This is a genomic window from Rhodococcus sp. 05-2254-6 (assembly GCF_002258565.1).
Classification (GTDB): Bacteria; Actinomycetota; Actinomycetes; order Mycobacteriales; family Mycobacteriaceae; genus Rhodococcoides.
This window is the reverse complement of sequence record NZ_NOZF01000087.1, coordinates 1-51,545: the sequence shown is the minus strand read 5'-3', so window position 1 is coordinate 51,545 and position 51,545 is coordinate 1. Positions and strand designations below refer to the sequence as shown.

The window sequence follows — 51,545 nt, the reverse complement described above, 5'->3', positions numbered from 1 at the left end:
TACTCGTCGAGCGGGTGGGTGAGGCGATCGAAGTGCGCCCACCAGAACGGCTTTCGCTCGCGTCGGTGGTAGCCGATGGAACCGGAGAACAATGCGACGGCCTGCTGCGTCGAGGTGCGCTCCCATGGCAGACCGGCGTACTCGGCGAGTTCGAGCTCCAGCGGGCTCGCGGTGTCCGTCGCACCGTCTTCGAGTTCGAGATGCTGCCGAGCCCGCGGGTGCACACCGGCATCCGACGCGCGCCCAAGTAACCAATCCCGCAGTCGCAGCGTCGATTCGCAGTCGGTGCGGTTGTACTCGGCGATATCGGCGAGGAGCGCAGCAGCCTCGGCGTCCTTGCCCTGGTCTCGTAGATCGCACCAGTTCGCGTATTCGACGATCGACGCGGCCGCATCGGTGACGTCCCCGTCGCGGGCCGCGGGCATGTACAGGGGTTCGAGCTTCTTGATGCTGTACGACCTGGCTCCGATGCGCACCGCAGATCGCACGATCGGGTAGAGGTCGACCAGAACGTCGTCCCGCAGTAGGTCGTCGACTGCGTCCTCACCCACTCCGTAGCGTCCGGCGAGGCGCAGTAGCGCGGTCTTCTCGTACGGCGCGTAGTGGTAGACGTGCATGTTCGGGTAGGCGGCGCGACGGGTGGTCACGTAGTCGAGGAAGTCGATCAGGGCGCGGCGTTCCTGTGCGCGATCGTGCGCCCAGAACGGGAGGAAGTCGCCGTCGGCGGTGTAGACGCCGAACAGGTACTCGAGTCCCCATTCGGCACTGCCGGCCTCGGCCCACAGTGGGTCGCCCTCGAAGTCGAAGAAGATGTCGCCCGGATCGGGCTCGGGGATCACGCCGAGGGCGTCGGCGTCGAAGATCTCGAATTCGGCGTCGCCGCTGCGCTCCTGGCGAACCTGCAGCGCGGCCTGAGCTCGCAGATTCGTGACCGTGCGAGACGACATGCCGTCCACGCTTCCGGTCGATGCAGCCAGTTCGTCGACCGTCGAGATGCCGGCGTCGAGCAGTCTGTCCCTGGTGCTCGCGCGCATGCCTGCGACCAGAACCAGGTCGCGGTGCTGTTCCACCTCGACCGTGCATGCCTCGCACTGTCCGCAGCCGGAGTAGCGCGAGTCGAACCAGTCGACGACGGTCCCCTCGGCGTGGTGCTCGTCGAGGATGTGTTGCAGGTGTTCCCTGGATTGTCGGTAGACCGGCAGGATCTCGGCGAGCGAGTGCGCGGAGTCGCTGCCGTCGCCGAGCATCAGGTGCACCTCGTCGCTCGGGGTGATGCCGCCGGACCGCAGCGCGTCCGCGTAGGCCGCCAACTGCAGCAGTGCCGACACCTTGGCGTGCCGCGACAGCTTGGTGTCGTACACGGCGTACCGATCGCCCTCGGCCACCAGGAAGTCGCAGAACCCGAGAAATCGGCCGTCGAAGAACGTGGCCTGATAGACCACGGGTGTGCGGGAGGTCAGGGCGGTGAACGTCGCCCAGGCCGCGTCGGCCATTTCCTGCGCGGTGCGTCCCGGTCGGTCCATCGTCAGGACACCGCCGGGAAACTGCTGCTGGAATGTCTCGAGTTGACGGCGTTCGTGCTCGAATCCGAGTGCAGAGGTGCGGTCCAGCATCGGATCCGGCTCGGCGGTGGCCCGCGGGATCAGACCGGTGAGGCCGTCGAGTCGGCGCAGCAGTCCGAATTCGCACGACGCTGCCGCGGCGAGGTCGCTGGCGCTGTAGATGACGCGATCGCCGATGAGGAACACGCGCCCACCCTAGTCACCGCCGCGAGCGGTACCGGTCACGTTGCGCGCGGATGCCGTCGCGAGGAGGCAAAATGATCGAATGCCTTTTTTCGACGGAGCCACCGGCGCGGTCCACTACCGAAACTGGACTGTCCCCGATGCTCGTTTCGGTCTCGTTTTTCTGCACGGTCTCGGCCAGAACAGCGGCCATTATCACCGTTTCGCTCGCGTCCTCAACGGACGCGGAGTCGATGTGTGGGCGGTCGATCACGTGGGCCACGGCCTCACCGAAGGTGAGTTGACGGACGCCGCTCAGATTCCCGCACTCGCGCAGAACGCGCTGCAGTTGCTCGAGATCGCCGAGGCCGAACACCCGGAGTTGTCGTTCGCACTGATGGGTCATTCGTTGGGCGCGGCGACGGCCATCGCAGCCCTCGGTGCGCATCCGGAGGCGGTGCAGTGCGCCGTACTGTGCGGAACACCCAAGTCGGTGACCGGCTCGGTCACCGATCTCGCCGACAACGTCATTCCGCTGCTGGCCGTGCACGGCGTGGACGATCGTCTGGCTCCGGTCGATGCGGTGCGCGAGTGGATCGGCGGCGTTCCCGACGCGTCCCTGCGCGAATTCGAGGACGGTGGCCACGACCTGCTGCACGAGAAGATCCACTTGCAGGTGACGTCGGTGGTGGCGGAATTCCTCGACGACCACATGTCCTGACAAACAAAAAGAACGGGCCCGGCGCGAGGATCGCGCCGGGCCCGTTCTCTTGTGGTCGATCTACGAGTAGATGGCTTCGATGTCGCTGCCGCGCTCGGCATGAATGATGTTGCGCTTGAGCTTCATCGTCGGGGTGAGCTCACCGGTTTCGACGGTGAAGTCGTTCTCGAGGATCGTGTACTTCTTGATCTGCTCCGGGTTCGAGACCTTCTTGTTGGCCTCGGCGACGGCCTTGTCGATCTCGGCGACCATCTCGGGATTCTTGGACAATTCGGAGAACGGAATGTCCGCGGACAGGTTGTGCCGCTCGAGCCAGCCCGGCAGTGCTTCCGGGTCGAGGGTGATGAGCGCACCGATGAACGGCTTGGCGTCGCCCACGACGAGGCACTGGCTGATGATCGCGTTCGCGCGGAGGGCGTCCTCGAGCACTGCGGGGGCGACGTTCTTGCCACCCGCGGTCACGATGATCTCCTTCTTGCGGCCGGTGATCGAGACGTAGCCTTCCTGGTCGATGGCACCGAGGTCGCCGGTGTGGAACCAGCCGTCGACGATGGCCTCGGAGGTGGCCTTCTCGTTGTGCCAGTAGCCGCTGAACACGACCGGTCCCTTGAGCAGCAGTTCGCCGTCCTCGGCGACCTTCACCGAGTGGCCGTCGATGGGCTTGCCGACGGTGCCGACGCGCTGTTCCTTGGTGGTGTTGACGGTGATGGCCGCGCTGGTCTCGGTCAGGCCGTAGCCCTCGTAGACCGGGACGCCCGCACCGCGGAAGAAGTGGCCGAGGCGGGCACCGAGAGGTCCACCACCGGACACCGCGCGGGTGCAGTTGCCGCCGAGTGCGGCGCGCAGCTTGGAGTACACGAGCTTGTCGAACACCGTGTGCTTGAGGTTCAGAACCAGCCCGGCTCCGCCCTTCTCCTGGGCCTCGCTCCACTCGATGGCCGTCGCGGCGGCCTTGTCGAAGATGGAACCCTTGCCGCCGTCGTGTGCCTTTTGCTTGGCGGAGTTGTAGACCTTCTCGAACACACGCGGCACCGACAGGATGAAGTCCGGCTTGAACACGGCGAACTGATCCACCAGCGTCGTCACGTCCGAGGTGTGTCCGACGGTGACCTTGGACTCGAACGAGCCGAACGAGACGGCGCGGGCGAACACGTGCGCCATCGGGAGGAACATCAGTGTGCGGTTGCCCTCCTTCATCGAGTCGTGCAGCGCGATCTGGGTGGCCTGCACCTCGGCGTAGAAGTTGGCGTGCGTGAGCTGAACGCCCTTGGGCCGTCCGGTGGTGCCCGAGGTGTAGATCAGGGTCGCGGGCGATGCCGCGCTGACCTGATGGCGTCGTGCATGCAGTTCCTCGTCGCTGACCGAGGCTCCGCGGGTGGTCAGCTCGTCGATGGCTCCGGCGTCGATCTGCAGAACCTCACGCAGATCCTTGGCACCCTCGGTGACCTCTTTGAGGTTCGAGGCGTGCGCTGCGGTCTCGACGACGAGCAACTTGGTGGCGGAGTCCTCGAGAATCCACTGCGCCTGGTCGGCGGAGGAGGTCTCGTAGATCGCGACGGTGCAGCCACCTGCGGACCAGATGGCGTAGTCGAGGACGACCCACTCGTAGCGCGTCGCGCTGAGGATCGCGACACGGTCGCCGAGTTCGATACCGGAGGCGATCAGTCCCTTGGCTGCTGCCGCGACCTCGGTCGCGAAGCGAGCTGCGGTGACATCGGTCCAGTTGCCGTTCACCAGACGTTGGAAGGGTACGAAGTTGGGCGATTCCTTCTCGTACCTGTAGACGGTGTCGGCCATGGATGCGTCGTCAGGAATGGTGAACGACGCCGGCACAGAATATTCGCGCACTGCTGGACCCCTTACGGAAAAATAGCGTGGTAGTTGTGCATTTCATCACATTCGAGGCCGTGGCGCACCATCCGGGGTGTCCGGTTTGTCGACTTTGCCGCGAGTCCGGGGGAGTTGAGTGTGACTCGGGGTACAACTTAACCGTCCGCAGTCGCGTTCGGGTGTGGGGTCGCCGGTGTGAGGCCGCTCGCACCGCAGGCCGTCGTGACCGTTTTCGTCACCTGATCAGCGTAGAAGGGTTCGCAGGGCCCGAGCAGGTACTAAACTCGTGCGACATATGAGCACTTCAGAAACTGAACAGGATGCCGCCGTGACGTCCGACGAGACGAATTCGCCCCCGCAGGAGTCCGCCGTTCCAGCGGGCGACGACATCACCTTCGCCGACCTCGGGATCGACGAGCGGGTCCTGAAGGCCCTCCGCGATGTCGGCTACGAGAGCCCGTCGCCCATTCAGGCGGCCACCATTCCGCCGCTGATGGCAGGCAACGACGTCGTCGGACTCGCGCAGACCGGAACCGGCAAGACCGCCGCGTTCGCGGTGCCGATCCTCTCGCGTCTCGACGTCTCGCGTCGGGTGCCGCAGGCCCTGGTGCTGGCCCCGACCCGTGAGCTGGCGCTCCAGGTCGCCGAGGCGTTCGGCAAGTACGCCACCCACATTCCAGGTCTGCACATCCTGCCGATCTACGGCGGTCAGGCGTACGGCATCCAGCTGTCCGGTCTGCGCAAGGGCGCACAGATCATCGTCGGTACTCCCGGCCGCGTCATCGACCATCTCGAGAAGGGCACCCTCGACCTGTCCGGGCTCGAGTACCTGGTGCTCGACGAGGCCGACGAGATGCTCAAGATGGGTTTCCAGGAGGACGTCGAGCGCATCCTCTCCGATACCCCGGAGTACAAGCAGGTCGCGTTGTTCTCGGCCACGATGCCTGCCGCGATTCGCAAGATCTCCAAGCAGTACCTGCACGATCCGGTGGAGATCACCGTCAAGACGAAGACGTCGACGGCACCGAACATCACTCAGCGCTACGTCCAGGTGGCACATCAGCGCAAGCTCGAAGCACTGACTCGAATCTTCGAGGTCGAAGAGTTCGAGGCGATGATCATGTTCGTCCGTACCAAGCAGGCCACCGAGGAGCTCGCCGAGAAGTTGCGCGCACGGGGCTTCTCGGCCGCGGCGATCAACGGCGACATCGTGCAGGCTCAGCGTGAGCGCACCATCGGTCAGCTGAAGAACGGTCAGATCGACATTCTGGTGGCCACCGACGTGGCTGCCCGTGGTCTCGACGTCGACCGCATCTCGCACGTCATCAACTACGACATCCCGCACGATACCGAGTCCTACGTGCACCGCATCGGTCGTACCGGCCGAGCGGGTCGCGCCGGTCAGGCACTGTTGTTCGTCGCGCCCCGGGAGCGTCACCTGCTCAAGGCCATCGAGCGTGCGACGCGTCAGCCGATCACCGAGATGCAGCTGCCGAGCGTCGACGACGTCAATGCGCAGCGCGTGACGAAGTTCAAGGACTCCATCACCGAGAGCCTGGGCAACGAGAATCTGGCGTTGTTCCGTCGTCTCATCGAGGATTACGAGCGTGAGCACGACGTGCCGTTGGTCGACATCGCGGCGGCGCTGGCCATTCAGTCCCGCGACGGCGAGGCGTTCTTGCTCAAGCCCGAGCCGCCTGCCCCGCCGCGGGCACCGCGCGAGCCGCGCGAACCCCGGCCCCCGCGCACGTTCGACGAGGACGCGGCCAGCTCGCATCATCGCAAGACGGGCCAGGAGATGGCGACGTACCGCATCAGCGTCGGCAAGCGGCATCACGTCGCCCCGGGAGCGATCGTCGGTGCCATCGCCAACGAGGGCGGTCTGCGTCGAAGCGACTTCGGCCATATCAGCATTCGGCCCGATCACTCGTTGGTGGAGTTGCCGGCCGACCTCGCCGACGAGACCGTCGAGGCGTTGCGCCGCACCCGCATCAGTGGCGTACTGATTCAGCTGCAACCCGATTCCGGTCCTCCCGGACGCAGCGGTGGCGGGAAGTACAAGGGGCGGCGCTAGCGCACGTGCACGGCACTTCGTAGCCCACTACGAGTTTCCGCGCACGACCCCAGCGCGAGCGTTTGGTGGCCGAGGCCACGGGTATCCGCCCGTGCATGACCAACGTCACTCTCCGTGTCAACGGGACCGACCGCGCTTTCGACTGCGATACCCGAACCACCCTGCTCGACGCTCTCCGCGAGAACCTGGACCTGATCGGTGCCAAGAAGGGGTGTGACCACGGGCAGTGCGGGGCCTGCACGGTGCTGGTGGACGGACGGCGGATCAACAGCTGCCTGACGTTCGCAGTGGCGCAGCAGGATCGTGAGATCACCACGGTCGAGGGGTTGGCCGATGGCGACACCCTGCATCCGGTGCAGCAGGCCTTCGTCGATCGCGACGCGTTCCAGTGCGGGTACTGCACATCCGGGCAGATCTGTTCGGCGGTCGCGGTGATCGAAGAGGCCAAGCAGGGGTGGCCCAGCGCGGTCACCGAGGACATCGAGGGTGCCGACGTCGAACTCGATCCCGACGAGATACGAGAACGTATGAGCGGCAACCTCTGTCGTTGCGGTGCCTACTGCAATATCGTGTCGGCCGTGCGGGACGCGTCGTGAAGACCTTCGAGTACGACGCAGCCACCGCCGTCGACGACGCCGTGGCCCGCCTCGCCGAGAACGAGAACGCCATGCTGCTCGGCGGGGGAACCAACCTCGTGGACCTGATGAAACTCGGTGTCGTGGGCCCGACGACGCTGATCGACGTGACGCGACTTCCGTTGCACGACATCGATGTATCCGACGACGGCACTCTCCGTGTCGGTTCCGGCGTGAGCAACAGTGATCTCGCGGTGCACCCGGTGGTGCGTCAGCGTTATCCGGTGCTCTCGCGGGCGGTGCTGGCCGGTGCCTCGGGTCAATTACGCAACATGGCCACCACCGGCGGGAACCTGTTCCAGCGCACTCGGTGCGTGTACTTCATGGATGCATCGAAGCCGTGCAACAAGCGCGAACCCGGGTCGGGCTGCCCGGCCCGGACCGGTGAGCACCGAAACCTTGCCATCCTCGGGGCCTCGGAGGCCTGCGTGGCGACGCATCCCTCCGACATGGCGGTTGCGCTGTCCGCTCTCGACGCGCGTGTGGTCGTGCGCGGAGTCGACGGAGAGCGCACCCTCGCGATCGATGACTTCTATCGGCTACCCGGCGACGCGCCCGAGCACGACAACACGGTCGCGCGGGACGAACTCGTCACGGCCATCGAGATACCGGCACCGGCTGACGGCACCGTCTCCACCTACCGCAAGGTGCGAGACCGGCAGTCCTACGCATTCGCGGTCGCCTCGGTCGCTGCCACTCTCGATGTCGAGGACGGAATCGTGCGCGGGGTGTCGATCGCGCTGGGCGGTGTGGCGCACAAGCCGTGGCGGGCTCGCACGGCCGAGCACACGCTGCTCGGCGCGGCCGCCGAGGAGGCGTCGTTCCGGCGGGCGATCGCGTCGGAACTCGACGCGGCGGAACCGTTGCGCGACAACGCGTTCAAGATCCCACTGGTGACCAACCTCGTCACCCGCACTTTGGCGGAACTCACAGTGTCGGGAGACCGGTCATGACTGCATCGATCGGACAACCGATTCAGCGCACCGAATCGATCGCGAAGGTCACCGGCCGGGCTCGGTACGCCGCCGAGCAACCGCAGGCCGTCGGGCAGCTGTACGCCTGGTACGTGCCCGCGACAGTTCCCGCAGGCACGGTCGAACGAGTCGAACTGGACGGCGACCCCGCGGTGCATGCGGTCGTCTGGCACGGCAACGGGGAGAAGCTGGGTGAGGTCGAGGACGCCGAACTGCATGTCCTGCAGTCGAACACCGTCGCGTACCGCGGTCAGATCGTGGCCGTCGTCGTGGCCGATACTCTTCAGGACGCCCGCGCCGCCGCAGCCCGAGTGCACGTGCAGTACACCGATGTCCGTTCACCCGACAACACGTTGACGGCCGAGCACGGCTCGCTCTACGGACCCGAGTCCGTCAACGCCGGCTTTCCGACCGACGTGACGATCGGGGAGCCCGATGCGGCGCTGCAGACCGCCGAGCATGTCGTCGACAACTGGTATTCCACCGCGCCGATGCACAACAGTCCGATGGAGCCGCATGCCACCACGGCGCAGTGGGCCGACGGCGTTCTGACGCTGTGGGACTCGACGCAGGCACCGTCGGGTGTGCAGGGCGATCTCGCCACGGCGTTCGACCTCGAGCCCGAGAACGTTCGCGTCGTCGCCGAGAACGTCGGCGGCGGATTCGGAGCCAAGGGAAGTACTCGGCCCAACGCGATCCTCGCTGCGATGGCCGCGCGAGCCACCGGCCGCACCGTGAAATTGGTGCTGCCGAGGCAGGCGTTGTTCGATGTCGTCGGGTATCGCACGCCGACGCTCAATCACGTTCGTCTGGGCGCTGATTCGACCGGTGTGCTGCAGGCGATCACGCACGATTCGTTCCAGCAGACCAGCACGATCTTCGAGTTCTGCGAGCAGACGTCGGAATCGACTCGGCACATCTATGCGGCCCCCAACCGTCGCACCACCCACCGTCTCGCGAAGCTGGATGTCGGAACGCCGCGGTGGATGCGGGCACCCGGCGAGGCACCCGGCATGTTCGCCGTCGAGACGGCCATCGACGAATTGGCCGCGGCCACCGGTGTCGATCCGATCGAATTGCGCGTTCGTAACGAGCCGGACGTCGATCCCGCCAGTGGTAACCCGTTCAGCTCACGCAGCGTGGTGCAGTGCCTGCGCGAGGGTGCGGAGAAGTTCGGCTGGGACCGCCGCGATTCCACACCCGGTCAGCGTCGAGAAGGCAACACCCTCGTCGGCATGGGAGTCGCGACGGCCAGCTACCCGGTGTTGATCTCACCGAGTACCGCGTCGGCGCGAGTGGAGTCGGACGGCACGATCACGGTGTCCGTCGCCGCGTCGGACATCGGTACCGGCGCGCGCACCGTGCTGCGACAGATCGCCGCCGATGCTCTCGAGGTCGATGCAGACAGCGTGACCGTCGAACTCGGCGACAGCGCTCTGCCGACCGCTCCGGGAGCCGGTGGATCCTCGGGCACCTCGTCGTGGGGCTGGGCCGTCACCAAGGTCTGCCACTCGTTGAAGTCTCAGGGTTCGTACGAGCCGGGCAACTCCGCCGAGGCCGACACCACCGACGACGTGGAGGGGCAGAAGGAGCTGGCGCGCATGGCTTTCGGTGCCCAGTTCGCCGAGGTCGCGGTCGACATCGACACCGGTGAGGTGCGGGTACGCAGGATGCTCGGAGTCTTCGGCATCGGCGCGGTGATGAATCCGCGGCTGGCGAGGTCTCAGCTCATCGGCGGCATGACGTTCGGACTCGGCATGGCGCTCATGGAGAACGGCATCACCGATCACGAGTTCGGTGGGTTCGCCAATCACGATCTCGCCGAGTACCACATCCCGGCGTGTGCGGACGTCACCGATCTCGAGGCCGTGTGGGTCGAGGAGGTCGACACCGAACTCGCGCCGATGGGCGGCAAGGGAATCGGTGAGATCGGTGCGGTCGGATCCTCGGCGGCCATCGGCAATGCCGTCTACAACGCCACCGGCGTCCGAGTCCGCGATCTGCCGATCACCCTGGACAAGGTGCTGCCGCACCTCTAGAGCGGCTTCGCCGCAGGTGAGTGAAAACTCGACCCCTGCTACGAAGTTCCGCGCACATGGGGCGCATCCCCTCTACAGCCCCTCTAGGCCAATATGCGCTGCAGGAACTGGCGGGTACGGGGCTCCGTCGGGTTCACCAGCACCTGTTCCGGTGTGCCGCGTTCGAGGACGACGCCGTTCTCGATGAACAGCACCTGATCGGCGACTTGCTGGGCGAAACGGATTTCGTGGGTGACGATCACCATCGTCCAGCCCTGCGCGGCAAGGCCTTTGATGACGGCCAGTACCTCGCCCACGAGTTCGGGATCGAGGGCTGAGGTGGGCTCGTCGAACAGCATCAGCTTGGGGCGCAGCGCTAGGGCTCGGGCGATTCCGACGCGTTGTTGCTGGCCTCCGGACAGTTGGAACGGGTAATGGTCGGACTTGGCGTCGAGACCGATTTGGTCGAGGATCGCGTGCGCGTCACGGATGGCGTCGTCCTTAGCTCGCTTCTGCACGATCACCGGTCCCTCGATGATGTTCTGCAGCACCGTCTTGTGTGGAAACAGGTTGTGGCTCTGGAACACCATGCCGCTCTGAGCGCGGAAGTGTCGGAGCTGCGCCGCGTTGACGGATTCTGCGAAATCCACCGACACGTCCCCGATGCGGATGATGCCTGCGTCGGCCTGGTCGAGTGCGTTCAGTGTGCGCAGCACCGTGGTCTTGCCGGATCCGGACGGTCCGATGATGACGGTGACGGTGCCGGACGGCACGGTGAACGAGATGTCCTTCAACACCTCGAGTGGCCCGAACGATTTCTTCAGTGCGGATACTTCCAGCAGGTCTGTCATTTGGCCACGTACCTGTCGAGTCGGACTTCGAGTTTGCCTTGGAAGAACGAAAGAACGATGCAGATCACCCAGTAGTAGAGCGCCGCAACGGTATACAGGGTGAAGAAGTCGAAGGTCGGTGCGGCCGCGAGTTGTGCGACGCGCAGCAGCTCGGTGACCAGGATGGTCGATGCCAGGGAGGTGTCCTTGACCAGCGAGATCAGCGTGTTCGACAACGGTGGTACCGCGGTGCGCAGTGCTTGCGGAAGTACGATGCGCTGCAACGTGGTTCGGTAGCCCATCCCGATGGTCTGCGCGGCCTCCCACTGCCCTTTGGGCACGCTCAGTATCGCGGCCCGGATCACCTCGGCCGCGTAGCCACCGACATTGAGCGAGAACGCGACCACCGCGGCCGGGAACGGCGAGATCACGATGCCGAACTGCGGCAGCCCGTAGAAGATGATGAACAGCTGCAGCAGCAGGGGAGTGCCGCGGATGATCGAGACGTAGAACCGGGCGACCGCGGCGAGCGGTGCGATCGACGAGATCCGGGCCAGTGCGACCGCGAGGGCGATGACGAGTCCGATCACGAAGCTGATGGCGGTGAGCGGAATGGTCATGGTCACAGTGGCTTTGAGCATCGGCCACAGGTTGTCGAGAACGAGCTGCGTTTTGGACGGTGCCGTCGACGCTGCGTCGTCGCTTGTCGGAACCACGGTGTCGGCTGTCGGTGCGGCGACGTCGCTGCCGAAGTACTTGTTCGAGATCTCGGCGATGGTGCCGTTCTCGCGCAGCGTGTCGATGGCGGTGTCGACCTCGTCCATCAACCCACTGTCCTTGCGGGCCACGAAGGATTGCAGCGTCGTGTCGCCGGTCTCGCCTGCGATCTTCACGCCGGTGTCGCCGGTCTGCTGCAGGTATTCGGCGATGGCGAGGGAGTCGTTGACGGTGGCGTCGACGCGGCCGTCCTTGACGAGAGTGACCGCCTGAACGAATCCCTCGACGGCTTCGACGTTCGCGCCTGCGTTCGCCGCGACCTCGGCCCAGTTGCTCGTCGACGATTGCGCGGTGGTCTTGCCGGCCAGGTCGGCGAGAGAGGTGATGGTGGAGTCGTCTGAGGCGGTGAGGATCTGGCCTTCCGACACCGTGTACGGCGTGGACAGGTCGTAGGCCGACTGGCGCGCAGGAGTGATCGAGACCTGGTTGGCGATCAGATCGAAGCGTTGGGATTGCAGTCCGGCGAAGATCGAATCGAACGGGGTCTGCACGAAGTCGACGCGTACGCCCAACTCGGCTCCGACGGCGTTGATGACGTCGATGTCGTATCCGGTGAGTTGTCCGTCCGCGCCCTGATAGCTGAACGGGCTGTAGGTGCCCTCGGTGCCGACGACCAGTACGCCCTCGTCCTGCACCCGGTCCAGCAGCGACTGCGAGGACGAGCTGCAGCCGGACAACCCGAGGATGCCGATGAGAATCGCGACCAGAGCAAGAATCGATCTGCGCACCATCTGCGCCCGCTTTCGCCGTATGTACGAGTGGAGCAAAACCTACCCGTCGATCTCCAGTTCCGCTGACACCACGACGGTGTTGTTCATCGGCAATGCCGCCACCCCGAGTGCGGTGCGGGCATGAGCACCGATCTCCGGACCGAAGATGGCGAGCACCAGATCGGAGAAGCCGTTGACGACCGTGGTGGTCTGAGTGAAGCCGTGGTCGGCGTTGACCGACCCGGTCACGGTCAACCACGCGCTGATTCGATCGAGGTCGCCGATCGCCCGGGCGACGCTGCCGAGGAGCGCCAGCGCGGTGTCGCGTGCGGCGTCGGTGGCCGAGTCGAGATCGACCTGCGACGGCACTGCACCGAACGGGCCGGCCAGGGTGCCGTCCCGGTCCAAGGGGGAATGGCCCGAGGCGAAGACTCGGTTGCCACGCACGCGCACCCATTCGAACGAGAACTCGAAACCGGGCGGAGCGGTCGGTTCCCCGGGCAAGGTGAAGCCGAGTTCGGTGATGCGACGTTCGATCTCCATGAAAGAAAACTCTGTCAGACCGGGATGCCGTTGATGGTGCGAACGGTCCAGCGAGAACCGTCGTGTTCGAGGGTGGAGACGCCCGCGTTGAGGATGCGCGGGGAGTGGCGTCGCCGGATCGCGTCGAAGATCGCCCGGATGACGCCGCCGTGCGCCACGGCGATCACCGCGGAGTCCGGGAAACGCGACGCGATCTCGTCCACGCCGCGCACACCTCGCACGATCAGGTTCGAACGCGGCTCCAAGCCCGGGTACCGGCCGTCCGGCCAGTGCGAGTACGCGTCCCAGTCGGTGAAGCCCTCGGCGTCACCGAAGTGCCGCTCGGCCAGATCGGGGAACTCGGCGGTGCGGGTCAGACCCAGGTGCGCGCCGATGATGTCTGCGGTTTCCGCTGCTCGGATCAGCGGGGAGCTGACCAGGTGGTCCCATGTCCGGTACTCGAGTTCGTAGCCGGCCTCGCGGGCCTGAGCACGGCCGGTGTCGTTGAGAGGAATGTCCGAAGAGCCCTGCAGGCGCCCGTGCAGATTCCAGTTCGTTTCACCGTGCCGAACCAGTGCCAGAAGAGTCATAGTGAGCGGAGAATATCCCAGAGTTACCAGGGAGTACGGTCGATACGAAGATACGCGAACGAGCTTGGAGGATTGTCGATGAATCTTGCCCTGACAGAAGAAGAGGCCGCGTTCCGTGACGAGATGCGGACGTTCTTCACCACGAAGGTCCCCGCCGAGATTCGCGAGAAGAGCGCGACGGGTCAGGAGTTGAGCAAGGACGAGGTGGTCACGACCATGCGAATCCTCAACGAGAACGGCCTGGCGGTGCCGCATTGGCCCGCCGAGTTCGGTGGCCGCGACTGGACCGCTGTACAGCGTCACATCTGGCTCGACGAAATGCAGTTGGCGTCGGTGCCCGAGCCGCTGGCGTTCAATGCCTCGATGGTCGGCCCGGTCATCGCGACGTTCGGCTCGCAGGAGCTCAAGGAGAAGTTCCTGCCCAAGACGGCGAACCTCGACATCTGGTGGTGCCAGGGCTTCTCCGAGCCCGAGGCCGGATCGGACCTGGCGTCGTTGCGCACCACCGCCATCCGCGACGGTGACGACTACATCGTCAACGGACAGAAGACGTGGACCACGCTCGGCCAGTACGCCGACTGGATCTTCGCCCTCGTGCGCACCAACCCGGACGCGCCGAAGAAGCAGGCCGGAATCTCCTTCCTGCTCATCGATCTGAACACTCCCGGCATCGAGATGCGCCCCATCAAGCTGGTCGACGGCAGTGTCGAGGTCAACGAGGTCTTCTTCGACAACGTCCGCGTTCCGGCGGAGAACCTCGTCGGCGAGGAGAACCAGGGCTGGAGCTACGCAAAGTTCCTGCTCGGCAACGAGCGCACTGGCGTCGCCCGTGCCGGACACACCAAAGTGCATCTGGGACAGGCGAAGAAGCACGCAGCACAGACCAAGGTCGGCACCGGCACGCTGCTCGAGGATCCACTGTTCGCGGCCAAGATGGCCGAGGTCGAGAACGAACTGCTCGCCCTCGAGCTGACTCAGCTGCGCATGGTGTCGAGCTCCGACGACGGCAAGCCGAATCCGGCGTCGTCCATCCTCAAGCTGCGGGGATCGGAACTGCAGCAGGCCACCACCGAATTGCTGATGGACGTCGCCGGGCCGGACTCACTGCCCTACGAGGCGGGCGAGGACATCGAGAGCGAGGGCTGGGCGCAGCGCTCGGTACCGGGTTATCTCAACTACCGCAAGGTGTCGATCTACGGCGGCTCGAACGAGGTTCAGCGCACCATCATCGCCTCTGCGATTCTCGGACTGTAAGGGAGCATCTGAAGACATGGATTTCGAACTCAACGAAGAGCAGAAGCTGCTGCGCGACACCACTCGTGAGGTTCTCTCGCGGGCCTACGACACCGAGAAGCGCAACAAGATCGTTGCCGGTGAGCTGGGCTGGAGCACCGACGTCTGGAAGCAGTTGGCCGAGGTCGGCCTCCTGGGTCTGACGTTCAGCGAAGAAGACGGCGGGATGGACGCCGGTCCGGTGGAGATCATGGCGGTGATGACCGAGGTCGGACGACGGCTCGCACCGGAGCCGATTCTCGACGCCGTTCTCGTTCCCGGCGGGTTGATCTCCGAGCTCGGCAGCGCCGATCAGCGCGCGCGGCTCCTGCCGCCCGTGGCCGAGGGATCGTCGATGTTGGCGTTCGCGCACAACGAATCCGGTAGCCGCTGGCCCAACGTCGAGGTCGCCACCGCCGCCACCGAGGACGGTGGATCGTGGTCGATCAACGGCGTCAAGAATCCGGTTCCGCACGGTGGTAGCGCAGACGTGATCGTCGTCAGTGCGACGCTGCCCAGCGGTGGAACGGGACTGTTCGTCGTCGACGCCGATGCGACCGGTCTCACGCGCAAGTCCTACGCCACCCACGACGGTCAGCGCGCCGCGCAGATCGAATTCGTCGACGTCGCAGCCGAACCGCTCGGCACCGCCGAGAACGCGGCCGCGGCCATCACCGGTGCCGAGGTGCGAGCGCAGGCCGCGCTCTGCGCCGAGGCGATCGGTGCGATGGAAGAGGCGCTTCGGTTGACCACCGATTACCTCAAGCAGCGCAAGCAGTTCGGGGTTCCGCTGGCCAAGTTCCAGGCGCTCACCTTCCGTGCGGCGGACATGTACGTGCTGCTCGAACTCGCCCGCAGCATGAGCCTGTACGCCACGATGTCCTTGGCCGACGGCAACATCGACCCGACCATCGCGTCGCGAGCGAAGCTGCAGATCTCGCGGTCCGGTCGCAAGATCGGCCAGGAGGCCATTCAGTTGCACGGCGGAATCGGCGTGACGGCCGAATATCCGGTGGGGCACTACACCAGTCGACTGGTGGCCATCGAGCACACGCTGGGTGGTGCCGACGAGCACCTACGCATCCTTGCCGCGAAGGTCGCCGATCACGATCTCATCGGGATCTGACGCTCGTCCTAACACTCCTCGGGCCCGGCCACCGTCGACAGGTGGCCGGGCCCGAGGTCGTTTCGTGAGGTGTCAGCTGCCCGCATCCGCCTCGGCGACGAGATCGGCCACGGCTGCGGGGTTCGAGACCAGGATCGCGTGCGAACCCGGCACCTCGGTCACCCGAGCACCCGCCCGCTGCGCCATGAACCGCTCGGCCGAGGCCGGGATGATCTGATCCTGCTGGGGAATCAGCGCCCACGACGGTGTGTCCGCCCAGGACGGTGGGCCGCTCGGCTCGAGCAGCGCACCGGCAGCGATCGTCTTCTGGTGAGCGACCATGCGCGCGGCCTGCTCCTCGGTGACATCAGGGGCGAAGAACGGCCGGAACAGGGCAGGCGTTATGTACGAGTCGACGTTCCTGCCGATCAGGTTGGAGGAATCGTCGACGATCGACAGGCCGATCACCGGCGGCACCAGCGCGGTCACCGGGAATCGGATGGGGTCGAGTTCCAAGGCGACGGGTTCGCCCTCGACGGGCATGAACGCGGCGACGTAGACCAGCGCTTCCACGTTGTCGGCGTGCACGTTGCTGATCACCGTGCCGCCGTACGAATGGCCCACCAGTACCACCGGCCCGTCGATGCTCTCGACGACATCGGTGACCGAGGCCGCGTCGAACGCCGGTCCGCGCAGCGAGTTGTCCGCCGTCACCACCGGGTAGCCGCGGCCACGGAGGTTGTCGGCTACGCCGTCCCAGCTGGTGTTGTCCGCGAAGGCTCCGTGCACCAGCACCACGGTCGGCAGCTCCTGCGCGGCAGCGGGCGCGACGCCGATGCCGACCATCGACCCCACCGTCAGTCCTGCAGTTGCGAGAAGGGTGGTCAGCTTCGGTTTCGTCATGCTCTCAACCTGTCACACGCCGGATGTTGGTGCGGTGTTCACCGCGTAGATCCGACCAGCTTTTTCTCAGTGAACGCTCGTATGCTTGGGTTGCAACAGTGGCGTTCGCCCGGCCGGGTGAACGTGAAACGGTAGGTCCGATCGTGAGCGAGAGTTCGATGAAGTCTCGGATGGCCGAGTACCCACGTCCCCATCACTGCTTGCTGCATATCAGCGACACGCATCTCGTCGACGGCGGAGGTCGGTTGTACGGGGGCGTGGACAGTCATTTGCGGCTCGAGCAGGTGATGACCGACGTACGCAACTCCGGTGTGCGGCCCGACGCATTGGTGTTCACGGGGGATCTGACGGACAAGGGTGAGCCGGGCGCGTACGAGAAATTGCGCGCGTTGGTCGAGCCGGTGGCCGAGGAACTCGGTGCGCAGATCGTCTGGGCGATGGGCAATCACGACGACCGGTCGACGTTTCGTCAGAAGCTTCTCGACGCCGAACCCACCGGGCAGTCCATCGATCGTGTCCACGACGTCGACGGTCTTCGGGTGGTGACGCTCGACACGACGGTACCGGGCAGGCATCACGGCGAGCTCGGCGACGAGCAATTGGCCTGGCTGGCAGACACTCTCGCGACCCCCGCCGAGTTCGGCACCATTCTCGCGATGCATCATCCGCCGGTACCGACCGTGCTCGATCTCGCCGTGCTGGTCGAGCTGATCGATCAGCCTCGGCTGGCCGACGTGCTACGCGGAACCGATGTGCGATCCATTCTTGCTGGGCACCTGCACTATTCGACGACGGCCACGTTCGCGGGTATCCCGGTCTCGGTGGCGTCGGCCACGTGCTACACCCAGGATCTGAACGTGCCCGCAGGCGGATTGCGCGGACGCGACGGTGCCCAGGGCTACAACTTGGTCCACGTCTACGAGGACACCGTCGTGCATTCGGTGGTGCCCACAGGGTCGTACGACACTGTGGGAGAGCCGGTCTCGGCTCAGGAGACTGCGCGCAGGCTGAATGCAGCGGGAGTGACCATCGCAGACAGCGCGCGGCGCAAGACGTTCAGCGACGCCTAACGCTGTTCGCGTTCCCACGGCGCGACGATGGGGAAGTACTTGTCCAGGAACTGTGTCACCGTTCGGGTGCGCAGGTCCAGGTCGACCTCCGGGAAGCTGCCGTCGTTGAGGCAGAAGAAGTCCACCGAGCGCTTGGGGAGCAGCTTCTCCATCAGGTCGAGACCGGCCACGGTGGTGGTGTCGATGTACCGGACCTTGGCGTCCTTCTGGACCACGGCGCGACCGCTCATCAGGGCGTAGTAGTGGTACAGCGAGTTGGTCACCGAGATGTTGGTGCTCGCCCGGAACGCGCTCGCCGCGGTGGAGGCGAACTCGTCCGGGAATTCGTTCTCCATCTCCTGCATCACGCTGCGCCGCAGCGGTGTTGCCGCGTGTTCGAGATGCCGGGTTGTGGTCATTCCGAATCGGTTCTGCAGGATTCGACGGTTCACGCGGGCCGCGTTCTCGAAGCCGCTGCGGTCGGCGTCGCTGTAGCCCAACCCGATTCGGGTCGTCGCCTCGATGAACATGCTGATTCCGCCGGGGGAGAAGAACATCGACGGACTGACCGGTCGACCGAAGAACATGTCGTCGTTCGAGTACAGGAAGTGCTCGGACAATCCGGGGATGTGGTGCAGCTGGCTTTCGACGGCCTGCGAATTGTGGGTCGGCAGAACGGATGTGTCGACGAAGAAGGCCTCGCTCGGCACGAACGTCACCTTGGGGTGGTCGGCGAGCCATGCAGGCCTCGCCGAGTCGGTGGCCACGAAGATGCGCCTGATCCACGGTGCGTACATGTGGATCGACCGCAGCGCGTACTTCAGTTCGTCGATCTGCCGGTAGCGGGCTGCCGAGTCGTCACCCTCACCGACGACGTAGTTCGCCATCCGCCGCGCGCGCTGAGCCTGGAATTCTGCCGAGGAGCCGTCGACCCAGGAGAACACGATGTCGATGTCGAAATTGATGTCCGACGCGTGGTCGGCGAACATGTTCTCGATGGTCGGCCAGGTTCGTCCGAAGCGTTCGACCGTGCCGCGGACGGCCTCGTCGGGCCGAATGTTGCGACGGGTCAGCGAATTCTCGATCGGAAGCACGATCTCGGACGGCGAGAACGACCACAGTTCGATCTGCACTGCCGTCGATGCGCCGTAGTACAACCCGCTGAACGGTTCGACTCGCGGACGGTACAGCCGCACGATCCGGGCGTTGGCCGACGGTGAGAGCGTGCCGTCGGCAACCAGCACGGCTTTCCCGCGGGCGTCGACGGTCTTGGAGTAGAACGGCTCGGCGCGGCAGGCGTGCACCAATGCGGTGGTCAGCGCGTCCCGGGCAGCCAGCTCGATAGCGATGACCGGTCGTTCGTCGTTGCCGCGGACGAGCAAATACTTGATGCGGGCGGCGTCGAGCACGGCGCGAACGAACAGCAGATCCTCGACCATTGCCTGGTGCGGGGTGGTGGAGGTGATCGTCAGTGCGTAGCGGCCGTCGTGGCTGACCACGTCGGATCGTTCGCTCAGGCGTGCTGCGGACGCTGCGGATTCTCGGGTGACGGCATCATTGGTCTCGTGCTCCGGTGGAACGAGGTAGATATCGTGCGGGGCAGAGGACGAGGTGATGGCGTTCCTTCCGGAGTGTGCGCGCAGGCCGGGGAAACCCGGTGCAGGCACAGTCTAGTGCAGGTCCGCGGCATTTCCGACGGGCCGCGGTAGTACCCGGCTCGCCGCGACCAGGCCCACAGCAACTCCGGCGGCATCGGCGAGAGCGTCGGCGACCGATCCGGAGCGTCCCAGCGGCAGATTCGCTTGCAGGACCTCCGAGATCGCCGCGAATGCCAGTACCCACAGCGCGGTGCCGGCCCAGCCGATTCCGGCCAGGCGGGAGGTATACGCGAGGACCGCGAACAACAGGAAGTGAATGATCTTGTCGCTGTGCTGAAATCCCGACGGCACCCCGGACGCAGGGGTGAACAGCACGATCAGCGCCACCACGAAGGTGACGGCCAGGGGAATTCGATACGTCGACTGCGAGAACACCGCCAGAGTTTACCGGCGCTGCAGTACCACCACCGTGTCGATTCGCTCGTCGCCGTCGGGCGTCGTACGGGTGCGGTGTTCGGCATGGATCTGCTCGAACCCGTCGCCCGCCGCGGCGACCACCGGTTCCGGAGCGAACAGCCGATTCTTGGCCGGGTGCTGCGAAGCGTGGCTGTCGCTCGGACTGTGCCCGACGATCAGAAGACGTCCCCTCGGTGCGACAGCAGCCGCGAACCTCCGGGTGGTCAGTGCGAGCTCGTCCGGCGGCACCTGCAGGAAATGCACCGAGACCAAATCGAACGCCGCGGCCGGGGGAGTCCAGTCCAGAACGTCTTCCTGACGCCATTCCACCGCGAGTGTCTGCGGCTCCAGCGCCTGCTGCGCCGCGCGAGCCCGGCCGAGGGCGACATCGGAGATGTCGACGCCGGTCACGTTCCAACCTTCGCCGGCCAGCCACAGGGAGTCCGCACCTTCACCGCAGCCGATGTCCAGTGCGCGACCCGGAGTCAGCTCGGACGCTTCCTGTACCAACACGGCATTGGGATTGCCGCTCCAGATGGTGGTGCGCTGGTTGTAGAGGTCGTCCCAGAACGCCTCGTCGAAGGCACCGTTCTCGAAATCCGGTTCCACGTGGGCCCCGTCGGCGGAATGAGTGTGAGTATGTGTGTGGTCGGCCATGGTTCGAGACTGCCCGCTGCCAGGCCTTCACGCAAACATCGTTGCTATTTCGGCAAAATCTGGTGCTGGGTAGAGTGATGTTCCATGACCGAACAGGAACGTGAAGTGCTGACATGGGCGACGTTCGGGGACGCCTCGCGTGACCTGACCGAGAAGATCGTCGACGACGGGTTCGTCCCGGACATCGTCATCGCGATCGCTCGCGGCGGACTCATTCCCGCGGGTGCGATTTCCTACGCGATGGGCGTCAAGGCGGCGGGCACCCTCAATGTCGAGTTCTACTCCGACATCGAGGAGACCCTGCCCGATCCTGTTGTCCTCGAACCACTTCTGGACACCGACGCAATCGTCGGAAAGAAGTTGCTCGTCGTCGACGACGTCGCCGATTCCGGCCGCACACTGGCTCTGGTCATCGACCTACTGAAGGTGCATACCGCCGACGTGCGATCGGCCGTGATCTACACCAAGCCGAGAACCATTGTGCAGCCGGATTATCTATGGCGTGAGACCGACAAGTGGATCAATTTCCCATGGTCCACGTTGCCGGTCATCACCTGAGTTATTCGCTGGAGACGTCGATCAGCACCTTGCCGACGGTTCCGTTCTCGACGGCGTCGTGTGCCGCTGCGGTCTCGCTCAGCGAGAACCGATGCAGCGGTAGGCCGGTGGCCTCGCCCACCTCGAGCACGCCCGCTGCTGCCGCAGCGCTGACGTCCGCCTCGGCGTTGCGAAGAGCTTCGTCGCCCACGGTGTAGAGGAGGACGAACTGGTAGCGCGTGTTGAGCACCATGTTCGGCCGAACGTCGAGGGTCACTGTGTCGCCGCCATTGTTGGCGTACACCGCGATCGAGGCGGGGTTCGCTCCTACGGCAGCGTTGAGTGCGGCGTTCTGTGCGGGAGCGACCTCGACGATGAGATCGATTCCGGCAGGAACCAATTCACGAATTTCGGCGGCGGCGTCGCCGGTCTTGTAGTTCACCACGTGGTGCGCGCCCGCGGCGGTGGCCAGTGCGCCCTTCTCCGGTCCGCTGACCGTCGTCACCACGGTCGCGCCCGCCCAACGGGCCAACTGAATCGCGGCATGGCCGACGGCACCGGCACCACCGGCGACCAGAACCGACTTGCCGTCCAGCGCACCCGGGTGCAGCCGCGTGGGTCCGTCCTCGGAGACGGTCAGTGCGCGGTGCGCCGTCATCGCGGGCACTCCGAGGCTTGCGCCCACGTCGAATCCGACGCCATCAGGCAGCCGAACCACTCGGGACGCAGGCAGGATCGAGAAAGACTGGGCGGTACCGGTCGGGCGCTGATGTTGGGCCAGGTAGACCCAGACGCGATCTCCGACGGCAAGCCCCTCGACATCGGGGCCGACAGCGTCGATCACTCCGGCACCGTCCTGGTTCGGTACCACCTCGTCGAACGCCAAGTTCTCACCCGGCCCGGCGCCGGTCCTGTTCTTCCAGTCCGTCGGATTGACGCCCGAGACCACGATGCGGACCCGAACTTCGCCTGCGGCCGGCTCGGTCACCTCGCGATTCTTCAGTTCGAGGACGGACGAATCGCCGGTGCGGGTGTACACAATCGCTGGAGCAGTCATATCCGGTCCAACGCGCTCGGACCGCCCCGATGTTCCCTGCGGGCGCATCGGGGGTATGCATGGGTGGTCATCAGTGCTGTCACAGGAGAAACGGATCGCATGAATCACAACGAACTGCTCACCGACGCGTTCGGCCGAATCAAGGAACTCGTCCACTCGGTATTGGACGACATCCCCGCCGCAGCGTTGACCTACCGGCCCGACTCCGAGGCCAACAGCATTGCGTGGTTGCTGTGGCACCTGACGCGGGTGCAGGACGACCACATCGCCGGAGTGGCAGGCAGCGAGCAGCTGTGGAACTCCGACTCGTGGTTCGAGCGCTTCGGTCTCCCGTTCGACCGGTCCGATATCGGGTACGGCCAGTCGTCAGCGGACGTCGCCGAGGTCACCTCCAGCGCCGAACTGCTGCGCGAGTACCACGATGCCGTGCACTCGAAAACCGTTGCCTACCTGAGCAGTATCTCGACCGACGATCTGGATCGGATCGTCGACGAGAACTGGGACCCGCCGGTCACGCTGGGTGCGCGGCTGGTGTCGGTGGTGTCCGACGACCTTCAGCATGCCGGGCAGGCGTCGTACGTTTTAGGCCTGTACACCCGGCGGGCCTGAGAATCAGGCGTAAACCTTCTGCAGATTCTCCAGCGTCTTGCGAATGTTGCGACGCTGGAACTGCGGGAACGTCTTACCGCTGGTGACGATCTTGTCGAACACGAGCGCCAGCGCGTCGGGCCACTTCGTCCGGTCGTCGGTCCAGGTCTCGGTCACTTTCGTGCCCCCTGCGACCGGTTCGAAGTCGTATCGCCAGGTTGCGTTCGCGCCCTTGATCTTCGGAACGCTCTTGCCGATGGCGTGGACGCGGAACTCGAAGGTCTTGCCAGGCTCGGCCGCGGTGACGGTGCAGCGCGTGACCCACTTCGCCCGGCCGCGCTTGTTGGTTCCGTCGAACACCATTCCCACGTAGGCAGTCTCGCGAGGGTCGTGGACGGTGGCACCTTTGTTCTCCGGGCTCCACTCACCCATGCGCGTGGGGTCGCTGATCGCGGCGTACAGCGTGTTGGGATCGGCAGCGACGACGATGCTGTCCGAGACGGTGAGTTCGCGACTCATGACGAGGCTCCCTTGCGGGCGTTCTTGCCCAGGCCGGGGTGAATGCGAGTGAGCATGGGCACCAACACCGTTCGCGGGGTGATCTGCGCGAAGATGGATCCGATGCGGTTGGCCGCTCCCGGAATCGACACCATGCGCCCCTTGGTCATGTCGTCGACGGCAGTCTTGGCGACTGTGTCCGCCTCGACCCACATGATAGGTGGAAGTGCCTTCTCTGCATCGTCTTTCGCGAACCCTGCGGCCTCGCCGAATCCCGTGTGTACCGGTCCGGGGCACAGCGCAGTGGCCGTGACGCCGGTTCCACGCAGTTCACCGGTCAGCGACTGTGTGTACGAGAGCACGAATGCCTTGCACGCGCCGTAGCCGGCCTGTCCGGGCAGAGGTTGGAACGCGGCAGTCGAGGCAACGTTGAGCAGTGCGCCGCGTCGGCGCTCGACCATGCCGGGGAGGAATCGGGTGCACAGGTCCGCAACGGCGACCACGTCGACCTCGATCATGTTCATTTCCGCAGCCGGGTCCGATTCTGCGACCGGTCCGAGGGTGGACAGTCCGGCGTTGTTGATCAGGATGTCCGGGATGAGACCGAGTTCGGTGATGCGGCCGAGCAGTTCGGCGCGAGCGCTGCGGTCGGAGAGGTCTGCTGCGAGCACCTCGGCTCGGACTCCCCGTGCTCGGATCTCCTGTGCCAAGTCTTCGAGCTTGTCGGCTCGCCGAGCGACGAGGGTGACGCCGTAGCCCCGAGAGGCGAGTTCGCGGGCGATGGATGCCCCGATGCCCGAGGACGCTCCGGTCACGACGGCGGTCCGGTCGGGTGCTGGACGAGGAAGGCTCATGCGACCCACCGTAGCGAATGGCCGCCGGGCAGCGCATTTGAACGGAACTTGTAGGTTAGCCTAGTCTTACTTTGATTCCCGCTGGTTCGTCGAGAGGTAACCATGTTCTCAGTGTCACCGGCCGGTCGACGCACTGCCGGCCGTGCAACCCTGCTGTCCACGCTTGCCGTGGCAACCCTGGTGGTGGGGGCGTGCTCCTCTGCCGATACTGCCGAGCCCGAACAGGACGGCGGCGGTGACTTTGCCACTGTCACCATCGATTCGGCTCTGGGTCAGGCCGTCATCACCGAGAAGCCGGAGCGCATCGTCACTCTGGGGCAGGGCTCGGCCGAGACGGCGATCGCGCTGGGCACCGTGCCCGTCGGCGTCGAGGAGTACTCGTGGGGTGCCGACGACACCGGGTATCTGCCGTGGGTTCACGACGCGGTGACCGAGTTGGGTGCCGAACTTCCCCAACAGTTCACTGGTGGAACCGAATTGAACATCGAAGCCGTTGCTGCCCTCGAACCCGACTTGATTCTGGCCCCGTGGTCCGGCGTCACACAGGATCAGTTCGACAAGCTGAGCGCATTCGCACCGGTGGTCGCGTACGAGGAACAGCCGTGGACGATCACCTGGGAAGACCAGATCACCGTCATCGGCAAGGCCATGGGGGAGGAGCAGAAGGCGGCGGACGAGATCGAAAAGATCAAAGGCCGCTTCGCCGACGCCACCAGCGAGCACCCCGAATACGCCGGGGTGAGTTTCTCGTACATCTACAACACCGGGCCGGGGACCCTCGGAGTGTTTCTTGCCGACGAACAACGCGTCGCCATGGTGCGAGCCCTCGGGTTGCAGGTCGATCCGGTGGTGAACACGCTCGACGAGACCGAGGGCACCGACTCGGCGGTCATCGGGTTGGAGAACGCGAATCTGTTGAACGACTCGGACCTGATCTTCACCTTCTACTCGGACCCGCAGAACCGCACCGACACCGAGAATCAGCCTGCATACAAGCAGATTCCGGCTGTGTCCCGCGGTTCGGTCGTTGCGCCGACGGATCAGTCGTTCGTCACCGGATCGTCCATCATCAATCCGCTGACGGTGCCGTGGGCACTCGAGCGATATGTGCCGATGATCGACGAGGCTGTCGCGAAACTCGACGCCCGCACGTCATAGCGTGATCGAGCGGAGCGGAGAAACCACGCGACTCGTGCACGCCACCGAAGTCCACGGTCGATCTGGCAGCCCGTGTTCGAGAGAGTGGCGGCCATAGCCGGAACATAGCGTCCGCTGGCCGCTCGCAATCGCTCTCCCTTCACTCTCGCCCTCAATGGAGACTCGGGCCGTGCTCGAGATGATGTCGCATCACTGCGGTGACCGATCCTTGCTTCACCCGAATGAGTCTGTCGAACAATCTCTTCCAGCCCCGCACCGTGTTCTCGGTGCGGGGCTGGTGTCTTTCTTGGGGCTCACGCGATGTGGGGGCCTGCGCGGGCGTGTGATGGTCTGGGTTGCCGGTAGGGGTCGACGGTTGCTGGCGGTACGAACCACGGGTGGTTGTCGGTGCCGATGAACACTTCCCAATCGGAGTGGTGCATGAGGCGGTGGTGGAACCCGCACAACAGAACCAGATTGTTCATGTCGGTGGGGCCGCCGTCGCCCCAGTGCCAGATGTGGTGTCCTTCGGTCCAGGCGGCGGGTTTTCCGCAGCCGGGGAATGCGCAGCCGTGATCGCGGGCGGTGAGGGCTTTTCGTTGTTTGGCTGTGATGGTGCGTGCGGTGCGGGCGAGGTTGAGCGGGTTGCCGTTCTCGTCCATCACGATCGCAGTGAGAACACAGTCGCAGGCGAGTTGGCGGGAGGTGTTGCGGGAGAGCGGTCCCATCCACGGCAGCCAGCCGACCGTGGTGCCGTCGCCGAACAGGTCCCGATACGCACCACGATCCGCGGCAGCTCCCGCAGCCTTGCCGGCCTCGGGTTCATCCGCCGCGTCCGGTTCTGCCGTGTCGGGGTGCATCGGTGCGCCGGTGTTGATGTCGACCGGATCGACGGGGTCCGTGTCGGTGTCGGTTTCGGTTGCTGCGCGTGAGGTTTCGTCGTCGGTGATGTCGTCTTCGCCGCCGCAGTTCTGGAGGTCGGTGAGGTCCTGTAACCGGATGTGCAGGTTCAGGTGCGGGCGCTCTCCGCCTTCGATGGGGCGATCGCTGGAGGCGAGGTATTGGTCGAGGATGTGGCCGAAGGCGTCGGCTCTGCGTTTGGCGGGGCTGCGCTGGTCTTGGGTGCCGTCGGCGGCGGGGTGGGGTTCGGTCAGCGGGGAGAGGGCAGTGAGCAGCTTTTCGCCGGTGACAGCATCGAAATCGCCTTTCAACACCAGCCGCCCGTTGAGGGTTGTGGAGGCGAACAGTTCGTTGCGGTCGGTGTTCTCGGCGGGTGGTTTCTTGTTGCCGAAGCTGTCTTCGAGTCGGGTGATCGCTGCTCGGATCTGGCCGGTGCGTGCGTCGGGTCCTGTCGCAGATTTGATCAAGGCTGCGCGGGCCATGTCGCGACCCTTTTCCGGCAGGTTCTCCGGTGGGGTTTCGGCGAAGGTGAGGATCAGCGCGGCGTGATCGACGGTCATCACGCCGGTGTTCACGGCGTCGGCGATGTCGGAAAACGCAGCCATGCCGCGGGCGAGGGCGACGATCTTGGTTGCTTTCGACGGTGAGAGCAGGGTGGTGGAGGTCAGCCAGCCGGCGGGTCCGGGGAAGCCGAGTTTCTCCCGTGAGACGCGGGTGTCGATCTCGGCGACGAGAGCGATCCGCCTGGCTTCCAACAACTGGATCTGATGGGAGACCGCGGTGGCGTCGGCGAGCAGTTCGCTCTCGCTCAGTTGCCAGATCTCCGTGGTCATGGGAGCAAGTGTATCGAACAGGTGTTCTATGCACAACCATAGTGCAATCGAAAACTATTGCCCTGCATAAGGATTCGAGAACCCGAACCTGTCGGTGTGTCATGGTAGAGGACCCGCGGTACCCGAAGATCGCACGTCTCGGCCAATTTGGTGTGACAAATGCACCCGAACGTCGGTGCGTTTCCTGATGCGTCAGTACACCTCGCGTTGACGCTCCTGTTCCAGCACTTGCTCCAAGTCGCTCAATCGGTTCATCGACGACACCTGCCGCGCGGTGCGGTGGTTCTGCGCCAACATCTCGCGATGCCGGTGCACGAATGCCCAGTAACCGGCGGTGAAGGGGCAGGCGTCGTCGCCCAGTCGCTTTTTCGGGTTGAATTCGCACGGCTTGCAGTAGTCGGTCATGCGGTTCAGGTACGCCCCGCCCGAGGCGTACGGCTTGGTGGCGATCACCCCACCGTCCGCGTGTTGGCTCATGCCGATCACGTTCACCGGCATCACCCAGGCGAACCCGTCGACGAAAGCCGTTGCGAACCAGTCGGTCAACGCTCGCGGGTCCCAGGCGTGTTGCAGCGCAAAGTTTCCCAGGATCATCAGTCGTGGGATGTGGTGCACCCACCCGCGATCACGCACACCGTCGACGGTGCTGGACAGGCATTTCGCCACCACGGCATCACCGTCCAACTCCGTCAGCCAATCCGGTAGCGGCTCATGGGCGTCGAGCTTGTTGCGCTCGAGATACTCCGGCCCCAGATGCCAGTACAGATGCCACACGTACTCGCGCCAGCCGAGGATCTGCCGCACGAACCCTTCGACGCTCGCCAAGGGGGTGCCGTCGCGATGCGCGTCCTCGGCAGCATGCGCCACGTCCAGCGGTTGCAGCAGACCCAGGTTCAGTGGCACCGACAGCAGCGAGTGCGACATCGTCCAGTCGTCGGCCATCACGGCGTCCTCGTACTTGCCGAAGTCGTCCAAGCGGTAGTTCACGAAGTGCGCCAACGCATCCGACGCCTCGGCAGCAGTCACCGCGAACACTCGTGGCCCGTCCACTCCGACGGTGTCGAGGTCCCAGTCGTCGAGGTCGGCGCGCACCTGCTCGTCGATCGCGTCCTCGGTCGGCCACCACGGTTCTTCGACTCCGAGCGTCAGGCGTCCCTTCGGCGGCGGTGACTGATTCTCGGCGTCGAGGTTCCATTTTCCGGAGACCGGTTCGGAACCGTCCATCAGTACACCGAACTTCTTGCGTTGTTCGCGGTAGAACGTCTCCATCCGAAAGGTGCCACGCTCGGCTGCCCACTCCGCGAAATCGGCCCGCGGAAGCGCGAACATCGGCGTCGGCAGAATTTCCGAAACCAGACCCTCCTCCTGCAACGTGGCGACGAACTTCTCCGCCGCGTGCGAGGTGGGCTCGAACACCACCACGGGCTTGCCGTACTCGGCCAACCCTTCGCGGTACGTCTCGGTCTGCATGTAGGTGACGCGATCACCCAACTCGTCGGCGAGGTGCCGCATCCCCGACAACACGAGATGCAGCTTCTGTCTGTGGTATCTCCGACGCCGGAACACGCGCCGGGACCCGATCATCAGCACATCCCGATCCGCGTGCTCGTCCACGGAGTGAAAGTGCGGGCCGAGCTGATCACCGAACAACCACAGAGCGTCCATTCCCGGAGTGTTCTCCCGCAGCGACGACGGCAAACCAGCGTCCGGCACATGGCCGGCCGGTGAACACTGTGGCCGACCCAGGCGCGCCTTACTTGACCACCGACCATCCATCGCATGGACTGACCCGATGCACGCTGAGTCTGCGCTTTCCAGAAGGACGTTTCTTCGCTCGTCGTCGGTGGCCGTCGCGGTGGCCGGAGTCGCCACGACACTGCCGGCGATCGCCCACGCGCAGGGCAGCGACCGCGGCTTTCTGCACGGCGTGGCGTCGGGAGATCCGTTGCCCGACGCGATCGTGCTCTGGACCCGCATCACCCCCGCGCCCGACGCCACCCCGGGCTCCGGCGTCGGCCCGCAGGTATCGGTGACGTGGCGTGTTGCCCGCAGCGCGGACATGGGTGACATCGTCGCTTCCGGAACCGTCGAAACCGGCCCCGCCACCGACCACACCGTCAAGGTCGACGTCGACGGACTCAGCGCGGACACCACGTACTTCTACGACTTCCGGACGAGCGACGCGGCATCGGCCGTCGGGACCACGCACACCGCACCGGCCAACGACGCCGATATCGATGCGATGCGTTTTGGTGTCGTCTCGTGCTCCAACTGGGAGTCCGGCTACTTCGGCGCGTATCGGCATCTGGCGGCCAGGACGGACTTGGACGCCATCGTCCACCTCGGTGACTACATCTACGAGTACGAAACCGGCGGATTCCCGGGACGCGACGGGGTGATCCGGCAGCATTCGCCCACCCACGAGATCGTCACCCTTGCCGACTACCGTCAGCGCCACGGCCAGTACAAGTCCGATCCCGATCTGCAGGCCGCGCACATCGGCGTGCCGTGGATCTGCACGTGGGACGACCACGAATCCGCCAACGATGCCTACGACACCGGCGCGCAGAACCACACCCCGGGCACCGAGGGCGACTGGTCCACCCGCAAGGCCAATTCCGAGCAGGCGTACTACGAGTGGATGCCGGTACGCGCGGCGGGCACCGCAACCAACCGTCACCTCTACCGTCGGCTGCGGTTCGGCAACCTCCTCGAATTGTCGATGCTGGACCTACGCACCTACCGCTCGCAGCAGGTGTTGCCGTTCAACGGTCCCGAGGTCGATTCGCCCAACCGGACCATCACCGGCGCGGAGCAGATGCAGTGGCTCACCGACGGCATCGTCTCGTCGCCGACGCAGTGGAAGATCGTCGGCAATCCGGTGATGATCACGCCCACTCTCATCCCGCCGCTGGACCGGGACGCGGCCAGGGCGGTCACCTCGCTTCTCGGGATCCCGGAGGGCGGTCTGCCGTACAACGCCGATCCGTGGGATGGATACACCGCCGACCGCCGCAAGCTCCTCGGTGCCATCGTGGACGCGGGCGTCGACAACACCGTCTTCATCACCGGCGACATCCACTCGGCCTGGGCCTGCGAGGTACCCCTCGACGCGGCGCAGTACGCAACCACCGAGCCTGCTGCCACGGAGCTCGTCGTCACCTCGGTCAGCTCGGCCAACATCGACGACCTGACGCGTACTCCGCCCCACACGCTGGGCCGGGTCGCCGAGGAGGCATTCAAGGCGCTCAACCAACACGTGAAGTTCGTGGACCTGGACAGTCACGGGTTCGGTGTCTTCGAGGTCACCAGGACGGCGGCGCGGATGGACCACTGGTTCCTCACCGCCAAGGAGGATCCGCAGACCGGCGTCTACTGGGGAGCGGGCTTCACCGTCGACTCCGGCACCCAGCGCGTCCGGGCGGCGGCACCACCTGCCGGGTAACGCGCCATACTTGTCGGCGTGGCTGTACCGAAAATCGTCCTGTTCTACGTGTTCACTCCGCTACCCGATCCCGAGGCGATCCGGTTGTGGCAGCAGACGCTGGCCGCGTCGAACAATCTGACCGGACGCATCCTGATCTCCGAGCACGGCATCAACGCGACGGTGGGCGGTGACGTCGACGACGTCAAACGGTACGTCCGCGGCACTCGCAGCTATCCGGCGTTCAAGGCGGCCGACGTCAAGTGGTCCGAGGGGCTCGGCAACGACTTCCCGCGCCTGAGCGTGCGGGTGCGCGACGAGATCGTCACGTTCGGTGCCCCCGGCGAGTTGAAGGTCGACGCCGACGGAGTGGTCGGCGGCGGTAAACACCTGAGTCCGCAGCAGGTGCACGAGCTCGTCGATTCCCGCGGCGACGACGTCGTTTTCTTCGACGGGCGCAACGCCTTCGAGGCGAAGATCGGCAAGTTCAAGAACGCGGTGGTGCCCGACGTCGAGACGACGAGGGACTTCGTCTCCCAGCTCGATTCCGGTGGCTACGACCATCTGAAGAAGTCCCCGGTGGTCACGTATTGCACCGGGGGAGTCCGCTGCGAGGTGCTCTCTTCACTGATGGTGGCCCGTGGTTTCGAGGAGGTGTATCAGCTCGACGGCGGAATCGTTCGGTACGCAGAAACTTTCGGCGACGACGCGCTCTGGGAGGGGTCGTTGTTCGTCTTCGACAAGCGGATGGCGCAGAACTTCTCCGACCACACCGCCGTCATCGGTCGCTGCAGTGCCTGCGGCAATCCGACGTCCCGGTACCAGGACTTCGACGGCGACGCCGGCCGTGGTCTGCGGTTGATCTGCCTCGACTGCGCCTAGAAAGATGCTGCCCTTCCGGGACGGTCTCGCTCCGCTCAGACTGCTTCTGCCGCATGGTGATTCGGTCACCACCGTCGTGGAGTATCTCGAACGTGAGCTGCCCGACGACGACTGGCGGCGGGCCATTCGCGACGCCGAAGTGGTCGACGAGAAGGGCAGGCCGATCTCCGTCGATACGCGGTATCGCGCCGGAAGTCAGGTGTACTTCTATCGCATTCCAGCGCAGGAGGTTCCGGTCCCGTTCGAGATCGGCATCCTGCACGAGGACGACGACCTGCTGGTGATCGACAAGCCGCACTTCCTCGCCACCATCCCGCGTGGTCGGCACGTCACCGAGACGGCGACCGTGCGACTGCGCAAGCACTTCGACTGCCCCGACCTGACGCCCGCGCATCGACTCGATCGCGCCACCGCAGGGGTGTTGCTCTTCACCAAGACGAAGCATGCCCGACGGCCCTATCAGGAACTCTTCTCCTCCCGAAACGTCACCAAGGAGTACGAGGCGGTTGCGGGATTCGATGCAGCACTGCTCTTTCCGCGCGTCGTGCGCAGCCGAATCCTCAAGGAGCACGGGGTGATGACGGCATACGAGGAGCCAGGGGAGGCAAACAGCGAGACTTTGATCGAAATGATCGATAAAGGCGGCACTGTCGCCCGGTATCGACTGTTCCCCAAGACGGGTAAGACCCACCAGCTGCGAATCCATCTGTCGTCGTTGGGTATTCCCATCGCGAACGATCCGTACTATCCGGTGTTCACCTCGGTTCCGGCCGATGACTTCACCCGGCCGTTGCAGCTCCTCGCCCGAGCACTGAATTTCACGGACCCCCTCACCGGTGAACCCAGGCGCTTTGTCAGTGCCCGAACCCTCGAGCTCTGACGGCCGGCATCGTTCGTTCGGACGATTGTGACAATTGGGACGCGAGGTTAGCGTGTCGAGCGAACCATGTCCGATGGAAGAGAAGAGGAGAACAGCGTGAAGCGTCGTATTGCTGTTGTGTTGGGAGCCGCAGTCATCGCCATCGCGTCGCCGGCAGTCGCGGTGGCCGATACCGGAAGCGCGAGCACCGGTAGCGCGAGCGGAGTGTTGGGTGGTTTCGACATGCTGTCGCGGCTCTGGGAGGCCTGCGCGGTGACCATCTTCACCGGTCAGTGCACCGGAGTCGTCGCCACGGACGTGACCTACTGGTAGCGAGCCCTGAGCCGAGCCCCCAACCGACAAACGCGCGCGCATTCGCCAGACGCTCGCGGAACGGTAACCATTCCGCGAGCACCCGGCAAACGCGCGCGCGTTTGTGTCGAGTGAGCCCAAGCCCTACTTGGCCAGCGACCGCGCCATTCCGCGTTCGATGGCGGCGACCAGTTGCGGGCGCAGTTCGGCGGCGGGGACGATGTGGTGCACCGATCCGACGTTCTGTGCTCGCTGGATGTTGTGGATGGCCTCGAATTCGGCTGCCACTTCACCCAGTTTGGCGTTGCGTGCGTTCGCTCGCACGGTGGCCAGTTCGACGCGCAGGGCCGAGCGGGTGGCATCGTCCGAGGCGTTGTTCAGCGCAGTCTCGAGTTCCTTGACGGTCGGATCCGCTGCGGTGCGGGCGTTGACGTCGCGGGTGAACACCACAGCTGCGGCCGGGGCACCGCCGAGCACGGAGGCGAAGGAGCCCTCCACTGCGAGGACCTCCATGTTGTCGTTGAGCGCTCCGGAGAACACCACGAAAGCGCCTCCGTGGTAGCGCGATACGACACAGAACACGACCGGTCCATCGAAGTTGACGATGGCGCGGCCGATCTCGGCACCGTATTCGAGCTGGATGTTGCGCAGCGATTCCGGTGATCCGTCGAAGCCGGAGAGGTTGGCCAGCACCACGATCGGCCGGCTTCCGCTGGCGGCGTTGATGGCACGTGCTGTCTTCTTCGACGAGTTCGGGAACAGGGTGCCCGAGGTCCACTGATCGGGGCCGTCGGACGGGAACCAGCCCTTACGGGGGATGGCTCGCGACTCGATACCGATGACGGACACCGGGATTCCGGCGAGGTGGGCGTCGAACACCACGGAGGTATCGGCGTCGGCCATGTCGGCCCAACGCTCGAGCACCGAGTGATCCTGGTCCACCACGGCGCGCATCACGGTGCGAATGTCGAACGGCTTCTTGCGGTCCGGGTTGGTGACCGAGGAGAAGATGTCGCCGACGGTGGTGAAGTCGCTCGACGGGTGCACGTGCGGGTAGGTACGCACGTCGCGTTCGGTCGGGTCTGCGGTGGCTGCTCGACGCGGGAAGCGTTCTCCCGGTGCGGCATACGCGTGGTCGTAGTGCGCGAACAGGATGTCGCACGCGGCCCGCAGGTTCGGTGCCCAGTACTGCGCCTGGCCGTTGGGGCCCATGACGCGGTCGTAGCCGCCGATGCCGAAGTTGTCCTCGGCCGAGACGCCGCCGGAGTAGTCCAGGGACTGCTTTCCGGTGAGCACCATGGCACTGTCGGGGGTCATCACCAGGATGCCCTTGGTGTGGGTGAGCATCGTGGCTTCGGCGTTCCAGTACGGCTGCGCGCCGACGTTGATGCCTGCGACGACGATGTTGATCTCACCGCCGGCCTGAGTGAAGGTGATGATGCGACGCAGGCCGCGTGAGACCCAGTCCATGTTCTCGGTGCCCGATTCCATGGAAATCGTTGCACCGGAGGACAATGCGAACCACTCGACGGGTGCGCCCAGCTGCTCGGCGAGGTCGATGGCAGCGACGATCCGCGAGCACTCGGCCTCGGCGACGGTGCCCAGTGCCTTGGTCGGGTCGCCGAACAGTGCCACGCGGGTGATGCCCTCGGGGTACTTGGCGGTCGGTGTGGTGGCCACACCGACGATGACGCCTGCGGCGTTGCGGCCGTAGGGACGATCGACCGGGGCGAGCACGCCGTCGGCGTCGAAGTCGTACTCGGTGAACGTGCCACCGTTGCTGCTCAGCAACGGGATCAGCTCGTACGGGTACACGGTGCCGCGGGCCTGCGAGCGTTGCACCTTCTGGGTGTACTCGTCGAGTGGACGCATCGGCTCGGTCGGCGGCGGGGTCACCTTGGCCACGATGCCTGCACCGGAACGGTACGACAGGCGCAACGCGACCTCGCGCGGTGTCGCGCCCGGAGTCTCGGCCAGACGCGCGATGAGGGTGATCTCCTCGAGGCCCGCGCCGATCGTCAGCGGCGCGATGTGCCGCGCGATGGTGGCGATGCGGTCGGCGGGCACGTTCAAGACGGGCCAGACATAGAGCACGACGCGGTTGGCGTCGAGGCGCTTCTTGCCGCGGCCGGCCTGAGCGCGGCGGATGCCGTCGAGGCAGGCGGCAACGGTGCGTTCGATTTCCGGTACCGCGACGATGTTTCCGGCGTCGTCCAACTGTGTTGTGACGCCGCGGATCTCGGCGAGTGCGACGAGGCGCTCGTCGGAGGGGTTGGCCTTCGACGTCAGGTGAAACAGGTACGTTCCGGCGCTGGCGGGCAACCGGACACCGTCGAAGTTCTTCAGTCGCCACAGGTCGAGTCGCTGACCGGTCAGCGGGTGCATGTCTCGAATGATCGTGTCCTCGGCGAGAGGCTCGGATCCTTCGGCCGTGGTGCGACGGTAGGTCATCTTGCGGGTGTCGGAACCGAAAGCGGTCACCGTCACGCGGCGCCAGTGGCCCGTGCCCGAGTGGGCAGCCAGCACGGCTTGGAGCTGGGCCGAGAGTTCGTCGCCGTCGGTCGGAGCGTCTGGCCAGGACAGGTAGAGATCGACCGCCAGGTTCTCCGGTGCCGGTCCGGCGATGTCGTCGACCGAATCCAGAGTTGCTGCGAGCGAGTCGAAATCGGTTGCGGTCGATACCAGGTGCAGCCGTTCGCCCGAGAGCTCGAAGTTGCCGGTGACGAAGTGCTTGCCGTCGCGGTCGAAGGCCTTGACGTCTTCGAGGGTGCGGATCTCGTAGTACTGACGGGTGATCACTTCGAGCAGGGCACCGGGATCGGTGATCCGTTGTGCCAGTAGCTCGATCAACGGTTCCGGGGTGGAGACCAGAGCTGCGATGCGGGCCGAGTAGTCGGCGGCGTCGGGGTTCTCGGCGAGGTACTGCAGGCTGCCACGGACGCCGTCGTAGATCTTCTCGCGTGCACTGCGGATCTGCGGCTCGTCGAACAGCCGGAAGCGCAGGTTGCGAGCCACATCGCCGATGACGGGGTAGCGTGCCTGGGTGGCACCGATGAGGCGCTCGAGTACCTCGGCCATGGCCGGGGTGGCTTCGGGCTGCGCGGAGCAGTCGCTGAGCCAGTGGCCGAGCAGCGCCGCGATGACCGGAACCTGGTTCTCCATACGCTGCAGAGCGAGGAAGACGCGGTAGACGGCCTCTTCGAGTTCGGGGGTACGACCCTCGTCGATGGCGGCATCGTAATGCGCGAGTGCGCGAGTGAGCTTGGCGCGGAACGAATCCGGGAGACCCTGAACGTCTGCGTCGAGGGAGTGCAGGAACGAGTGGAAGTGCTCACGAGGGGAGTGGACGCGCTCGTCGTTGCTTTCCTCGTCCATCGTCGGCCTGTTGCGAGAGAGCTCGCAGATGTCGGCGAACGTGTTGAGCAGATCCAGCTCGGCCGAGACCAGACCCGAATCGTTGCGCGGCACGTCGGCACGCAGAGTCTCATAGGTGGACAACAGGTTTCGCGCTCGGGCTCCGCTGACGTCGAAACCGGTGATGAGTGCGGCGAGTTCGTCGAGTCGGTCCAGTGCCCGACGCTGCGGCGAACGCTGTGCGGCATCGTCGATACCGCGGAACTGCACGCGCGGTGCCTGCTCGGAGACCTTCTGCTCACCGGCCTGATCGACGCGCAGCAGTGCCGCTCCGGCGTCGACCTGGCCGTTGACCGAGGCCAGTACCTCACGCACGGTGCCTGCGTAGGGGGACCGGACGGCGGTTTCCATCTTCATCGATTCGAGGACGACGAGAGTCTGACCCGCTTCGACCTCGTCGCCGACGGCGACCGGGACGGCGACGACGACGGCGGGTGCCGGTGCGCGGACCAACCCGGTCTCGTCCTGCGAGATCTGGTGGCTGATGCCGTCGACCTCGACGAGGAAGTGCGCGGCTCCGGCGACGGTGACCACCTGGTAGCGACGGTCGCCGATGACGAGGCGGCTCTCGTAGGTGCCAAGGCGTTCGACGTCGACCTGCAGATCGCCGATGCCGTCACCGTCGATGCTGTAGCGGTGCGTGCCGGTCTGGCCGACCTCGAGCTTGTAGGCCTGACCCTGGTAGTTCAGCTCGACCGTGCGGCCGATGGCATGGGTGGCGCGCGGCCGGCCGCCGCGTGCGGAGCTGAGGAACGCGGTGCGCTCGCGGCCTTCCTCGGCGTCGTAGGCGTCGATGGCCGCGGCGATGATGGCGATGTCGGCGACGGCGGTCGGGCCCACCTGAGAGCCGGCCTCGGTGCGGTCGAGCCAGCCGGTGTCGGCGGAGGCGGAGATGACCTCCTCGCGGTCGAGCAGGCTCAGCAGAAACGATTTGGTGGTGGTGCCGCCGTCGATGACGACGGTGGTCTCACGCAGCGCGTTGCGCAACCGCGCCAGCGCTTCGCTGCGGTCGCGGCCCCAGGCGATGACCTTGGCGACCATCGAGTCGTAGTCGGGCGGGATGACGTCGCCCTGCGCGATACCGGTGTCGACGCGGATGCCGGTGCCGAGCGGGAACTTGAGCAGCTCGACGGTGCCGGGAGCCGGAGCGAAGCCGTTGTCGGCGTCCTCGGCGTTGAGGCGAGCCTCGACGGCGTGGCCGAACTCGGTGGGGCATTCACCGGGCAGTGCCTGGCCGTCGGCGACGAGGATCTGCAGCTTCACCAGGTCGATGCCGGTGGTGTATTCGGTGATGGGGTGCTCGACCTGGAGGCGGGTGTTGACCTCGAGGAACGTGAAGATCTTCTGCTCGGGCTGGTACAAGTACTCGACGGTGCCTGCGCCCTGGTAGCCGGCGGCCTTGACGAGCTCGGCCGAGGCGGTGCGCAGTTCGTCGGCCTGCTCCTTGGTGAGCAGTGGGGAGCTGGACTCCTCGATGACCTTCTGGTTGCGGCGCTGGATGGAGCAGTCGCGCACGCCCGGGGCCCAGACGTTGCCGTGGCTGTCGGCGATGACCTGGACCTCGACGTGGCGAGCATCGGTGACGAGCCGTTCGAGGAAGACGACGGGGTCGCCGAACGAGCGCTCGGCCTCACCCTGGGTACGTTCGAGGGACAGTTCGAGTTCGTCCTCGTGGAAGACCTTGCGGATACCGCGGCCGCCGCCGCCGGAGCGGGCCTTGATGATCAGCGGGTAGCCGATCGCCGCTGCGTGACGCCTGGCGTCGGCGCGGGTTTCGACGGGTCCGCCGGACCACGGTGCGACGGGAACGCCGACCTTCTCGGCGAGGATCTTGGCCTCGACCTTGTCGCCGAGCAGGCGCATCGCGTCGGCCGACGGGCCGATGAAGGTGATGTTCAGGCGCGCGACGAGGTCGGCGAACGTCGGGTCCTCGGCGACGAAGCCCCAGCCGACCCACACCGCGTCGGCACCGGACTCGACCAGCGCCGCCTCGAGGACGCCGTAGTCGAGGTAGGCCGAGCCGCTCGCAGGCTTGCGCAGCGTGACCGCTTCGTCGGCCTGGCGGACGAACATGGCCCGCTTCTCCGCCTCGGTGTGCAGCGCTACGGTGCGGATGCCGTAATCGTGTTCGGCGTTGAGCTCTCGGACGGCTCGGATCAGGCGTACTGCTGCCTCGCCTCGGTTGACTACTGCAATCCGCTTGAACAACGTATCTCTCTTCGCTCGGTGTGGGCGCACCGCGTCGGTGCACTCGATGGAACGTGGATTGGTGCCGGGCATGTCGATTTCTCGTCCATCGTGCGGCACTCCGATCGGCTCATTCTAACGGTAACGAGGCCCTGTGCATCGCCAACGGCGTTCGGCGTGAGTGTGATTGATCACCAACAAGTGAATCATATTCTGTGGCAAGCAATTTCGCTCCGAAGTTGCTGTCGGGTTCTATTCACCTCGCTAACGTACTCGCGAGTAGCGTTGGCGCGTGGCGTAATTCGACATTCGACGACTTTCGTTGCTACCGGCGAGTACATTACTGACGGGTACAACTCGAGCCGATCGGCTCGAGTTGGTTCGCTCGTCACCGAGTGCGGTCTCCCTCACCTGTCGCCCTCGCTCGCCCGTGGCAGTCGCAGCGCGTTGACCCACAGCCTCGTCGCCGTCGCGAGCAGATCCTCGTAGTCCGCGGGCGGGAGACCGTCTGCGGCGTCGACGACGAAGTGATTGAACGCGAGCCGACTGATCATCGAGGACAGTGCGCGCGAGGCGAGCAGGGGATCGAGTTCCGCGTCGGCCAGACCGCGGCTCTGCAGGCTCTCGATGCTGCGGGCGTTGCGCCTGACGAAGGCATCGGCGCGTTCGCGGCGGAGGCGTCGGAACTCGGGATCGATGTTCGAGACCTGCTCGAGCAGCGCCATCAGCTTCGCGTTGCGGCGGTATGCCTCGAAGTACGCACGGTTGCTCGCGGCGATCACGGCAACCGGATCGTCGTGCGGGTTCACTCGCTCGGTTCCGGGATGCAGCATGTCGTCTCTGGCCTGCTCGAGCACTGCGGCCAGGATCTCTTCCTTGCTGGTGAAATAGGTGTAGAAGGTGCCGGCGGAGCATCGAGCAGCGCGGGTGATGTCGATCAACCGGGAGTCGAGGTAACCGCTGTCCTCGAAGACGCGACGCGCGGCGGCCACGAGCGAGGTACGGGTTCGCAGCCCGCGCGGGGTGGTCGGCAGCTCCCGATTCGGCAGCTCACGGTCTGGCTCCGGCGCGGCAGGCATTCAGTCTTTATACGTCATCGTCAGCGCGCGTCCGGGCGGATGAACCGGGAGAATCTCACCCCGCTGTCGAACTGGCGTGATTCGAGGTGCTCGAACCGCTCCGCGGGGAACGGATCGGGGCCGATTCCCGATGAGAACAGGCCGATGCCCCTGCCGAGCACGACGGGATTGACCTTGAGGAACAGCTCGTCGATCTCGGGCAGCAGTTGACCCGCCAGGTTTCCACCTCCGCAGATCCAGACGTCGTACTCGGAATCCTCTGCCTTCAGGCTCCTGACCAGTCCGATCGGATCCTCGTTCACGACGGTGAGGGTGGGGTCGTCCGACGGTGCGAGGGTGCGCGAGAAGACGTACTGGCGCAGGTGGGGATAGGGGCTGGTGATACCCACGTCGAGCGCCGGCTGCAACGTCTCGCGGCCCATGAGGAGGGTGTCGAACCGAGCGGGTGGACCGTCCAGGCCGAACATGTCACGAACGTGGACCGGCAACGTCTCGGGCAGCTCGGCCACGATGGCGTCGAGATGATCGCCGTCGGGCACGAAACAGTCGTAGCTGCCATCGGGTGCCGCGATGAACCCGTCGAGGGTGACGGCGATGTAGTAGACCAGGTTGCGCATTCGGCTCCTGTCGTGTTCGACGGGTGAGAACCCGTGGGCTTGCGGGGTATGTCGCTGTGGGGGATCCAGCGACCGACGTCGGTCTTTGTGAACCAGCACTAGAACGTATTTTGTGTGCTCAGGACGCAACGAACAACCGGTTTCCAGCGGCTAGTCTGGCCCGGGTGTGCAAACACCGTCCCTGAAACGGACGACCATTCGAGTATTTGTGGGGAAACTGTGACGGCTGCAGCGGCTACCGGTCGTGAACACGACGACGAGCTCAAGAGCAGGGTTCAACGCCTGCTGCGCTTTCTTCGCGAAATCGTCGAGGCGCGTTCGAACCCGGTGCTGCGCTTCGACGACCACGTGCAGGTCGAATGGATCCATGCCGGTGACGTTCCCATGCAGCTCGACCCACGCGCCAAGCAGGGTGGTGTGGTGCTCCGTGCACCGCGCATCGCGGTCGACGATCCGCCCGAGCCGCCGGCGCTGCTGTCGGGTTGGCTCGACCCGCAGGTCGTTGCCGACAGCCGCTATCGCGAACTCGAGCTGGCCGACGCATCCTCGGTGACGTCTCGTCGTCGAGCGGAGGCGCAGGAGTCCGATGCGGACTTCGACATCCGCAAGGCCTACGAGATCAAGCAGGCCTTCGAGGAGTACTCGCAGTCGTGGAAGGAATGGGCGCAGGAGGATCGGGATCGGCGTCCGCAGGCCGCTCTGTACCAGGCTCTGCAGCTGATGATGCAGGAGCTTGCATCGCGACCCGAGTCCATCGAACTCGTGGTGGCCTCGGGGCTGCTGACCTCGAGCAACACCGATCCGCAGCGCAGCGTGCGCACTCACCTCATCACGCAATCGGCCAGTATCGAACGCGACGTGCGTACCGGTGATCTGCTGGTTCGCCTCGCCGCGAGCACCACTGCGCGGCTCGAGGACGGCCAGCTGCTGACCGCCTCGGACGATTTCGACACCTCCGGCTCGGTCGCCTTGGCACAGGAACTGCACGACACCGTCACCTCACCCATCGGGGCAGGCGTCGAACAGTTCTTGAGGAACTGGGCGTCGCGGGTGCCGCGGCACGAGATCGAGGTACTCGATCGTCTCGGGCCGCCCGGGGCACTCGCCTACATCGACGACGACCGCACGCTCACCGTCTCACCTGCCCTCGTTCTCCGCGTTCGGGACTCGTTCGCACTGGTCGAGTACTACGAGCAGATGATCGCCGACCTCGAGTTCGCCGACTCTCCGGTACCGCTCGGGCTCGCTCAACTGGTCGATGCCATCGAGCCGGCCGATCGGATCGCGTGGCTCGAACGCACGGGAGCGGGGGAGTCCGCGGCACTGGCGGAGGACCCGCTGTTTCCGTTGCCGGCCAACGCCGAGCAGTCGCAGATCATCGAACGGCTGGGGCGTGACAGCGGCGTCGTGGTCGAAGGACCGCCCGGAACGGGCAAGACTCACACGATCGCCAACCTCATGTCCGGGCTCCTTGCGCGCGGTCAACGGGTTCTGGTCACTAGTGAAAAGTCACAAGCTTTGCGCGTGCTGCGGGACAAGCTCCCGCCGGAGCTGCAGGAGCTCTGCGTATCCATCACCGACCTCTCCCGCGGTGGTTCCGACGAGCTCAACCGCAGCGTCGCGAAGATCGCCGAGCGCAAGACCTCCTTCGACGAGGCCAGCGAGGTGCAGAAGATCGAGGCACTGACGACGCAGCGCGCGGCGGCTCTGGCCGGGCGGGCCGAGTTGCTCGATCGTGTCAGCGCGCTCCGCGAGTCCGAAACTGTTGTGCACGAATACGTTTCCGATGGATACGACGGCACGGTGTCGTCCATCGTGCGCAAGGTCAAGGCCGCCGAAGGTGCCCACGAGTGGCTGCCCGGCCCACTGTTCGCCGATCGACCACCTCTCGACGGTGCCCAGGTCGATCAGCTTCGTAAGCTCATCGCCGGCTCCGACGGGACTCGAGAGCTTCGCTCGCGTCAGGTGCTGCCGCGTCCCGAGACCATGCTGCCGAACTCGGCCGAACTGGCATCGCTCTGCCAGCGCGCAGGTGCGCGCATCGACGCTTCCTCGCCCCAGGCCGCCGAGCTCGTGTCGTTGCTCGACGGCGTGGAACCCGCCGTGGCCTCGGAGATCAGGCAACTGTGCGAGGAGCTCGCCGCTCGGGTGCGAGCGGTCGTCGAACTCGACAGCTCGTACCTACGCCTCACCGATTCCGTGCTGTCCGGCGAGGCCGCCCACCTGTGGTCTCGGGTCAGCGGAATCGACGCGATGGTTGACACGGCCGCTGCGTCCGATCGCTATGTCGGTGCGCACGACGTGCAGTGCTCGACGAGCTCACCGGCGGCACTCACGGCGATGGATGCGTTCGCCGGCGCGTTGGAGTCGGGTATCGAGTGGAAGCCCCGGTTCCGTCGCAGCGAGGAGCAGAAGGCCGTCGAGGCACTCGATATCGTCGCTACCGTCGACGGGCAACCTGCGACGACGGCGATGGCTGCGCGTCTGGTGGCCGAACATATTCGCGCGCTCGAGACCGTGCAGACCGCAGCGGTGCTGCTGGCCGACCTCGCGATCATCGTTCCGCTCGACGGCACACGGTCGATTCGCGTCAACAACGTGGCGCGGATTGCCGACAGGCTGGGTCTGGTGTCTGCAGTCGTCGCTGCCCGCGACGCCCTTGTGCACCGGCTGTACACCATTTCGCCTGCGGCACCGTGGATTCGGAGCCTGGCCGACGCCCGGGAAGTCGCCGGGGCCGCCGACGCCATCGCCACGCGTATCGACATCGATGCCGCACGCGCCGAGCTCGACGCCCTGCAGTTCGCGGTTGCCACTCGTATCGACGCCGGGCCGTCGCCCGAGGGCTCGAATCTGGTGAGTGCGTTGAGCACCGCGGATCCGTTGGAACTGGCTGCCGCCGTTGCGGCGTACTCGCAAGCGTGTTCCGAGCAGGAGGATCAACTGCTGCTCGAATCGATGTCGGCGTCGCTGTCCGAGGTCGCACCCGCGTTGTTCGACTTGGTCAGGGACACCGCCGGTGATGTCGAATGGGACGAGCTGAGCTGGCAGATGTCCAAGGCCTGGGCGTGGCGTCGGGCACGCGAGTGGGTCGGCGAGCAGCACCACGGCGGCCTCGAGCAGCAACTCGAGGCGGAGTTGGCCGCTGCGGATACCGACATCGCTTACCTCACAACACGTCTCGCCGCTGCCAGTGCCTGGTGTAACAGTCTCGAGCGAATGACGGCCGTCGAGGTGCGGGCGCTGCAGACCTATCGCGAGCACATCTCCAGCATCGGCTCGGGAGCCGGTAAGTACGCCGAAACCTACCGCAGTGCAGCACGATCGGCGATGCGTGAGGCGCAGAGTGCCGTGCCCGCCTGGGTCATGCCACTCTCGCAGGTGCTCGCGTCCATCCCGCCGGTGCCGGGCAGTTTCGACGTCGTCATCGTCGACGAGGCGAGTCAGGCCGACATCACCAGTCTCTTCCTGCTGTATCTCGCACCCCGGGTGATCGTGGTGGGCGACGACAGGCAGTGCGCGCCGGCCGATGTTCCACAGACCGGCACACTCGAGGACGTGTTCGATCGGTTGGACGTCTACTTGCCCGATCTACCGGAACACGTGCGTGCGACGCTGACCCCGAGGTCGAGCCTGTTCTCGATGCTGCGCACCCGGTTCGGTCAGATGGTGCGGCTGCGTGAGCACTTCCGTTCGATGCCGGAGATCATCAACTGGTCGAGTCAGCAGTTCTACGGAGATTCCCCGCTCGTTCCCGTGCGGCAGTTCGGCGCGGATCGACTACCGCCGCTGCGGCACACGTACGTTCGCGGAGCGACGGTGACCGGAAAGAACGCGTCACTGGTCAACCGGACCGAGGCCATCGCGATCGCCGACCAGATCGCCGAGTGCCTCGAAGACTCAGCGTACGACAACCTGACCTTCGGAGTGGTTGTGCTGCAGGGCCAATCGCAGGTCGACGAGATTCGCAACGAGTTGATCAAGCGGATCGGTATCGAGCAGTGGGAGCAGCGTCGACTTCGCGTCGGTACGCCGCCGGACTTCCAGGGCGACGAACGAAACGTCGTGTTCCTGTCGATGGTGGTGGCACCCGATCAGAATTTCGCCACCCTCACCGCCAATCAGTACAAGCGGCGGTTCAACGTGGCAGCGTCGCGGGCACAGGATCAGCTGTGGCTCTTCCACTCGGTCACGGTCGATCGTCTCAAGCGAGCGGACCTGCGCAACTCGTTGCTGAGTTACGTCACCTCCGTCTCGCCCGCTCCGGCCGATCCCATGCCGGTCGGTGTCTCGCGCGAGGTCCGGAAGGCCCCCTTCGAGACGCTGCTCGAGCAGCAGCTGTGGAACGACCTCGTCGAGAGAGGTTTTCACGTCAATCCCGGTGTCGAGGTGAACAACAGGCGTCTCGCCCTGGTCGTCACCGGAGACTCCTCGCGGCTCGCCGTCGAGTGCGACGGCGACACGTTCCTGTCGACCCCCGCTCAGCGGTTGGCGGATCTGCAGCGTGAGCAGGAGCTCAAAAGGTGCGGTTGGACGTTCTGGCGGGTGCGTGAATCCGAGTACTACCTGGACCGCGAGGCGGCGCTGGAAAGCCTCTGGGCCACGTTGGCCCATCTGGGAATCAAGCCGAACAGCGTTGTCGTGGAGGGTCTCGAGAGCTCGGACGAGTCCTGGACCCCGGTTCCACTCGAGTCCTCGCAGTTCGACGATTCCGGCGTCTTCGAGACGTCCACGCACGCAGACTCACCCGCGCGCCACGAGTCGGTGCTGTCTCTGTGGACCATGCCGCGCATCGACATTCCCACCGAGGAGCCGTCCGCGTCGCAAGCTCGCGGAGCCGACCGCGAAGGATCGGCACCGACGACAACCAACGGTTCCGGAAGCACCGACGGAGCGGGAGTCCAGAACTTTTCGCGACCGACCAACGGTTCGGGAATGACGAACGGTGCGTCTGCTATTAACGGTGCCGGTCGTGTCAACGGCTCCGGAGGTGCCAACGGTGCCGGTGCTGCCCACGGATCAGGTACCGGGGAGTCCGACGGTTCCCATGGCACCGCTCGGCCGATCGAGTCCTCGGCATCGAGCCATTCGACCACCGAGATCGGTGAAACCACGAACAGCACGACATCGGCCACGGACCGGGTCGGGGACGCCGAAGAGCCGGTCGCACAGGAAGAGCCGGTCGCACAGGACGAGCCGGCCGCTCAGGACGAGGCCGCGGCAAGCGTTGAGTCGGCCGAGCTCGATGGAGCCGATCCGGTCGAGACGCAGGGCGATTCGACGGAAAAAACGACCGATGATGCCGAGCCGAGCGGCCTCGAGGTACCCGAGGACGAGGACATCGCAGAACACGAATTGCCGCTCAACGGACTTCGCGGATACACAACCCGCCGTCGGCCGTAGCTCCCGGCGGGCAGGCTCGGTGCCCGCGCCGAACCATCCGAAGCCGACGTAGTCTTGGCCTCGGATTGCGCACGTACGAGTGAAGAGGGTTCGACGCCGATGACAGATCGACAGACGCAGCGCCCGGAACAGTCGGTCTCCCCGGACGGTTCGACGCGACCGCGATCTCGGCGGGTTGTCGTTCCGACCGTTGTTCTCGTGGTCTGCGCTGCGCTTGTCGGCCTGCCTGCCTGGACTGTCGTGTTCGCGGGCGCGCAGTGACCTGCGGCTGCACAGTCGGTCGGCTCTGCGGTTGCGGTCGCGGCATTCGTGGCACTGCCTGCAGCGATGTATCTGGGTCACCGGCCGAGTGCAGAGGGGGTCTCCAAGGACGTGTGGGCGCGCATCGGAGATGTGCTGTTGGGCTTGGCTTGGATCGCGTTCGTGTGGTCGGCACTCTCGCTGCTGCTGCGGCTCGGTCTGTGGGTGGCTGGGGTAGACGACCCTCTTCGGTCACGGATCGTCTCGGTGACAACGCTGATCGTCGTGGTCGTCCTCGCTCTGTGGGGCCATTACGAGGCGATGAGAACGCCCCGAGTGCGACACACGACCGTCAGGATCGACCGGCTCGGGGCTCGATTCGACGGTCTACGAGTGGTTCTCGTGACCGACACGCATTTCGGCCCGCTCGATCGAACGACGTGGTCGCATCGTTTGACCGCCGCCGTCAATGCGCTCGAACCGGACGTGTTGGCCCACGTCGGAGATATCGCCGACGGCTCGGTCGATCGGCGTCGAGCGCAGGCTGCGCCGTTGGAGGCGATGCTCGCGAGCGCGGCCCGCGTGTACGTCACCGGGAACCACGAATACTTCGGTCAGGCGCAGGAATGGCTCGATCACATGGAGGACCTCGGATGGAACTCCTTGCACAATCGCCACGTGGTGCTGCATCGCGGTGACGACGCATTGATCATCGCGGGCGTCGACGACGCCACTGCCGCCGGCTCGGGTGCGCCCGGTCACGGGGCGGATCTCGCTCGCGCCCTTGCCGGAACCGATCCGTCGATGCCCGTGCTGTTGCTGGCGCATCAGCCTAAACAGATCGGCGACGCTGTCGAGGCCGGCGTCGATCTGCAGGTCTCCGGGCACACGCACGGTGGTCAGATCTGGCCGTTCTCGGCTTTGGTTCGTCTCGACCAACCGGTGGTGCACGGTCTGAGCAGACACGGTGCGCGAACTCAGCTCTACACCAGTCGCGGATCGGGTTTCTGGGGCCCGCCTTTCCGGGTGTTCGCGCCCAGTGAGATTTCCGTTCTGACGTTGGTCGCCGGCTGAGCGCGCGATGCCTGGCAGTATCGGTGGGGTGAAGAGAACCGAAGAGGTCGTCGTTGTCGCAACCGATCTCGACGGCACCCTGCTGCGTTCGGACCGAACTGTGTCGGCGCGAACGGCCGCCGCGATGGCTGCCGCCGACGCAGCCGGAATCAGGGTGGTGTGGGCCACCGCTCGCGCGCGCCACTCCATCGACGAACTCGCTGCGTCGTGCGGATTTCGCGGCACGGCGATCGGTGCCAACGGGGCTGTGGTCCTCGATCTGTCCGACGGCTCCCCGGCGATCGTCGGCACCAGGTCGGTACCGGCCGAGACGGTGGCGTCGGCCAAGTCGTTCGTGCGCTCACTCGTCCCCGGAGTTGCCTTCGCAACCGTCGGTGCCACGCGATTCGTGGCCGAGGCTCGGTACGCCGAGCTGTGCGTGTTCGCAGACCATCACCGGCAGCCGCACGAGATGGAGCTGTCGGAGCACGGCTTGTCGATCGACGTCGAGCCGACCGTCAAAATCGTTGCCCGGCACAGTGATACGACGAGTGAGGAGTTGTACGAGATCGTTGCTGCGGCGGGGGTGGACGGAGTGGAGTTGACGCACTCCGGTGCCCCGTACATCGAGATGTCCGCGGCGGGAGTCTCGAAGGCCAGTGCGCTGCAGGAGTTGTGCGAGCAGTGGGGGATATCTGCCGGTTCGGTTGCGGCAGTGGGGGATGCGCGCAACGATCTGCCGATGCTCACCTGGGCGGGTACGGCGTTGTGTCCGTCGAATGCCGCGGAGCCCGTGCGATCCGTCGTCGATCGAGTCCTCGAATCCAACGACGACGACGCGGTTGCGCGCTATCTCGAGGAGCTCACCGCGCGCCGAATGAAACTGTAACGTCCGGTCTGCTCGTCGCGACGCTGTATGAGAGGCTGGCCCCATCATCGGCAGAAGGACACCAGTGAGCTATCCAGATTCGGGCGACCCCTCGCAGCGCGCGTACGGACAGTACGGCGCGCAGCCGAATCCATCCGATCGAGTCCTTCCACCGCCTTCGTCCGGTCCTGGTGCGCCGCATTCTCCCGCGACGGCACAGCCGAGTGGGTACGGCGCGGTTCCCCGGCCGCCGGTGTTCGGCACCGGTGGCTTCCCTGGTTCGCCTCCACCTGGGCCCCCGAAGAATGGGAACGGTGGCATCTGGATCGTGGTGGCCGTTCTGACTGTGGTCGCAGTGATTCTCGGCGGCGTGTTCGGGTGGTTCATGCTGCGCGACGACGCAACTCCGGCGGTGGCGTCGGGTGCTGCAGCGTCCTCGGCAGTGTCCGACGGCGGTGTTCCAGGCGGTGAAACCGCACCGACTGCCGAGAACTCACCGGAGCCTGGCCCGGCCACTCTGCCTGCGGGCGCGCAGACCTGCCCGGCGACCGTGGCGTCGAGCAGCGGACTTCGAGGCTCGGCGGTGGGGTCGACGGTTACGTCGTGCCCGTTCGCCGAGGAAGTTCGGTTGGCCTACACCAGGGCCGGTTCGGATCGGAATTCGAGGACCGTGGTGGCCAGCAGCCCGGTCACCGGCAAGCGGTACGACATGAATTGCGTCTCGTCTGCGCAGTTGGTGACGTGTACCGGTGGCGAGAACGCCGTTGTCTACCTCTTCTAGTTCGGCGCGCCGCGTCGGACGAGTCGGAGCGGTGGCTCTCGCGCTCTGTGCTCTGGTGTCCGGCTGCACCATCGCCACCGACGACGGCCCCGCGTCCGAAGCGCCCCTGGTGTCCGAAACATCGGCTGCTCCTGTGCCACCGGTGTTTCCACCGACGTCCGATGCCGAAATATGGACCACTGCGCCTCCTGTCGAGGCGCTGCCGGCAGAGGATCTGGCCGCGGAGTTCGGCGCACTCGAGTCGACGGCGGGTGGGCCCATCGGCCTCGCTCTGGTTCCCGTCGGCGGTGGCCCGCCGACAGTGCTCGGCACCTGGACTTCCGGTTCGGCGTGGTCGACGGTCAAAGTGCCACTGGCCCTAGCCGCAATTCGTCGCGGCGCGGACGCGGTGTTTGCCGACGCCACCGCCGCCATCGAAAGCTCCGACAACGCAGCAGCCGAGAATCTGTGGGGTTCGCTCGGGGATTCCGCTGCCGCAGGTGGCGCAGTCGAAGCGGTTCTGCGGCAGGGCGGTGACGCGGCCACTGCGGTGCAGAGGGAGCGGATTCGTCCTGAATTCAGCGCATTCGGACAGACCGAGTGGTCGACGCAGGATCAAGCAACGTTCGCGGCGGGCCTGTCGTGCATCCCGGATGCCGCACCGGTGGTCGAAATGATGAACAGTGTTGCGCCCGAGCAGCAGTGGGGCCTGGCGAAGATGTCCGATGCTGCGTTCAAAGGCGGCTGGGGGCCGAGCGTTCGAGGCGGTTACGACGTCCGACAGGTCGGTATCGTCACCACTGTTGCCGGTCGAGTCGGCGTGGCGATTGCGGCGCAACCGAATTCGGGTTCGTTCACCGACGGAACAGCAATGCTCGACGCGGTCGGCAGCTGGTTGGAGTCGCACAGCAACCAGCTCCCTGCCGGTCACTGCCTCTAGGATCTGCTGACGAGCGGACCGGCGCGGGTAACCTCTGGCGTGTCAGTGAATCGTGCACCACGAAAGGCATTGCTGTGAACGACGCCCTGTCGACGGAATCGTCCGAGCCCACCACGATCGCCGAGTACCTGAATGCACACGCGCTGCGGGTGACGCCGCTCGACGGTGCCGCGGCGGCCGAGCTCGGCATCACCGTACCGATTCCTGCGGGATGGCAGACGCTCGATCCCGCACAGTTCCCAGGGGCGACCCAGGTGATCGTGGAACCGAACCTCGTGGAGAACGGGTTCGCGCCCAACGCGGTGCTTCTGGTCGGTGCGTTGTCGCGCACGATCGACCCGGAAGCGTTGATGGCATTGGGTTTCGGCGACGGACGTGCGATGCCCGGATGGGTGGAGCGCGAGGCGAGTACAGCGTCGTGGCTCGGCTGGCCGTCGCGATTCATTCGGGGTACGTACGTTGCGCAGCAACTCGAAGCCGCCGTGACGACGCGGTATGTGGTGGTAGGCGTCGATACTCAATACCTCGTGCAGTTGACGGTGACGACGTTGGCGTCGCAGGTCGATGCGTTGGCCTTCGACGTCGCCGCGATCAACGAGGGGCTGACCACGAGTACGTAGAAGACCGCGAGTCCCTGTGTCCGACGCGCAGGTCCGACTAGGGTCCTTTCCATGTCGATGAGAACCGGTCGCGTCCGGCACCTGTCGGTGGTGCCGAATTTGTCCGACACCGACGAACCGGCCGACGACAGCGCGACGGATGCCACTCGGCGACGCTTGGTGAACCTGGTGCTTCGGGTGACCGTGGATCACACTCGGCCACAGATTTGGCGTCGGGTGCGGGTGCGCTCGGACCTGCTGCTGTCCGAGCTGCACGCGGTTCTGCAGAGCGCCCTCGGATGGGAGGACCGGCACCTGCATGCGTTCAGCGTCAGGACCGCCGGTGCCACGCGTCGATTCGAGATGGAGGAAACCCTCGACGACGAACCGGACGACGACGCGTCGAGCGAGGAGCGAGTGCGGGTCGACGACGTACTGACTGCGCCGGGTTCCACGATGACGTACGAGTACGACTTCGGTGACGGATGGACACACACGATCTATCTGGAGCAGATCGATTCCGATATCGACGACCTCCGATCCGTTTGCCTCGACGGGGCGCGCGCCTGCCCACCCGAGGAGTCCGGCGGGCCTTCGCGGTACGCCCAGTCGCTCGAGATTGCCGCCGATACGTCCGATCCCGAGCACGCGGCGCTCATCGCGCGATGGGGCGCGGGCTTCGACCCTGCTCGATTCGACGTCGATGCGGTCAACGCGGTGCTGCACTCGTTCGACGTAGGGCGTTCGGTGCTCGCCGAAGCGGTGGCCGCGGCCCCGGCCATCGGAAAGCTGTTCGACCGGGTGCGACCTACGGAGGTGCCGTCACTGATGGCGTTGCTTCCGCGATGCGAACTCACCATCGAGAGTTCGGTCGATCTGCCCGTCGCAGAGGTGGCGATGGCCAAGTTCACGTGGTTTCTGGACAGAATCGGTGACGACGGAGCAGAGCTGACCGGTGCCGGCTACCTCAAGCCCGCGTTCGTAGCGGCGATTCGTGAAGAGCTCGACTGGGGTCTGGGGTGGGTAGGGCCGAGCAATCGCGAGATCGACCACCATCAGATCAGCGATCTGCGCGACGCGGCGCGGCACCTCGGGTTGACCCGCACATCGAAGGGCAGGTTGCTGCGCACCAAGCTCGGAGCGGCGTTGGCCGAAGACCCGGTCGGCATGTGGCGGCATGCGGCGTCGCGACTTCCTCTGGGAAAGGAGTCGTACGAGACCGACGCAGCGACTCTGTTCCTGATCTCCCTCGCGGCATCGGCATCTGCGACGCATCGCAACGAGATGTTGATCGAGACTGTCGCTGAATTGGGTTGGGCGAGTGAAGATTCCGGTGTGTTCGACGCTCAGTTCGCGGCGCAGGCCACGGTGAGCTTCCTCGATCTCATCGGTGCCCACGGTCCGCGGTTCTATTTCCGTCAAGAGGTATCGGACTCGCCGAGCTGGTCTCGCAGGTTCGCGCGGGACGCATTGCTGAGCTGAGTCGCCGAGAAGTGGTCTCGAGGACTGCTGAATTGTGGCTCAGCGACGGATGACCGCCGCTGAGCAGGCGATTTGCGTTGGTGTGGTTGGTGGCGTAACTTTTGTCGAGTCAGAGCGACGGACACCGACCCGGTCTTCACGGACAGGGTGAACGAGGTTGGACGTGTGGCTTGACAGGTTTTATCCCCCAAGAGTCGGGCCTTGTGTCCGAGACCAAGCTGGGATAGGCTGGAACAGTTGCCCTTGAGGCCGACGGACTGTGTGTCTGTGGGTCGAGAGTGTGTGCGTGTTCTTTGAGAACTCAACAGTGTGTCGATGAATGTCAGTGCCGAAATATTTTGTTTTGGTGAAAGCATTCGATGTATCAGCCATCCGCTTGTGGTGGTTGTTGTCGGGTGTTGTTTGAAATGCTAGTTGAGTTTTTCTGCTAGTGATTTGACTTGATGTCTTTGACTGATTCGCGGTTCCTTTGGGGATCGTTGTTTCGCAGGTCTTTTACGGAGAGTTTGATCCTGGCTCAGGACGAACGCTGGCGGCGTGCTTAACACATGCAAGTCGAGCGGTAAGGCCTTTCGGG

40 protein-coding genes and 1 rRNA gene are annotated in these 51,545 nt (G+C 65.3%); 23 read left to right on the top strand and 18 right to left on the bottom strand.

The annotated features are described in order from the left end of the window. On the bottom strand, positions 1-1,748 hold a 1,748-nt coding region (locus CH256_RS10745), incomplete at its 3' end, for a TM0106 family RecB-like putative nuclease (RefSeq protein WP_143536554.1). A 79-nt stretch (positions 1,749-1,827) separates the two neighbouring features. Between CH256_RS10745 and CH256_RS10740 the strand changes: the two genes are divergently transcribed. After that, positions 1,828-2,445: an alpha/beta hydrolase gene (locus CH256_RS10740; RefSeq protein ID WP_068053245.1), complete on the top strand. Its 618-nt coding sequence runs from the start codon at positions 1,828-1,830 to the stop codon at positions 2,443-2,445. 60 nt (positions 2,446-2,505) lie between these two features. On the opposite strand, the gene CH256_RS10735 is transcribed toward CH256_RS10740, so the two are convergent. Next, complete coding sequence (locus tag CH256_RS10735) at positions 2,506-4,293, bottom strand: AMP-dependent synthetase/ligase (RefSeq protein WP_176460380.1); 1,788 nt, start codon at positions 4,291-4,293, stop codon at positions 2,506-2,508. Positions 4,294-4,570: 277 nt separating this feature from the next. Here CH256_RS10735 and CH256_RS10730 point away from each other — a divergent pair, with 277 nt between their 5' ends. The 4 genes from CH256_RS10730 (at position 4,571) to CH256_RS10715 (ending at position 9,997) form a co-directional block, all read left to right on the top strand. Then, the gene (locus CH256_RS10730) at positions 4,571-6,349 is read left to right on the top strand and encodes a DEAD/DEAH box helicase (RefSeq protein WP_068053249.1); all 1,779 of its coding nucleotides are present in this window, start codon (positions 4,571-4,573) and stop codon (positions 6,347-6,349) included. 95 nt (positions 6,350-6,444) lie between these two features. Continuing rightward, a complete protein-coding gene (locus tag CH256_RS10725; RefSeq protein WP_068053261.1) occupies positions 6,445-6,945 on the top strand; it encodes a 2Fe-2S iron-sulfur cluster-binding protein in 501 nt (166 codons plus the stop codon). Then, positions 6,942-7,937 carry an FAD binding domain-containing protein gene (locus CH256_RS10720; RefSeq protein ID WP_094669586.1) on the top strand — a complete coding sequence of 332 codons (996 nt, stop codon included), beginning with the start codon at positions 6,942-6,944 and terminating at the stop codon, positions 7,935-7,937. Before CH256_RS10725 ends, CH256_RS10720 begins: the two co-directional genes overlap by 4 nt. Next, the gene (locus CH256_RS10715) at positions 7,934-9,997 is read left to right on the top strand and encodes a xanthine dehydrogenase family protein molybdopterin-binding subunit (protein WP_094669585.1); all 2,064 of its coding nucleotides are present in this window, start codon (positions 7,934-7,936) and stop codon (positions 9,995-9,997) included. The genes CH256_RS10720 and CH256_RS10715 overlap by 4 nt, the downstream gene beginning before the upstream one ends. An 83-nt stretch (positions 9,998-10,080) precedes the next feature. Here CH256_RS10715 and CH256_RS10710 read toward each other — a convergent pair whose 3' ends face one another. Genes CH256_RS10710 through CH256_RS10695 form a run of 4 tightly spaced genes read right to left on the bottom strand, consistent with a single transcriptional unit; the run spans position 10,081 to position 13,405 of the window. Further along, complete coding sequence (locus tag CH256_RS10710) at positions 10,081-10,827, bottom strand: amino acid ABC transporter ATP-binding protein (protein WP_094669584.1); 747 nt, start codon at positions 10,825-10,827, stop codon at positions 10,081-10,083. Next, positions 10,824-12,314 (bottom strand): ABC transporter permease subunit, encoded by a 1,491-nt coding sequence (locus CH256_RS10705; protein ID WP_094669583.1) that lies wholly within the window; start codon positions 12,312-12,314, stop codon positions 10,824-10,826. The genes CH256_RS10710 and CH256_RS10705 overlap by 4 nt, the downstream gene beginning before the upstream one ends. 39 nt (positions 12,315-12,353) lie before the next feature. Then, positions 12,354-12,836, bottom strand: a complete 483-nt coding sequence (locus CH256_RS10700; protein WP_068053267.1) for a RidA family protein — start codon at positions 12,834-12,836, stop codon at positions 12,354-12,356. A gap of 14 nt (positions 12,837-12,850) precedes the next feature. Continuing rightward, positions 12,851-13,405, bottom strand: a complete 555-nt coding sequence (locus CH256_RS10695; RefSeq protein WP_094669582.1) for a histidine phosphatase family protein — start codon at positions 13,403-13,405, stop codon at positions 12,851-12,853. 78 nt (positions 13,406-13,483) lie between these two features. Between CH256_RS10695 and CH256_RS10690 the strand changes: the two genes are divergently transcribed. Together CH256_RS10690 and CH256_RS10685 are read left to right on the top strand one after the other, a co-directional pair. Next, on the top strand, positions 13,484-14,659 hold the full coding sequence (locus CH256_RS10690) for an acyl-CoA dehydrogenase family protein (RefSeq protein ID WP_094669581.1): 1,176 nt from the start codon (positions 13,484-13,486) through the stop codon (positions 14,657-14,659). Positions 14,660-14,675: 16 nt separating this feature from the next. Then, entirely contained in the window at positions 14,676-15,803 is a 1,128-nt protein-coding gene (locus tag CH256_RS10685; protein ID WP_094669580.1) for an acyl-CoA dehydrogenase family protein, read from the top strand. Positions 15,804-15,875: 72 nt separating this feature from the next. On the opposite strand, the gene CH256_RS10680 is transcribed toward CH256_RS10685, so the two are convergent. Next, on the bottom strand, positions 15,876-16,685 hold the full coding sequence (locus CH256_RS10680) for an alpha/beta fold hydrolase (RefSeq protein WP_094669579.1): 810 nt from the start codon (positions 16,683-16,685) through the stop codon (positions 15,876-15,878). A gap of 158 nt (positions 16,686-16,843) precedes the next feature. On the opposite strand from CH256_RS10680, the gene CH256_RS10675 reads away from it, so the two are divergent. After that, on the top strand, positions 16,844-17,755 hold the full coding sequence (locus CH256_RS10675) for a phosphodiesterase (RefSeq protein WP_094669590.1): 912 nt from the start codon (positions 16,844-16,846) through the stop codon (positions 17,753-17,755). On the opposite strand, the gene CH256_RS10670 is transcribed toward CH256_RS10675, so the two are convergent. From CH256_RS10670 to CH256_RS10660, 3 genes are all read right to left on the bottom strand, one after another. Continuing rightward, entirely contained in the window at positions 17,752-19,251 is a 1,500-nt protein-coding gene (locus CH256_RS10670) for a stealth family protein (protein ID WP_179272068.1), read from the bottom strand. The two genes, CH256_RS10675 and CH256_RS10670, sit on opposite strands and share 4 nt — an antisense overlap. Positions 19,252-19,404: 153 nt before the next feature. Next, entirely contained in the window at positions 19,405-19,767 is a 363-nt protein-coding gene (locus tag CH256_RS10665) for a VanZ family protein (protein WP_094669578.1), read from the bottom strand. 9 nt (positions 19,768-19,776) lie between these two features. Next, the gene (locus tag CH256_RS10660; protein ID WP_094669577.1) at positions 19,777-20,445 is read right to left on the bottom strand and encodes a class I SAM-dependent methyltransferase; all 669 of its coding nucleotides are present in this window, start codon (positions 20,443-20,445) and stop codon (positions 19,777-19,779) included. Positions 20,446-20,529: 84 nt separating this feature from the next. On the opposite strand from CH256_RS10660, the gene CH256_RS10655 reads away from it, so the two are divergent. Then, positions 20,530-21,003 (top strand): phosphoribosyltransferase, encoded by a 474-nt coding sequence (locus tag CH256_RS10655; protein WP_094669576.1) that lies wholly within the window; start codon positions 20,530-20,532, stop codon positions 21,001-21,003. 1 nt (position 21,004) lies between these two features. Here the strand turns inward: CH256_RS10655 and CH256_RS10650 are convergent, their stop codons facing one another. After that, a complete protein-coding gene (locus CH256_RS10650) occupies positions 21,005-22,039 on the bottom strand; it encodes an NADPH:quinone reductase (protein ID WP_094669575.1) in 1,035 nt (344 codons plus the stop codon). A gap of 99 nt (positions 22,040-22,138) precedes the next feature. On the opposite strand from CH256_RS10650, the gene CH256_RS10645 reads away from it, so the two are divergent. Continuing rightward, positions 22,139-22,648, top strand: a complete 510-nt coding sequence (locus CH256_RS10645) for a mycothiol transferase (protein ID WP_094669589.1) — start codon at positions 22,139-22,141, stop codon at positions 22,646-22,648. Positions 22,649-22,651: 3 nt separating this feature from the next. Here CH256_RS10645 and CH256_RS10640 read toward each other — a convergent pair whose 3' ends face one another. Then, positions 22,652-23,146, bottom strand: a complete 495-nt coding sequence (locus CH256_RS10640) for an SRPBCC family protein (protein ID WP_094669574.1) — start codon at positions 23,144-23,146, stop codon at positions 22,652-22,654. After that, positions 23,143-23,979, bottom strand: a complete 837-nt coding sequence (locus CH256_RS10635; protein WP_094669573.1) for an SDR family NAD(P)-dependent oxidoreductase — start codon at positions 23,977-23,979, stop codon at positions 23,143-23,145. The genes CH256_RS10640 and CH256_RS10635 overlap by 4 nt, the downstream gene beginning before the upstream one ends. A gap of 102 nt (positions 23,980-24,081) precedes the next feature. Between CH256_RS10635 and CH256_RS10630 the strand changes: the two genes are divergently transcribed. Then, on the top strand, positions 24,082-25,137 hold the full coding sequence (locus tag CH256_RS10630; protein ID WP_094669572.1) for an iron-siderophore ABC transporter substrate-binding protein: 1,056 nt from the start codon (positions 24,082-24,084) through the stop codon (positions 25,135-25,137). A gap of 293 nt (positions 25,138-25,430) precedes the next feature. Here the strand turns inward: CH256_RS10630 and CH256_RS10625 are convergent, their stop codons facing one another. Both CH256_RS10625 and CH256_RS10620 read right to left on the bottom strand, forming a co-directional pair. Then, positions 25,431-26,849 carry an HNH endonuclease signature motif containing protein gene (locus CH256_RS10625; RefSeq protein WP_094669571.1) on the bottom strand — a complete coding sequence of 473 codons (1,419 nt, stop codon included), beginning with the start codon at positions 26,847-26,849 and terminating at the stop codon, positions 25,431-25,433. A gap of 192 nt (positions 26,850-27,041) precedes the next feature. Continuing rightward, on the bottom strand, positions 27,042-28,514 hold the full coding sequence (locus tag CH256_RS10620) for a cryptochrome/photolyase family protein (RefSeq protein ID WP_094669588.1): 1,473 nt from the start codon (positions 28,512-28,514) through the stop codon (positions 27,042-27,044). Between the two features lie 127 nt (positions 28,515-28,641). Between CH256_RS10620 and CH256_RS10615 the strand changes: the two genes are divergently transcribed. The 4 genes from CH256_RS10615 (at position 28,642) to CH256_RS10600 (ending at position 32,347) form a co-directional block, all read left to right on the top strand. Next, on the top strand, positions 28,642-30,294 hold the full coding sequence (locus CH256_RS10615) for an alkaline phosphatase D family protein (RefSeq protein ID WP_094669570.1): 1,653 nt from the start codon (positions 28,642-28,644) through the stop codon (positions 30,292-30,294). An 18-nt stretch (positions 30,295-30,312) separates the two neighbouring features. After that, positions 30,313-31,155 (top strand): oxygen-dependent tRNA uridine(34) hydroxylase TrhO, encoded by an 843-nt coding sequence (gene trhO / locus CH256_RS10610; RefSeq protein ID WP_094669569.1) that lies wholly within the window; start codon positions 30,313-30,315, stop codon positions 31,153-31,155. Between the two features lie 4 nt (positions 31,156-31,159). Continuing rightward, complete coding sequence (locus tag CH256_RS10605; protein ID WP_094669568.1) at positions 31,160-32,035, top strand: pseudouridine synthase; 876 nt, start codon at positions 31,160-31,162, stop codon at positions 32,033-32,035. A 96-nt stretch (positions 32,036-32,131) separates the two neighbouring features. Next, positions 32,132-32,347: a hypothetical protein gene (locus CH256_RS10600; protein WP_143536553.1), complete on the top strand. Its 216-nt coding sequence runs from the start codon at positions 32,132-32,134 to the stop codon at positions 32,345-32,347. Positions 32,348-32,470: 123 nt separating this feature from the next. Here CH256_RS10600 and CH256_RS10595 read toward each other — a convergent pair whose 3' ends face one another. The 3 genes from CH256_RS10595 to CH256_RS10585 all read right to left on the bottom strand — a co-directional run bounded on the left by CH256_RS10595 (position 32,471) and on the right by CH256_RS10585 (position 39,623). Then, positions 32,471-37,948: an ATP-binding protein gene (locus CH256_RS10595; RefSeq protein ID WP_094669587.1), complete on the bottom strand. Its 5,478-nt coding sequence runs from the start codon at positions 37,946-37,948 to the stop codon at positions 32,471-32,473. 386 nt (positions 37,949-38,334) lie between these two features. Continuing rightward, positions 38,335-39,006 (bottom strand): TetR/AcrR family transcriptional regulator, encoded by a 672-nt coding sequence (locus tag CH256_RS10590; protein WP_094669566.1) that lies wholly within the window; start codon positions 39,004-39,006, stop codon positions 38,335-38,337. A gap of 20 nt (positions 39,007-39,026) precedes the next feature. Continuing rightward, positions 39,027-39,623, bottom strand: coding sequence for a dihydrofolate reductase family protein (locus CH256_RS10585; RefSeq protein ID WP_094669565.1), 597 nt, complete (start codon positions 39,621-39,623; stop codon positions 39,027-39,029). Positions 39,624-39,842: 219 nt separating this feature from the next. On the opposite strand from CH256_RS10585, the gene CH256_RS10580 reads away from it, so the two are divergent. The 8 genes from CH256_RS10580 to CH256_RS10545 all read left to right on the top strand — a co-directional run. Then, on the top strand, positions 39,843-45,026 hold the full coding sequence (locus CH256_RS10580; protein WP_094669564.1) for an AAA domain-containing protein: 5,184 nt from the start codon (positions 39,843-39,845) through the stop codon (positions 45,024-45,026). A gap of 309 nt (positions 45,027-45,335) precedes the next feature. After that, positions 45,336-46,340, top strand: a complete 1,005-nt coding sequence (locus CH256_RS10575) for a metallophosphoesterase (RefSeq protein WP_306438710.1) — start codon at positions 45,336-45,338, stop codon at positions 46,338-46,340. A gap of 7 nt (positions 46,341-46,347) precedes the next feature. Beyond that, positions 46,348-47,208 carry an HAD family hydrolase gene (locus CH256_RS10570; RefSeq protein ID WP_094641372.1) on the top strand — a complete coding sequence of 287 codons (861 nt, stop codon included), beginning with the start codon at positions 46,348-46,350 and terminating at the stop codon, positions 47,206-47,208. 310 nt (positions 47,209-47,518) lie between these two features. After that, on the top strand, positions 47,519-47,968 hold the full coding sequence (locus tag CH256_RS10565) for a hypothetical protein (protein WP_143536552.1): 450 nt from the start codon (positions 47,519-47,521) through the stop codon (positions 47,966-47,968). Between the two features lie 31 nt (positions 47,969-47,999). Then, positions 48,000-48,887, top strand: coding sequence for a hypothetical protein (locus CH256_RS10560; protein ID WP_094669562.1), 888 nt, complete (start codon positions 48,000-48,002; stop codon positions 48,885-48,887). Positions 48,888-48,961: 74 nt separating this feature from the next. Next, positions 48,962-49,507, top strand: coding sequence for an LpqN/LpqT family lipoprotein (locus CH256_RS10555; protein WP_094669561.1), 546 nt, complete (start codon positions 48,962-48,964; stop codon positions 49,505-49,507). Positions 49,508-49,558: 51 nt separating this feature from the next. Continuing rightward, complete coding sequence (locus tag CH256_RS10550) at positions 49,559-50,968, top strand: plasmid pRiA4b ORF-3 family protein (RefSeq protein WP_094669560.1); 1,410 nt, start codon at positions 49,559-49,561, stop codon at positions 50,966-50,968. Positions 50,969-51,462: 494 nt separating this feature from the next. After that, positions 51,463-51,545: ribosomal RNA gene (locus CH256_RS10545) — 16S ribosomal RNA — on the top strand; the annotation flags it as partial.

Bases quoted from the DNA above. Each gene is read 5' to 3' on its own strand.
- CH256_RS10740 (WP_068053245.1), top strand. From the start codon at position 1,828: ATGCCTTTTTTCGACGGAGCCACCGGCGCGGTCCACTACCGAAACTGG.
- CH256_RS10630 (WP_094669572.1), top strand. From the start codon at position 24,082: ATGTTCTCAGTGTCACCGGCCGGTCGACGCACTGCCGGCCGTGCAACC.
- CH256_RS10675 (WP_094669590.1), top strand. From the start codon at position 16,844: ATGAAGTCTCGGATGGCCGAGTACCCACGTCCCCATCACTGCTTGCTG.
- CH256_RS10730 (WP_068053249.1), top strand. From the start codon at position 4,571: ATGAGCACTTCAGAAACTGAACAGGATGCCGCCGTGACGTCCGACGAG.
- CH256_RS10605 (WP_094669568.1), top strand. From the start codon at position 31,160: ATGCTGCCCTTCCGGGACGGTCTCGCTCCGCTCAGACTGCTTCTGCCG.
- CH256_RS10590 (WP_094669566.1), bottom strand. From the start codon at position 39,006: ATGCCTGCCGCGCCGGAGCCAGACCGTGAGCTGCCGAATCGGGAGCTG.
- CH256_RS10570 (WP_094641372.1), top strand. From the start codon at position 46,348: ATGCCTGGCAGTATCGGTGGGGTGAAGAGAACCGAAGAGGTCGTCGTT.
- CH256_RS10695 (WP_094669582.1), bottom strand. From the start codon at position 13,405: ATGACTCTTCTGGCACTGGTTCGGCACGGTGAAACGAACTGGAATCTG.
- CH256_RS10685 (WP_094669580.1), top strand. From the start codon at position 14,676: ATGGATTTCGAACTCAACGAAGAGCAGAAGCTGCTGCGCGACACCACT.
- CH256_RS10635 (WP_094669573.1), bottom strand. From the start codon at position 23,979: ATGAGCCTTCCTCGTCCAGCACCCGACCGGACCGCCGTCGTGACCGGA.
- CH256_RS10615 (WP_094669570.1), top strand. From the start codon at position 28,642: ATGCACGCTGAGTCTGCGCTTTCCAGAAGGACGTTTCTTCGCTCGTCG.
- CH256_RS10655 (WP_094669576.1), top strand. From the start codon at position 20,530: ATGACCGAACAGGAACGTGAAGTGCTGACATGGGCGACGTTCGGGGAC.
- CH256_RS10585 (WP_094669565.1), bottom strand. From the start codon at position 39,623: ATGCGCAACCTGGTCTACTACATCGCCGTCACCCTCGACGGGTTCATC.
- CH256_RS10725 (WP_068053261.1), top strand. From the start codon at position 6,445: ATGACCAACGTCACTCTCCGTGTCAACGGGACCGACCGCGCTTTCGAC.
- CH256_RS10700 (WP_068053267.1), bottom strand. From the start codon at position 12,836: ATGGAGATCGAACGTCGCATCACCGAACTCGGCTTCACCTTGCCCGGG.
- CH256_RS10690 (WP_094669581.1), top strand. From the start codon at position 13,484: ATGAATCTTGCCCTGACAGAAGAAGAGGCCGCGTTCCGTGACGAGATG.
- CH256_RS10640 (WP_094669574.1), bottom strand. From the start codon at position 23,146: ATGAGTCGCGAACTCACCGTCTCGGACAGCATCGTCGTCGCTGCCGAT.
- CH256_RS10550 (WP_094669560.1), top strand. From the start codon at position 49,559: ATGTCGATGAGAACCGGTCGCGTCCGGCACCTGTCGGTGGTGCCGAAT.
- CH256_RS10715 (WP_094669585.1), top strand. From the start codon at position 7,934: ATGACTGCATCGATCGGACAACCGATTCAGCGCACCGAATCGATCGCG.
- CH256_RS10705 (WP_094669583.1), bottom strand. From the start codon at position 12,314: ATGGTGCGCAGATCGATTCTTGCTCTGGTCGCGATTCTCATCGGCATC.
- CH256_RS10710 (WP_094669584.1), bottom strand. From the start codon at position 10,827: ATGACAGACCTGCTGGAAGTATCCGCACTGAAGAAATCGTTCGGGCCA.
- CH256_RS10645 (WP_094669589.1), top strand. From the start codon at position 22,139: ATGAATCACAACGAACTGCTCACCGACGCGTTCGGCCGAATCAAGGAA.
- CH256_RS10680 (WP_094669579.1), bottom strand. From the start codon at position 16,685: ATGACGAAACCGAAGCTGACCACCCTTCTCGCAACTGCAGGACTGACG.
- CH256_RS10620 (WP_094669588.1), bottom strand. From the start codon at position 28,514: ATGGACGCTCTGTGGTTGTTCGGTGATCAGCTCGGCCCGCACTTTCAC.
- CH256_RS10625 (WP_094669571.1), bottom strand. From the start codon at position 26,849: ATGACCACGGAGATCTGGCAACTGAGCGAGAGCGAACTGCTCGCCGAC.
- CH256_RS10660 (WP_094669577.1), bottom strand. From the start codon at position 20,445: ATGGCCGACCACACACATACTCACACTCATTCCGCCGACGGGGCCCAC.
- CH256_RS10650 (WP_094669575.1), bottom strand. From the start codon at position 22,039: ATGACTGCTCCAGCGATTGTGTACACCCGCACCGGCGATTCGTCCGTC.